At 55.5% G+C, this 57,671-nt stretch carries 51 protein-coding genes and 5 tRNA genes (2 of these 56 running past the window's edge); 37 read left to right on the plus strand and 19 right to left on the minus strand.

What is annotated here, in order from left to right; genetic code table 11:
- On the plus strand, positions 1-1,070 hold the 3' portion of the coding sequence (gene pgm / locus RS584_RS06305; protein WP_003858649.1) for a phosphoglucomutase (alpha-D-glucose-1,6-bisphosphate-dependent). The gene continues 571 nt to the left of window position 1, outside the view; the window shows 1,070 of its 1,641 coding nt (coding positions 572-1,641); the start codon falls outside the window, past its left edge; it ends in the stop codon at positions 1,068-1,070.
- A gap of 102 nt (positions 1,071-1,172) precedes the next feature.
- On the opposite strand, the gene potE is transcribed toward pgm, so the two are convergent.
- From potE to kdpF, 9 genes are all read right to left on the minus strand, one after another.
- Positions 1,173-2,486, minus strand: coding sequence for a putrescine-ornithine antiporter (gene potE / locus RS584_RS06310; protein WP_017694147.1), 1,314 nt, complete (start codon positions 2,484-2,486; stop codon positions 1,173-1,175).
- Positions 2,483-4,681 (minus strand): ornithine decarboxylase SpeF, encoded by a 2,199-nt coding sequence (speF, locus tag RS584_RS06315; RefSeq protein WP_315749112.1) that lies wholly within the window; start codon positions 4,679-4,681, stop codon positions 2,483-2,485. The genes potE and speF overlap by 4 nt, the downstream gene beginning before the upstream one ends.
- Positions 4,682-4,936: 255 nt before the next feature.
- On the minus strand, positions 4,937-5,041 hold the full coding sequence (gene speFL, locus RS584_RS06320; RefSeq protein WP_003858645.1) for a leader peptide SpeFL: 105 nt from the start codon (positions 5,039-5,041) through the stop codon (positions 4,937-4,939).
- A gap of 278 nt (positions 5,042-5,319) precedes the next feature.
- A complete protein-coding gene (gene kdpE, locus RS584_RS06325) occupies positions 5,320-5,997 on the minus strand; it encodes a two-component system response regulator KdpE (RefSeq protein WP_315749113.1) in 678 nt (225 codons plus the stop codon).
- The gene (gene kdpD, locus RS584_RS06330; RefSeq protein ID WP_047734233.1) at positions 5,994-8,681 is read right to left on the minus strand and encodes a two-component system sensor histidine kinase KdpD; all 2,688 of its coding nucleotides are present in this window, start codon (positions 8,679-8,681) and stop codon (positions 5,994-5,996) included. Before kdpD ends, kdpE begins: the two co-directional genes overlap by 4 nt.
- Entirely contained in the window at positions 8,682-9,257 is a 576-nt protein-coding gene (gene kdpC, locus RS584_RS06335) for a potassium-transporting ATPase subunit KdpC (RefSeq protein ID WP_032652982.1), read from the minus strand.
- Positions 9,258-9,269: 12 nt separating this feature from the next.
- Positions 9,270-11,318 (minus strand): potassium-transporting ATPase subunit KdpB, encoded by a 2,049-nt coding sequence (gene kdpB, locus RS584_RS06340; RefSeq protein WP_023296126.1) that lies wholly within the window; start codon positions 11,316-11,318, stop codon positions 9,270-9,272.
- 18 nt (positions 11,319-11,336) lie between these two features.
- On the minus strand, positions 11,337-13,016 hold the full coding sequence (gene kdpA / locus RS584_RS06345) for a potassium-transporting ATPase subunit KdpA (RefSeq protein ID WP_315749114.1): 1,680 nt from the start codon (positions 13,014-13,016) through the stop codon (positions 11,337-11,339).
- Positions 13,016-13,105 (minus strand): K(+)-transporting ATPase subunit F, encoded by a 90-nt coding sequence (kdpF, locus tag RS584_RS06350; RefSeq protein ID WP_003858638.1) that lies wholly within the window; start codon positions 13,103-13,105, stop codon positions 13,016-13,018. The genes kdpA and kdpF overlap by 1 nt, the downstream gene beginning before the upstream one ends.
- 309 nt (positions 13,106-13,414) lie before the next feature.
- Between kdpF and RS584_RS06355 the strand changes: the two genes are divergently transcribed.
- From RS584_RS06355 to nei, 7 genes are all read left to right on the plus strand, one after another.
- Positions 13,415-13,621: a YbfA family protein gene (locus tag RS584_RS06355; RefSeq protein WP_003858637.1), complete on the plus strand. Its 207-nt coding sequence runs from the start codon at positions 13,415-13,417 to the stop codon at positions 13,619-13,621.
- A gap of 598 nt (positions 13,622-14,219) precedes the next feature.
- Positions 14,220-15,632, plus strand: a complete 1,413-nt coding sequence (gene phrB / locus RS584_RS06360) for a deoxyribodipyrimidine photo-lyase (RefSeq protein WP_315749115.1) — start codon at positions 14,220-14,222, stop codon at positions 15,630-15,632.
- A gap of 10 nt (positions 15,633-15,642) precedes the next feature.
- Positions 15,643-16,386 carry a type 2 GTP cyclohydrolase I gene (locus RS584_RS06365; protein ID WP_003858635.1) on the plus strand — a complete coding sequence of 248 codons (744 nt, stop codon included), beginning with the start codon at positions 15,643-15,645 and terminating at the stop codon, positions 16,384-16,386.
- 14 nt (positions 16,387-16,400) lie between these two features.
- Complete coding sequence (pxpB, locus tag RS584_RS06370; RefSeq protein ID WP_003858633.1) at positions 16,401-17,057, plus strand: 5-oxoprolinase subunit PxpB; 657 nt, start codon at positions 16,401-16,403, stop codon at positions 17,055-17,057.
- Positions 17,051-17,983: a 5-oxoprolinase subunit PxpC gene (pxpC, locus tag RS584_RS06375; RefSeq protein WP_193041708.1), complete on the plus strand. Its 933-nt coding sequence runs from the start codon at positions 17,051-17,053 to the stop codon at positions 17,981-17,983. The genes pxpB and pxpC overlap by 7 nt, the downstream gene beginning before the upstream one ends.
- Entirely contained in the window at positions 17,970-18,710 is a 741-nt protein-coding gene (gene pxpA / locus RS584_RS06380) for a 5-oxoprolinase subunit PxpA (RefSeq protein WP_315749116.1), read from the plus strand. Before pxpC ends, pxpA begins: the two co-directional genes overlap by 14 nt.
- Positions 18,711-18,728: 18 nt before the next feature.
- Positions 18,729-19,520 carry an endonuclease VIII gene (gene nei, locus RS584_RS06385; RefSeq protein ID WP_032670331.1) on the plus strand — a complete coding sequence of 264 codons (792 nt, stop codon included), beginning with the start codon at positions 18,729-18,731 and terminating at the stop codon, positions 19,518-19,520.
- Between the two features lie 84 nt (positions 19,521-19,604).
- Here the strand turns inward: nei and RS584_RS06390 are convergent, their stop codons facing one another.
- Positions 19,605-20,888, minus strand: a complete 1,284-nt coding sequence (locus tag RS584_RS06390; RefSeq protein WP_006809584.1) for a citrate synthase — start codon at positions 20,886-20,888, stop codon at positions 19,605-19,607.
- Positions 20,889-21,527: 639 nt separating this feature from the next.
- On the opposite strand from RS584_RS06390, the gene sdhC reads away from it, so the two are divergent.
- The 8 genes from sdhC to sucD all read left to right on the plus strand — a co-directional run bounded on the left by sdhC (position 21,528) and on the right by sucD (position 31,300).
- The gene (sdhC, locus tag RS584_RS06395; protein ID WP_026080740.1) at positions 21,528-21,932 is read left to right on the plus strand and encodes a succinate dehydrogenase cytochrome b556 subunit; all 405 of its coding nucleotides are present in this window, start codon (positions 21,528-21,530) and stop codon (positions 21,930-21,932) included.
- Positions 21,926-22,273, plus strand: a complete 348-nt coding sequence (sdhD, locus tag RS584_RS06400; protein WP_003858621.1) for a succinate dehydrogenase membrane anchor subunit — start codon at positions 21,926-21,928, stop codon at positions 22,271-22,273. The genes sdhC and sdhD overlap by 7 nt, the downstream gene beginning before the upstream one ends.
- Positions 22,273-24,039: a succinate dehydrogenase flavoprotein subunit gene (gene sdhA, locus RS584_RS06405; RefSeq protein ID WP_003858619.1), complete on the plus strand. Its 1,767-nt coding sequence runs from the start codon at positions 22,273-22,275 to the stop codon at positions 24,037-24,039. The genes sdhD and sdhA overlap by 1 nt, the downstream gene beginning before the upstream one ends.
- 15 nt (positions 24,040-24,054) lie before the next feature.
- Positions 24,055-24,771: a succinate dehydrogenase iron-sulfur subunit gene (locus tag RS584_RS06410; RefSeq protein WP_126765396.1), complete on the plus strand. Its 717-nt coding sequence runs from the start codon at positions 24,055-24,057 to the stop codon at positions 24,769-24,771.
- A gap of 359 nt (positions 24,772-25,130) precedes the next feature.
- Entirely contained in the window at positions 25,131-27,938 is a 2,808-nt protein-coding gene (gene sucA / locus RS584_RS06415; RefSeq protein ID WP_063138443.1) for a 2-oxoglutarate dehydrogenase E1 component, read from the plus strand.
- A gap of 14 nt (positions 27,939-27,952) precedes the next feature.
- Positions 27,953-29,179, plus strand: coding sequence for a 2-oxoglutarate dehydrogenase complex dihydrolipoyllysine-residue succinyltransferase (gene odhB, locus RS584_RS06420; RefSeq protein ID WP_003858613.1), 1,227 nt, complete (start codon positions 27,953-27,955; stop codon positions 29,177-29,179).
- An 85-nt stretch (positions 29,180-29,264) separates the two neighbouring features.
- Positions 29,265-30,431, plus strand: a complete 1,167-nt coding sequence (sucC, locus tag RS584_RS06425; RefSeq protein WP_017384968.1) for an ADP-forming succinate--CoA ligase subunit beta — start codon at positions 29,265-29,267, stop codon at positions 30,429-30,431.
- A complete protein-coding gene (gene sucD, locus RS584_RS06430; protein ID WP_003858609.1) occupies positions 30,431-31,300 on the plus strand; it encodes a succinate--CoA ligase subunit alpha in 870 nt (289 codons plus the stop codon). Before sucC ends, sucD begins: the two co-directional genes overlap by 1 nt.
- 86 nt (positions 31,301-31,386) lie before the next feature.
- Here the strand turns inward: sucD and RS584_RS06435 are convergent, their stop codons facing one another.
- The gene (locus RS584_RS06435; protein WP_017384967.1) at positions 31,387-32,103 is read right to left on the minus strand and encodes a GntR family transcriptional regulator; all 717 of its coding nucleotides are present in this window, start codon (positions 32,101-32,103) and stop codon (positions 31,387-31,389) included.
- A gap of 170 nt (positions 32,104-32,273) precedes the next feature.
- On the opposite strand from RS584_RS06435, the gene mngA reads away from it, so the two are divergent.
- The 20 genes from mngA (at position 32,274) to pnuC (ending at position 48,961) form a co-directional block, all read left to right on the plus strand.
- Positions 32,274-34,190, plus strand: a complete 1,917-nt coding sequence (gene mngA / locus RS584_RS06440) for a PTS 2-O-a-mannosyl-D-glycerate transporter subunit IIABC (RefSeq protein WP_315749117.1) — start codon at positions 32,274-32,276, stop codon at positions 34,188-34,190.
- A 23-nt stretch (positions 34,191-34,213) separates the two neighbouring features.
- Positions 34,214-36,850, plus strand: a complete 2,637-nt coding sequence (mngB, locus tag RS584_RS06445; protein WP_315749118.1) for a mannosylglycerate hydrolase — start codon at positions 34,214-34,216, stop codon at positions 36,848-36,850.
- A gap of 679 nt (positions 36,851-37,529) precedes the next feature.
- Positions 37,530-39,098: a cytochrome ubiquinol oxidase subunit I gene (gene cydA, locus RS584_RS06450; protein ID WP_003858601.1), complete on the plus strand. Its 1,569-nt coding sequence runs from the start codon at positions 37,530-37,532 to the stop codon at positions 39,096-39,098.
- 15 nt (positions 39,099-39,113) lie between these two features.
- On the plus strand, positions 39,114-40,253 hold the full coding sequence (gene cydB, locus RS584_RS06455) for a cytochrome d ubiquinol oxidase subunit II (protein WP_023303309.1): 1,140 nt from the start codon (positions 39,114-39,116) through the stop codon (positions 40,251-40,253).
- Positions 40,254-40,267: 14 nt separating this feature from the next.
- The gene (gene cydX, locus RS584_RS06460; RefSeq protein ID WP_003858598.1) at positions 40,268-40,381 is read left to right on the plus strand and encodes a cytochrome bd-I oxidase subunit CydX; all 114 of its coding nucleotides are present in this window, start codon (positions 40,268-40,270) and stop codon (positions 40,379-40,381) included.
- Positions 40,381-40,671 carry a cyd operon protein YbgE gene (gene ybgE, locus RS584_RS06465; protein ID WP_003858596.1) on the plus strand — a complete coding sequence of 97 codons (291 nt, stop codon included), beginning with the start codon at positions 40,381-40,383 and terminating at the stop codon, positions 40,669-40,671. Before cydX ends, ybgE begins: the two co-directional genes overlap by 1 nt.
- A 148-nt stretch (positions 40,672-40,819) precedes the next feature.
- Positions 40,820-41,224, plus strand: a complete 405-nt coding sequence (gene ybgC / locus RS584_RS06470) for a tol-pal system-associated acyl-CoA thioesterase (RefSeq protein ID WP_315749119.1) — start codon at positions 40,820-40,822, stop codon at positions 41,222-41,224.
- Entirely contained in the window at positions 41,221-41,913 is a 693-nt protein-coding gene (tolQ, locus tag RS584_RS06475) for a Tol-Pal system protein TolQ (protein ID WP_003858590.1), read from the plus strand. Before ybgC ends, tolQ begins: the two co-directional genes overlap by 4 nt.
- A gap of 3 nt (positions 41,914-41,916) precedes the next feature.
- Positions 41,917-42,345 carry a colicin uptake protein TolR gene (tolR, locus tag RS584_RS06480; protein WP_003858589.1) on the plus strand — a complete coding sequence of 143 codons (429 nt, stop codon included), beginning with the start codon at positions 41,917-41,919 and terminating at the stop codon, positions 42,343-42,345.
- A gap of 28 nt (positions 42,346-42,373) precedes the next feature.
- Positions 42,374-43,555, plus strand: a complete 1,182-nt coding sequence (gene tolA / locus RS584_RS06485; RefSeq protein WP_315749120.1) for a cell envelope integrity protein TolA — start codon at positions 42,374-42,376, stop codon at positions 43,553-43,555.
- Between the two features lie 100 nt (positions 43,556-43,655).
- Complete coding sequence (gene tolB / locus RS584_RS06490) at positions 43,656-44,948, plus strand: Tol-Pal system beta propeller repeat protein TolB (RefSeq protein WP_017384962.1); 1,293 nt, start codon at positions 43,656-43,658, stop codon at positions 44,946-44,948.
- 34 nt (positions 44,949-44,982) lie between these two features.
- Positions 44,983-45,504 (plus strand): peptidoglycan-associated lipoprotein Pal, encoded by a 522-nt coding sequence (gene pal / locus RS584_RS06495; RefSeq protein ID WP_003858578.1) that lies wholly within the window; start codon positions 44,983-44,985, stop codon positions 45,502-45,504.
- A gap of 9 nt (positions 45,505-45,513) precedes the next feature.
- Positions 45,514-46,302, plus strand: coding sequence for a cell division protein CpoB (gene cpoB / locus RS584_RS06500; protein ID WP_003858574.1), 789 nt, complete (start codon positions 45,514-45,516; stop codon positions 46,300-46,302).
- A 161-nt stretch (positions 46,303-46,463) separates the two neighbouring features.
- Positions 46,464-46,539: transfer RNA gene (locus RS584_RS06505), tRNA-Lys, on the plus strand.
- 27 nt (positions 46,540-46,566) lie between these two features.
- Positions 46,567-46,642, plus strand: a tRNA-Val gene (locus RS584_RS06510).
- Positions 46,643-46,645: 3 nt separating this feature from the next.
- Positions 46,646-46,721 (plus strand) — tRNA-Lys (locus RS584_RS06515).
- Between the two features lie 41 nt (positions 46,722-46,762).
- Positions 46,763-46,838 (plus strand) — tRNA-Lys (locus RS584_RS06520).
- Between the two features lie 31 nt (positions 46,839-46,869).
- A tRNA-Lys gene (locus RS584_RS06525) sits at positions 46,870-46,945 on the plus strand.
- Between the two features lie 230 nt (positions 46,946-47,175).
- Entirely contained in the window at positions 47,176-48,219 is a 1,044-nt protein-coding gene (nadA, locus tag RS584_RS06530) for a quinolinate synthase NadA (protein WP_048973327.1), read from the plus strand.
- Between the two features lie 22 nt (positions 48,220-48,241).
- Positions 48,242-48,961, plus strand: coding sequence for a nicotinamide riboside transporter PnuC (pnuC, locus tag RS584_RS06535; protein ID WP_315749121.1), 720 nt, complete (start codon positions 48,242-48,244; stop codon positions 48,959-48,961).
- Here pnuC and zitB read toward each other — a convergent pair.
- Both zitB and RS584_RS06545 read right to left on the minus strand, forming a co-directional pair.
- Complete coding sequence (gene zitB / locus RS584_RS06540; protein ID WP_017384958.1) at positions 48,958-49,896, minus strand: CDF family zinc transporter ZitB; 939 nt, start codon at positions 49,894-49,896, stop codon at positions 48,958-48,960. The genes pnuC and zitB overlap by 4 nt on opposite strands.
- Positions 49,897-49,995: 99 nt before the next feature.
- The gene (locus RS584_RS06545; protein WP_017384957.1) at positions 49,996-50,355 is read right to left on the minus strand and encodes a protein YbgS; all 360 of its coding nucleotides are present in this window, start codon (positions 50,353-50,355) and stop codon (positions 49,996-49,998) included.
- 304 nt (positions 50,356-50,659) lie between these two features.
- Here RS584_RS06545 and aroG point away from each other — a divergent pair, with 304 nt between their 5' ends.
- Positions 50,660-51,712 carry a 3-deoxy-7-phosphoheptulonate synthase AroG gene (gene aroG / locus RS584_RS06550; protein WP_003858564.1) on the plus strand — a complete coding sequence of 351 codons (1,053 nt, stop codon included), beginning with the start codon at positions 50,660-50,662 and terminating at the stop codon, positions 51,710-51,712.
- A gap of 61 nt (positions 51,713-51,773) precedes the next feature.
- Here the strand turns inward: aroG and gpmA are convergent, their stop codons facing one another.
- From gpmA to modF, 6 genes are all read right to left on the minus strand, one after another.
- The gene (gpmA, locus tag RS584_RS06555) at positions 51,774-52,526 is read right to left on the minus strand and encodes a 2,3-diphosphoglycerate-dependent phosphoglycerate mutase (RefSeq protein WP_315749122.1); all 753 of its coding nucleotides are present in this window, start codon (positions 52,524-52,526) and stop codon (positions 51,774-51,776) included.
- A 265-nt stretch (positions 52,527-52,791) separates the two neighbouring features.
- Positions 52,792-53,835: a galactose-1-epimerase gene (gene galM, locus RS584_RS06560; protein ID WP_315749123.1), complete on the minus strand. Its 1,044-nt coding sequence runs from the start codon at positions 53,833-53,835 to the stop codon at positions 52,792-52,794.
- Positions 53,829-54,977, minus strand: coding sequence for a galactokinase (galK, locus tag RS584_RS06565; protein ID WP_315749124.1), 1,149 nt, complete (start codon positions 54,975-54,977; stop codon positions 53,829-53,831). The genes galM and galK overlap by 7 nt, the downstream gene beginning before the upstream one ends.
- A gap of 2 nt (positions 54,978-54,979) precedes the next feature.
- The gene (gene galT / locus RS584_RS06570; RefSeq protein WP_017694127.1) at positions 54,980-56,026 is read right to left on the minus strand and encodes a galactose-1-phosphate uridylyltransferase; all 1,047 of its coding nucleotides are present in this window, start codon (positions 56,024-56,026) and stop codon (positions 54,980-54,982) included.
- Between the two features lie 9 nt (positions 56,027-56,035).
- Positions 56,036-57,052 (minus strand): UDP-glucose 4-epimerase GalE, encoded by a 1,017-nt coding sequence (gene galE, locus RS584_RS06575; protein WP_315749125.1) that lies wholly within the window; start codon positions 57,050-57,052, stop codon positions 56,036-56,038.
- A gap of 201 nt (positions 57,053-57,253) precedes the next feature.
- Positions 57,254-57,671, minus strand: the 3' end of a protein-coding gene (modF, locus tag RS584_RS06580; protein WP_315749126.1) for a molybdate ABC transporter ATP-binding protein ModF. 1,055 nt of this gene lie beyond the right edge of the window; 418 of the gene's 1,473 nt are visible here — the last part of the coding sequence; its start codon lies beyond the right edge, outside the window; the stop codon is at positions 57,254-57,256.

The raw sequence follows: 57,671 nt of genomic DNA on the forward strand, positions 1-57,671 counted from the left end.
TCTCGCTGGATGAAGCCATGGCCTCCGGCCACGTGAAAGAGCAGGATCTGGTGCAGCCGTTCGTGGAAGGGCTGGCGGATATCGTCGATATGGCCGCTATCCAGAAAGCCGGTCTGAAGCTGGGCGTGGATCCACTGGGCGGCTCCGGTATTGAATACTGGAAACGCATTGCCGAGCACTACAAGCTGGATCTGACCATCGTGAACGATCACGTCGATCAGACCTTCCGCTTTATGCACCTGGATAAAGACGGCGCGATCCGCATGGACTGCTCCTCCGAGTGCGCGATGGCGGGCCTGCTGGCGCTGCGCGACAAATTCGATCTGGCGTTTGCTAACGACCCGGATTACGACCGCCACGGTATCGTTACCCCGGCAGGGCTGATGAACCCGAACCACTACCTGGCCGTCGCCATTAACTACCTGTTCCAGCACCGTCCGCAGTGGGGCAAAGAGGTTGCCGTGGGTAAAACCCTGGTTTCCTCCGCGATGATCGACCGCGTCGTCGACGCGCTGGGCCGCAAGCTGGTGGAAGTGCCGGTGGGCTTCAAGTGGTTCGTTGATGGTCTGCACGACGGCAGCTTCGGTTTTGGCGGTGAAGAGAGCGCGGGGGCATCCTTCCTGCGCTTCGACGGCACCCCATGGTCAACCGATAAAGACGGCATCATCATGTGCCTGCTGGCGGCGGAAATCACCGCGGTCACCGGTAAGAACCCGCAGGAACATTACAACGAGCTGGCTGAACGCTTTGGTGCGCCGAGCTACAACCGTATTCAGGCCGGCGCGACCTCTGCCCAGAAGGCGGCCCTGTCCAAACTCTCTCCTGAGATGGTCAGCGCCAGCACCCTGGCGGGCGATCCGATCACCGCGCGCCTGACGGCGGCACCGGGTAACGGCGCATCGATCGGCGGACTGAAGGTGATGACCGAAAACGGCTGGTTCGCCGCGCGTCCATCCGGTACGGAAGATGCGTACAAAATCTATTGCGAAAGTTTCCTCGGCGCTGAGCACCGTCAGCAGATTGAGAAAGAAGCGGTAGAGATTGTCAGCGAAGTGCTGAAAAACGCGTAAGTGGTGTTTGGTGCGGGCTGATGCCCTCACCCCGGCCCTCTCCCACAGGGAGAGGGAGAAAACACTAAAAACGGCAACCCATGGGTTGCCGTTTTGCTTTACCTAACTATGCTTATTCTTCAATTCAAATCTCGGCGATACCAGACCGTACAGCGTCCAGCCCATAAAGGTCACCATCGCCCCATACAGCATCGCCTCCTGACCGGACGAGTAGAGCGCATAGAAGCTGTAAATCGCCCCAATCAGCGCCACGATATTGGCCGCCCGGGCTTTGCGCGGATCCACCTTCGCCACCTTCTGAATAATCACCAGCGCCGCCATCGACAGAATGTACGGAATGATGTTCGTCACCACCGCCAGGTTGACCAGCACGTTAAACTGGCTGTTCAGTGACGGGCTGATGGTCATCAGCGACAAACCGCTCTGGAAAACCACAATCGCCAGCATACCCTGCACCGGTGCATCCGCTTTGGTGACGCGGGAGAAGATTTTCGGGAAATAACCTTCGTCAGCGGAAGATTTGAATACCTGGGCGATGGTGAACTGCCAGCCCAGCAGCGAGCCGCAGCAGGACATCACCATCAGTCCCATGATCACTTTCCCCACCTCCGGCGTAAACATCTGCGCAAACGCCAGCCCGAACGGCGCCGTTGAGTTAGCCAGATCCATGTTGGGCACAATTCCCGCAATCACGTTGGTCGAGACGATATAGATCACCGCCGCCCCCAGCGTCCCGCCGAGTACCGCGATCGGCACATTTTTCTCCGGGTTTTCCACCACTTCCGCATTCGCACAGGCTGACTCCAGCCCGAGGAAGGCCCACAGCGTCATGGCGATGGACGATCCCACGGCGGTGAAGAACGGTACGTGATGCGGATTCCAGGAGTTGGCGTACAGCGTAGGACTGAACCAGAACCAGCCGATGATGCACAGGCCGACAACCGGGATGATGACGCCCCAGACGGTGATGCTGCTGAGCTGTCCGGTGATGCGCGCGCCGCCAAAGTTAGCGACGGTGCAGATCCAGAGCACGCCGATGGTCGCCAGCCCAATTTGCACCGGGGTCAGCGTCGCGCCAAACAGCTCTGTGCCGTAACCGACAGCGGAAATGGCAATCGCCACATTGGCGATCAGCAGCGACACGCCGTAGGTATAGTTCGCCATAAAGTTACCGGACTTACCAAACGCATATTCGGCATAGCCGCCCATGCCGCCGGACTTGCGGCTGAACATACCGCACTTGGCAAACGCCCACGCCAGCGCCATCGAACCCACGGCGGTAACAAGCCAGGAGATAATCGAAATCGTCCCCACTTCAGCGAGCTTGGTGGGGAGCATGATGATCCCCGAACCCATCATATTCACCATGGTGAGAATAGTGAGTTGCACCACGCCCATCTTGTTGGCCTTACTCATAATTTTTCTCCTTTCAGCAGCGATGGTTGAGCGGCAGGTTGTTTGATGACGTAGCAGCGCACCTGTTTGCGACCGTCATACTCCTCGACGTAAACCCCCTGTAACTCCGGCGCAAAACCCGGCAGCAGATTGATCCCGTCTTCCAGCGCGGCGAAATAGCGCAGCACGGAACCGCCCCAGACTTCTCCCGGCACCACGCACAACACCCCCGGTGGGTAAGGCAGCGCGCCTTCCGCGGCGATACGGCCTTCCGCGTCGCGCAGGGACACCAGCTCGACCTCACCGCGCAGATAGGCATAGTTCGCCTCCTGCGGGTTCATCATGACGCGTGGGAAGTGAGACTTGCGGAACATCTCTTTTTGCAGTTGCTTCACGTTATGGCGGGCGTAGAGGTCATGCATCTCCTGACAAATCTGACGCAGGGTATAATCCGCATAACGTTCCGGATGTTGCTTATAAAGAGAGGGCAGAACCTCTTTCAGCGGCACATCGCTCTGGAGCAGTTTTTCGAAGCGCACCAGCTGGGCGACGAGCTGCTGCAATTTGCCCATGTCCTCCGCCGGGGTGAGCAGGAACAGAATGGAATTGAGGTCGCATTTTTCCGGCACGATGCCGTTTTCACGCAGGAAGTTGGCGAGGATGGTCGCGGGCACGCCGAAATCATCGTACTCACCGGTGCGGGCGTTGATGCCCGGCGTAGTTAGCAGCAGTTTGCAGGGATCGATAAAATACTGATGCTCGGCGTATCCCTCAAAGGCGTGCCAGCGTTCGCCCGGAACGAAATGGAAGAAGCGCAGATCGGTCGCAATCTCTGCCGTATCCCAGCTTTCCCATGGACGGCCATCCACCGTCTCCGGCACGAACGGACGAATAAACTGACAGTTCTGAAGGATCAGTTTCCGCGCTTCGATACCCGTCACCACGCAGTCCATCCACATGTTGCGCCCACTTTGCCCCTCGTGCATGCGGGCGTTGATATCCAGGGCGGCAAACAGCGGATAAAACGGGCTGGTGGAGGCGTGCATCATAAAGGCGTTATTCAGGCGTTTATGCGGGACATAGCGCGCCTGGCCTTTGATGTGGCTGTCCTTCTTATGGATTTGCGAGGTTTGCGAGAAGCCCGCCTGCTGCTTATGCACCGACTGGGTCACCAGAATGCCCGGATCGTTTTCGTTCAGCTCCAGCAGCAGCGGCGAGCAGTCGGCCATCATCGGGATAAACTGCTCGTAACCCACCCAGGCGGAGTCAAACAGAATGTAATCGCACAGGTGACCAATCTTATCCACCACCTGACGGGCGTTATAAATGGTACCGTCGTAGGTGCCCAGCTGGATCACCGCCAGACGGAACGGACGTTCATCCCGCGCGCGGCCAGGCGCGACCTCTGACACCAGCTCCCGCAGATAGCTCTCGTCGAAACAGTGTGCATCAATACCGCCGATAAACCCGTATGGGTTGCGCGCCGTTTCCAGATACACCGGCGTCGCGCCCGCCTGTAACAGCGCCCCGTGGTGATTAGATTTATGGTTATTGCGATCGAACAGCACCAGATCGCCTGGCGTGAGCAGGGCATTGAGCACCACCTTGTTGGAAGAGGAGGTGCCGTTCAGCACGAAGTAGGTTTTATCCGCATTAAAGACTTTTGCCGCATGCTGCTGAGCGATGCATGGCGCGCCTTCATGGATCAGCAGATCGCCCATTGCCACGTCGGCATTGCACAGATCGGCGCGGAAAAGCGTTTCGCCAAAGAAATCGACAAACTGGTTTCCGGCCGGATGGCGGCGGAAGAACTGGCCTCCCTGATGTCCGGGGCAGTCAAACGCGCTGTTCCCCTGCTGGACGTAATCGACCAGCGCGCGGAAGAACGGCGGGCGGAGCCGGGTTTCGTACTTCTGCGCAGCCGCTTCAAGCTGGCGTCCGTAGTACGCATTGCTGGTGTCGGAGTACTCAAAAACGCCGTGAATACGCGACAGAAATTCAGCCGGAACCCTTTCTTCTTTATGCGTGGCAATAAACACAGGAATACCGAATCCCGTGGCTTCTATTTCTTCTATGGCGCCATTGAAAATATCGCTGACGGCCAGAACCACGGCTGCCACATCAATATAATCCGATGCGGTGATATCCACAATGTCGCGCGAAGTGGTAAAGCATTCAGGGCAGGCACGGCTGACGGCAATTTTTAACGTTTTCATCTTTATCTCTTTATTTCAGGCAATATGGGGCCCTCGACTTCTTGCGGTAAAGAAATCGATTATTTCCGGAAAAAAAAGCAAAGCGTGTCCGCTGATACGAAATCAGTTAATTGCTTTTTTGCTGAGTAAAATTCAGTCCGCCCGGTTGCGGAGAATCTGAATCACAAGGAATGAGCGCAGGTGTTCACAGGCAACAGCCTGTAAAATAGCGTTTTTCAGGATAACCTGTAAGCAGATGCGCCAGAAGTCGAAGGACTACCGGGCGTTAAAGAGATGAAAGTCAAAACAGTTTCGGTGGGCAAACATCATGATATGTGTTGTCCGCCTTATATGGGGCATTAAACGATTATTGTTTTCCATGTTCAGTTTCCTTTCAGTAATTGAAAGCATGGTCATTTTATCCAGGAAAAAGGGATTAACTGTGAAACAGATCACCAATAACCGATCATTTCAGAAATAATTAGTCGTTTTGAGTGAATAACGCAGATCAAAATGCTGTTTTGTTGGTTCGGTGTTAAATTGATGTTTTAATTGTGTTTAAAGAGGGCGGATATAGCTATGAAAATAAACTCATCGTTATTTTCATGGCTATATTCAGGCCGGTATGTTTTATATTTAAAATTAAAGTGAATACTTATTCAGATCATAAGCCGATATCCGATACCGGTTTCTGTTAATAAATGACGAGGACGCGCGGGATCGGCTTCAAGTTTCTGGCGAAGGTGTCCCATATAAATGCGTAAATAGTGACTATGCTCGACAGCATTCGGTCCCCAGACCTGGCTTAACAGCTGTCGCTGCGTTAACACTTTTCCGTGGTTATTGAGCAGCACGGCCAGCAGACGAAATTCGATAGGCGTAAGGTGGATCTCTTCTTCCCCTCGCACGATGCGGCGGGCAGCAAGATCGACGCGGATATCGCCAAAGGCGTACACCGGATCGGAAGGGGACGTGGCACTGTGTCGACGCAGCGCCACACGAAGCCGGGCCTGTAACTCGCCAATGCCAAACGGTTTGATCAGATAATCATCCGCTCCGGCATCCAGCGCGGCGATTTTATCCGACTCTTCGGTGCGGGCAGAGAGCACCAGAATAGGCATCTGGCTCCACTGACGCACCTCACGAATAAAATCGATGCCGTCGCCATCTGGAAGTCCCAGATCCAGGATCACCAGATCTGGCTTGCGGGTGGCGGCTTCAATTAACCCCCGTTGAAGCGTTCCGGCTTCATGAACGCGCAAACCGTCGCCTTCCAGCGCGGTACGCAGAAATCGGTTGATAGCAAGTTCATCTTCAACAATCAGAACGTTAATCACAAATCCTCTGGTAATTCATCAAGTTCTGGTGGAGTTTCAAGAGGAAGTGTAACACAAAAGCGTGCCCCACCTTCCGGGCGGTTCTCTGCGGAAATGGTGCCACCATGCACGTCGACAATCGCCTGGCAGATCGCCAGCCCCAGCCCAACGCCCGGAATGGCGGATTCCTTATTACCGCGCGCAAATTTTTCGAATATGGCGCGCTCCTGACCGGCCGGAATACCCGGCCCGTTATCCCAGACGTCGAGCCGCAGCACACGTTTATCCACCCTGGCCGCAATCCCCAGCCGGGCCTTTGCCCCGGCGTATTTAGCGGCATTTTCCAGCAGATTAATCAGCACGCGCTCAAACAGTGGGCCATCCACATGGATTAACGTCAGGGGTTCCGGCATGTCCAGCTCAATATGGCGCCCGCCGAGACCCGGCTCCAGCATCTTCAGCGCACTGCCGACAACCTCCTCAAGGGTGAGCCACTCTTTTTTGAGGTTAAACCCGCCGGACTGAATGCGCGCCATGTCCAGCAGGTTGTTCACCAGGCGCGTGGTATTCAGCACGTGCTGGCGAATTTCGCTGGCCTGCATCGCGTGCTTTGATCCTTCCGCCGCCAGATCCAGCGTCAGAATTTCGGACTGGCCGAACAGCACGGTAAGCGGGGTGCGCAAATCGTGAGACAGCGCTGCCAGCAGCGAATTGCGAATACTTTCGCGCTCGCTTGCCAGCCGCGCCTGCTCTTCGCTGGCGGTGAGCGCCAGCCGTTCAAGGGCGCTGGCGACCAGCAGGGTGAAGGTTTCCAGCAGGCGCTGCTGCTCGGGGATCATCAGCTGACGCAGGTTAGACGGCTCGACGATGACCAGCCCGTGATTTTTATCCGCGCTGCGCAGCGGCAGGATCTGGTAAGGCACGCCGGGCAGCGTGTCGGTGCCGGCGCCGGCAGGTAACCCCTTATCGAAACTCCAGCGGGCAATCGCTTCATCCCAGGGCGTCATCCCCGAAGGGGAGGTCAGCGGGCGAAGGCGCCCCTGTTCGTCGGGGAGCAAAATCAGGTTACTGGCATGAAAGGTCGAACGAATAAACTGCTCGCTGGTCTGCACGATATCCCGCTGCGTGCGGCCAACCGCCAGCGATTTTGACATTTCATACAGATGGCGCGTGCGCTGCTCGCGATAGCGGGCAATGCGTGCCTGGTAGCGTACGCCTGCCGTCAGATTCCCGATCACCAGCCCGACGGTAAGCATCACGGCAAAGGTCAGAATGTACTGCACGTCCGAGACAGCAAGCGTCCCGCGCGGAGCGATAAAAAAAAGGTCGAAGCTGATGACGTTGATCACCGTTGCCAGCACCGACGGCCAGCGGCCATAAAAGAGCGCGACCACAACGACGCCGAGCAGATAAATCATGACCAGATTGGCGGCGTCGAAGGCGATGAGCCACTGGCTGGCAATCACCGTAATCAGTGCGCAAAGGACTACTGCCACCAGGCAACCGCGGATCTGAATGCGCCATTTATCGCCAAAGGTGCGAGCATCCGGCGTACGGTTGGGCAGAGGGGCGGGCTTGTCATCCAGCGCGACGATGACTAAATCAAGATCCGGCGCGCGGCGGGCCAGCCTGTCGGCAAAAGATTCGCGGCTAAACCAGCGGCGATGCTGTCGACGTCCAATGACAATCTTGCCCAGGTTGTGCTCGCGCGCGTAGCGCAGAATGGCTTTATCTTCCTGCGGTTCGGAAAGGGTGGCGGTTTCGGCACCCAGCTCCTGCGCCAGCCGCAGCGCGCTCAAAATGGCGCGACGCTGATTTTCTGGCAGACCATGCAGCTGCGGCGTTTCGACGTAGACCGCGTGCCAGACGCTGCCAAATTTCGCTGCCAGCCGGGCGGCGGTGCGAACCAGTTTTTCGTTGCCGCTGCCGTGACCAATGCATAACAGAATGGCGTCCCGCGTGTGCCAGACGCGCTCTTGTCCCTGTAGGTCTCGCCAGGCGCGCATCTGGTCATCAACGCGATCGGCGGTGCGGCGCAGGGCCAGCTCGCGCAGGGCAATCAGGTTTCCTTTGCGGAAAAAATGTTCGATGGCGCGTTCGGCCTGGCCGGCAATATACACTTTGCCTTCGTGCAGGCGCTGGCGCAGATCGTCCGGCGGCAGGTCAACCAGTACGACTTCATCGGCAGAATCAAAAAACGGATCGGGGACGGTTTCCCGCACCTGGATACCGGTTACGCCGCTCACTACGTCGTTCAGGCTTTCCAGATGCTGAACATTCACCGTGGTGAAGACGTCAATGCCTGCCTCAAGCAGCTCCTCAACATCCTGCCAGCGCTTCGGATGGCGGGAGCCTGGCGCATTGCTGTGCGCCAGTTCGTCCATCAGGATCAGGGCAGGGCGGCGGGCGAGGGCGGCATCAAGATCAAACTCCGTGACCAGCCGCCCGCGATGGCTGATACGCTGGGGCGGCTGCGTCGCCAGCCCAGTCAGCAGCGCAGCCGTCTCTTTGCGACCGTGGGTTTCCACCACGCCGATGAGAATATCAAGCCCCTGCGCCCGAAGCCGCTGGGCTTCCGTCAGCATGGCGAAGGTTTTCCCGACGCCCGCGCAGGCGCCGAAGAAAATTTTCAGCTTGCCGCGGTGGGCTTCAGCCGTCTGTTCAAGCAGCCTGTCCGGATCCGGGCGCATGGGCTCGTCGGTCATTTAGTTCTTCCTTAGCGCGTCCAGCGCCAGATTCAGCTCAACAATGTTCACTATCGGCATGCCGATGAAGCTGACCAGCGGCTTTTGCGTATGTTCTGCGACCAGCTGGCTCACCTGCTCGACGGTCAGCTGACGGGCGGCTGCCACGCGTGGGATCTGCCACACCACCGCATCCGGCGTCAGGCTGTAATCCAGCCCGCTCGCGGAAGCGGTGATCAGCTCAACCGGCACCTCACGGCTGGCCTGCGGATTCGCGGCGCGCAGGGCGGCAACGCGTTCAGCAACGGCTTTGTCCAGGTCAGGATTACTGCCAGCCAGATTGCTGCCGCCGGAGGCCATTGGATTATACGGGCTTTCCGCAGTGGCGGAAGGGCGTCCCTGGAAGTAGCGCGGGTCCGTAAAGTTCTGCCCAATCAGACGCGAGCCGCGGTTTTCACCGTTCTGGATAATCAGCGAGCCGTTGGCCTGATCTTTAAACCACCACTGGCCCAGCGCGGTAGTCATCAGCGGGTAAAGCCCGCCGGTAATCAGAGACAGCAGAATAAACAACAGTATAGCGGGACGTAACATCGTCATTGGATCCACCTTTTAAACCAGCCCGAACAGCGTTAACAGCATGTCGATAACCTTGATCCCAATAAAGGGCACCACCAGCCCACCCAGACCGTAAATCCACAGGTTACGGCGCAGCATGGCGGCGGCCGTCAGCGGCTTATAGCTCACCCCTTTCAGCGCCAGCGGAATAAGAAAGACAATAATCAGCGCGTTGAAGATCACCGCGCTCAAAATGGCCGAGGCCGGAGAGTGCAGGTGCATCACGTTCAGGGCATTCAACTGCGGGTAGGTTGCCGCAAAAGCCGCCGGAATGATGGCGAAATACTTCGCCACGTCGTTGGCGATACTGAACGTGGTCAGCGAGCCGCGCGTCATCAGCATCTGCTTCCCGATATGTACCACTTCGATCAGCTTGGTCGGGTTCGAGTCGAGATCCACCATGTTGCCCGCCTCTTTTGCCGCCTGGGTACCGGAGTTCATCGCCACCGCCACGTCGGCCTGCGCCAGCGCCGGGGCGTCGTTGGTGCCGTCGCCGGTCATCGCCACCAGACGGCCTTCCGCCTGATACTGGCGAATGAGTGCCAGCTTCGCTTCCGGCGTCGCTTCGGAAAGGAAATCATCCACGCCCGCTTCGGCGGCAATGGCCGCCGCAGTCAGACGGTTATCCCCGGTGATCATCACTGTTTTAATGCCCATCTTACGCATCTGGGCGAAACGCTCTTTAATACCGCCTTTAACGATATCTTTCAGGGCGATAACCCCCAGAACGCTTGCACCTTCCGCCACCACCAGCGGGGTTGCTCCCTGACGCGCCACGCTTTCCACCAGGTGGTCGACTTCCGGGGGGAAGTGTCCATTATTGGCTTCAATATGACGGCGAATGGCATCAACGGACCCTTTACGGATCATCCGGTCCTGAATGTTAATTCCGCTCATTCGGGTTTGCGCTGTGAAGGGCACGAACGTGGCGTGCAGGCTCTGAACGTCGCGCTGGCGCAGGTTAAAGCGCTGCTTGGCGAGGATCACGATACTGCGGCCTTCCGGCGTTTCATCGGCCAGCGAGGAAAGCTGCGCCGCGTCAGCCAGCGTTTTTTCATCCACGCCGGGAGCAGGTAGAAAGTCAGAGGCCTGACGATTGCCCAGGGTGATGGTCCCGGTTTTATCCAGCAGCAGCACGTCTACGTCACCCGCCGCTTCAACGGCGCGTCCGCTGGTGGCGATGACGTTCGCGCCCAGCATCCGGCTCATCCCCGCCACGCCAATCGCGGAAAGCAGGCCGCCGATAGTGGTGGGGATCAGACAGACGAGCAGGGCGATCAGTACGGTGATGCTAACCGCTGTACCGCCGTAGGCGGAGAAGGGCCACAGGGTCGCCGTTGCCAGCAGGAAGACAATGGTGAGCGCCACCAGCAGAATGGTCAGGGCGATCTCGTTCGGCGTTTTACGACGCTGTGCACCTTCCACCATGGCGATCATCCGGTCGAGAAAGGTTTCGCCCGGGTTAACGCTGCACTGGATCACCAGCCAGTCGGAAAGAATGCGCGTTCCGCCGGTAACTGAGGCGAAATCTCCGCCCGACTCACGGATCACCGGTGCGGATTCCCCGGTAATGGCGCTTTCGTCTACCGATGCGCCGCCCTCAATCACCTCACCGTCGCAGGGGATGATGTCGCCAGCTTCCACCAGCACCACGTCACCTTTGCGCAGTTCATCCGCCGGAACGTGGTCCATCTGCGCGCCGTATTTAGGTTCGCGTAATTTGCGCGCAAAGGCGGTCTTTTTTACCCCTTTCAGGCTGTTGGCCTGTGCCTTACTGCGGCCTTCCGCTAACGCTTCGGCGAAGTTGGCGAACAGCACGGTAAACCACAGCCACAGGCTGATGGCGGCGGTAAAGGTTGCATTCCCCGAAAGGTGTCCCGTTCCCATGGCAATCGCCAGTGCGGTGGTGAGTAAACTTCCAGTCCAGACAATAAACATCACCGGGTTGTGCCACTGCACGCGCGGGCTCAGTTTTTTTACCGCATCCATGAGGGCCTGACGAACTAACGTCGGTTCGAGCAGGGCCAGTTGTTTACGACTCATGACAAATTCTCCGCAAAATCAGCGTAAAGAGAGATATTCCGCAACCGGGCCTAACGCGAGGGCGGGGATAAAGGTCAGGGCACCCACCAGCAGAACGGTGCCAATCAGCAGGCCGACGAACAGCGCGCCGTGAGTCGGTAACGTACCGGTGGTGGTCGGCTGGATCTTCTTATTCACCAGTGTTCCAGCGATCGCCATGACGGGAATAATCACGCCGAAACGTCCGATGAACATGCAGAACGCCAGCAGACAGTTCCAGAACGGCGAGTTGGCGCTTAACCCTGCAAAGGCGCTGCCGTTGTTGTTGGCGGCAGACGAAACGGCGTAAAGCACTTCGCTAAAGCCGTGAATGCCCGGGTTAAAGATGCCGTTGCGCCCGGCGTCGGTCATCAGCGCCAGCGCGGTACCGAGCAGCACAAGGGTGGGGGTGACCAGAATTGCCAGCGCGGTTAATTTCATTTCGCGGACGTCGATTTTTTTGCCGAGATACTCCGGCGTGCGACCGATCATTAGTCCGGCGATAAACACGGCGAGCAGAACGAACAACAGCATGCCGTACAGCCCCGAACCGACCCCACCGAAAACTACCTCGCCAATCTGCATCAGCCACATCGGGATCATGCCGCCGAGCGCGGTAAAAGAGTCGTGCATGGCGTTCACTGCCCCGCAGGAGGCCGCCGTGGTGACCACCGCATAGAGGCTGCTGGCAAGAATGCCGAAGCGGCTCTCTTTGCCTTCCAGGTTGATATTGCTGTTAGCCCCCAGCTGCATGAAGTGGCCGTTGCCGTTCCATTCGGACCACATCACCAGTGCTACGCAGACCACGAAGATCAACGACATCGCCCACAGCAGCGTACGTCCCTGGCGGCGATCGTTAACCACATCGCCAAAGGCGAAGCAGAGCGCGGCGGGGATCAGGAAGATCGCCAGCATCTGTACAAAATTGGTTAATGCCGTTGGGTTTTCAAACGGATGCGATGAGTTGGCGTTGAAGAAGCCGCCGCCGTTGGTGCCCAGCATCTTGATCGCTTCCTGCGACGCCACCGGCCCCATAGGAAGGAGTTCCCTGGCCCCTTCAAGCGAGGTGTAAGGGGTATAAGGCAGCAGGTTTTGCAGAGTGCCTTGCTGAATAAAGAACAGGGCAATAATCAGCGCAACAGGCACCAGGATCCAAAGGGTGATGCGCGTGACATCAACCCAGGCGTTGCCGAGGGTGCTGACATTCTGACGGGCAAACGCGCGCGTCAGGGCGAAGATCACCGCGATACCGCTGGCCGCAGAAAGAAAGTTTTGCACGGTTAACCCGGCCATCTGGCTGAAGTAGCTGAGCGTGGTTTCACCGGCGTAAGACTGCCAGTTGGTGTTGGTGACAAAGCTGACCGCCGTGTTCAGCGCCAGATGCCAGGATAAACCCGGTAACTGCTGCGGGTTCAACGGCAGACTGCCCTGGAGCATCAGCAGCGTAAAGAGGGCAATAAGCCCCAGGATATTCAGAAGCAGTATCGCCATCAGGTACTGGCGCCAGTTCATTTCCCGATCGCTGATACCTGAAATGCGCCAGAGCACGTTTTCAATATTTCGCGTGCCCGGCAATGGCACGTTGTTTATCAGACGCGCCAGCGCTGTTCCCAGCGGCCTGGCGAGCACAAACAGCACCAGTAAAAAGCTGGCAATAAGCAAAAACGCCTGAGCAGCCATCAGAATGCCTCCGCATTAATCAGGGCATAAATCAGATAACCCAATAACAGGAACACCAGCACGATGCCGGCAATCAGACCTGCACTCACAATCCACCTCCGGGTGACTTTTGTTGTTGTACAAACGGTAGGATTTATGGCGCAAAGATTTCGCAAAAATCAGAAGGGCAGGTGTAAAAAAAGTATAAAAAGGGAAAGACCACAATTTAACTATTGGTAAGTAAATCGTTAACTTTTTTGTAACTTAATTACATGCGGGAATGTAAATATTCACGAAATGGATGAAAATAAGTGGTCGGATGAGTAGTAAAATTACAAACAAAGCGGTATTATTTTAACCAGGTCACAGATTTCACATTTTCCGGAGACGGTTTCCGGCCAACTACAGGGGAGAAAATTATGGATCTTTATAAAGAGTTTCCGGCTCATATCATTTTCATGCGTCGCACTTTCGCCGTAGTGGCTGGCGTGTTGGCCCTGCCGGTGATGCTGTTCTGGAAAGATCGCGCACGTTTCTACAGTTACCTGCACCGCGTCTGGGCGAAAACCAGCGAGAAGCCGGTGTGGATGGATCAGGCCGAGAAAGCGACCTGCGATTTCTACTGATACGGTGTGACATCGTAGCCATAAAAAAACCGCCTACAGCAATGTGGCGGTTTTTTTGTCCCTCGGGATTCGCGGTCCGTTGGGTAATCTTGCAGCCCCTACCCGGGATTTTTATCATACCCTTCTTTAGAAAGTTCACAATCCACTTCACCTTTATAAATTCCTAATTTTACTGAAATAACTTACTTTTGGTGTTGGTGCTAATTATGATGCCACGTCCCTTTCCGCCATCTCGCAAATGGGCATCGGTCTTGGGAAAGGTGTATCCATAGCCGTAAAGCAGCCCACCTACCCGGGCTTGTGTCCACCGATTTATCACCGGTGGTGATAGGTGGAGCGGTTAGCAGCAGGGACCGCATAGTGAAACGCTATTTATGCATCGCGTTCATTGTCGCCAGCGCACTCGTTGTAAAGAGTGATAAACCGGATGTGTTTATTGCCTTTACCCTGATAGCGCAGGACAAGTAGCGTTAAGGCCGCCTCGGGCGGCCTTTTTTATTTCATCCCGTCTACACTTCATGGCAAAGTAGTTCAATGCATGCCTTTTTCCTTTTACGGCATGCCCTTACGGACATAATGGACAATTGCCAGGAGTTTTATGCCCACCCATCTGGTTTGGTTTCGCGCGGATTTACGCATTCACGACAACTTCGCTCTCGCGGCGGCCTGCCGCGCTAAAGACGCGAATGTGCTGGCCCTGTTTATCGCCACGCCTGAACAGTGGCGGCAGCATGACATGGCGCCCCGGCAAGCGGCACTACTCAGCGCGTATCTGAATGACCTGCAACATTCACTGGCTGAAAAAGGCATTCCGCTGATCTATAAAGAGGCCCATGATTTCGCCGCGCAGCGCCAGACGGTGCAGGCAATCTGCCAGCAGCACGCAGTAACGCATCTTTATTACAACTATCAGTATGAATTCAACGAGCAACAGCGGGATCGTCAGCTGGAGAAAACCCTTGCGGGCGTGGTCTGTGAAGGCTTTGATGACAGCGTGATGCTCGCGCCGGGCAGCGTAATGACCGGTAGCCACGAAATGTATAAAGTTTTCACGCCGTTTAAAAATGCCTTTATCAAACGCCTGAAAGAGGGGCTACCTGAGTGCGTTACCGCCCCGGCCGTGAGAGGGGAAACGATAACGGATCTGCCGGCGATCAGGCTGAATTATCCCCAGCAGTCGTTCGATGAAACGGTATTCCCCGCCAGTGAGAAAGCAGCTATTGACCGGTTGCGTCAGTTCTGCACGCAGGGGGCGGCGGAGTACGAGGCGCGTCGGGATTTTCCAGCGACTGAAGGCACCAGCCGCTTGTCGGCCTGTTTAGCGCTGGGCGCGCTCTCTCCGCGCCAGTGTTTACATCGCCTGCTGGCGGAACAGCCTCAGGCCTTAGACGGGGGGGCGGGCGCAGTGTGGCTGAACGAACTGATCTGGCGTGAGTTTTATCGCCATCTGATGACGTATCATCCTGATTTGTGTAAACATCGGCCCTTTATTCGTTGGACCGAACAGGTACAGTGGCAGTCGAATGAGAAGCTGCTTAAAGCATGGCAGCGTGGGCTCACCGGCTTCCCGATTGTTGATGCGGCTATGCGGCAGCTCAATGAAACCGGGTGGATGCATAACCGTCTGCGTATGATTACCGCCAGCTTCCTGGTGAAGGATCTGCTTATCGACTGGCGAACCGGAGAGCGTTATTTTATCTCTCAGCTGATCGATGGCGATCTGGCGGCGAATAACGGCGGCTGGCAGTGGGCGGCCTCCACCGGAACGGATGCGGCTCCCTATTTTCGGATCTTCAATCCGACCACGCAGGGACAACGATTTGACGCCGACGGCGAGTTTATCCGTCGCTGGCTGCCTGAGCTTAAGGATGTCCCGGCCAAAGCCATTCATGAACCCTGGGTATGGGCGGATAAACAGCGTGTTACCCTGAACTATCCCCGTCCCATTGTCGACCATAAACAGGCGCGCGTCGCCACGCTGGCGGCGTACGAAGCCGCCCGAAAAGTTTGAGAGAATGATGATGAAAAACAGTGAACTGGAACGCCTGATTAACGAAAAACTCAACACGGCTTCGTTTAGCGACTACGGCCCGAATGGCTTGCAGGTGGAGGGGCGCGAGACGGTACAAAAAATCATCACCGGCGTGACGGCAAGCCAGGCGCTGCTGGATGAGGCGGTGCGTCAGGAAGCCGATGCGGTGATTGTCCACCACGGTTATTTCTGGAAAAACGAATCACCGATTATTCGCGGCATGAAGCGCAACCGACTCAAAACGCTGCTGGCGAATGACATCAACCTGTACGGCTATCACCTGCCGCTCGATGCGCATCCTGAACTGGGAAATAACGTTCAGCTTGCGCAGCTGCTGGGGATTACCGTGATGGGTGAAATTGAACCTCTGGTGCCGTGGGGCGAACTGTCGATGCCGGTTCCGGGTCTGGAGCTGGCTTCGTGGATCGAAGCGCGCCTGGGGCGTCGTCCGCTGTGGTGCGGCGACACCGGGCCGGATACCGTGAAGCGCGTGGCATGGTGCACCGGCGGCGGCCAGGGCTTTATTGACAGCGCGGCGCGTTTTGGTGTCGACGCCTTCATTACCGGCGAAGTCTCCGAGCAGACCATTCACTCAGCCCGTGAACAAGGCCTGCATTTTTACGCGGCGGGCCATCACGCCACCGAGCGTGGCGGCATCCGCGCCCTCAGCGAGTGGCTGACGGAAAATACCGATCTGGATGTGACGTTTATTGATATCCCTAATCCGGCCTGATGAGAGGTAGTTAAGTGCAGCGAGCGCGTTGTTATCTTCTGGGTGAAACCGCGGTAGTTCTGGAGCTTGAGCCTCCGGTGACGCTTGCCACGCAAAAGCGTATCTGGCGTCTGGCTCAGCGACTGCCCGAGCTACCCGGCGTGGTTGAAGCTATTCCGGGTATGAATAATATCACCGTGGTGCTGCGTGATCCGCACACGGGGGCGCTGGATGCCATTGAGCGTCTGCAACGCTGGTGGGAGGAGAGCGAGGCGCTGGAGCCGGAATCGCGGACGATTGAGATCCCGGTTGTCTATGGCGGCAAGGGAGGTCCCGACCTTGGCGTGGTGGCCGAACACTGTGGATTAACGGAGAAGCAGGTTGTGGAGCTGCATAGCTCAGTCGACTATGTTGTCTGGTTTTTGGGATTTCAGCCGGGTTTCCCCTATCTGGGCGGGTTATCGCCCCAGTTACATACTCCGCGCCGGGCTGAGCCGCGCCTGAGCGTACCGGCGGGCAGCGTGGCGATTGGTGGCGAGCAAACGGGAATTTATCCGCTCGCCTCACCGGGAGGCTGGCAGCTGATCGGGCACACGTCCACGCCGTTGTTTGAACCAGGCCAGGACGCGCCCATACTCCTGCGTCCGGGGGATACCCTGCGCTTTATCCCGCAGAAGGAGGGAGTATGTTAACGCTTATTCGCGCAGGGCTTTACACCTCGGTACAGGATGCCGGGCGTTTTGGGCTGCGTCAGTCGGGCGTGAGCTACTGCGGCGCGCTCGATCGTCCTTCGCTGGAGATTGCCAACCTGCTGGTAGGCAACGCAGGCAGCACGGCGGCGTTAGAAATTACGCTGGGTCAGTGCGTGATTGAGTTTGGTCAGGAAACCTGGTTTGCCTTAACCGGCGCGGGCTGTGACGCGACGCTGGACGGCAAAGCGGTGTGGACCGGCTGGCGCCTGCGGGCGAAGGCCGGGCAGCGTCTGACGCTCAAGCGCCCTCTGCACGGCGTGCGCAGCTATCTTGCGGTGGCGGGGGGGATCGAGGTGCCGGAGGTGTTGGGCTCATCCAGCACCGACCAGAAAGCGGGAATGGGCGGCCATGAAGGACGGCTGCTGCGCGACGGCGATCGTCTGCGGATAAAGACCTCAACGCGCCATTTCACCACCACCCAGGGCGTGAAACAGCTGCTGTGGGGGAACGTGATCCGCGCCTTACCGGGACCGGAATACCATGAGTTTGATGAAGCCGCGAAAGAGTCTTTCTGGCGCTCGCCGTGGAAGATCAGCCCGCAGAGTAACCGCATGGGTTACCGGCTTCAGGGCCAGCCGCTGACCCGCACGACTGACCGGGAGCTGCTTTCCCATGGTCTGTTGCCGGGGGTGATTCAGGTGCCTGGCAACGGGCAGCCTATCGTACTGATGAACGATGCGCAAACCACGGGGGGATATCCGCGTATTGCCTGCATTATCGAAGCGGATCGCTACCATCTGGCGCAAATTCCTCTTGGTCAGCCCATTCATTTTGTGCAGTGTTCGCTGGAGGAGGCGCTGAAAGCCCGGCAGGATCAGCAGCGTTATCTCGAACAGCTGGCGTGGAGGCTCGATGGTAAAGATTGATTTAAACGCCGATCTGGGGGAGGGCAGCAGCGCCGATGCGGCGCTGATGACGCTGGTCTCGTCGGTCAATATCGCCTGCGGTTTTCACGCGGGCGACGCGCAAACCATGCTGGTGAGCGTGCGTAATGCCCTTAAAAATGGCGTAGCGATAGGTGCTCACCCGAGCTTCCCTGATCGGGAAAACTTTGGTCGCACGGCGATGGATCTGCCCCCTGAGACGGTTTACGCACAAATGCTCTACCAGATCGGCGCCCTGGAGGCGATCGTGCGCGCCGAGAATGGCGTGTTGCGCCACGTTAAGCCGCACGGCATGCTCTATAACCAGGCGGCGAAAGCTCCGGTGCTGGCAGACGCCATTGCCCGCGCGGTGCGGGACTGTAATCCGCAACTGATTCTGGTAGGCCTGGCGGGCAGCGAGCTTATTCGTGCCGGAGAACGGCTGGGGCTGACTACGCGGCAGGAAGTGTTTGCCGATCGGGGATACCTGCCGGACGGTAGCCTTGTTCCGCGTACGCAGGCCGGTGCGCTGATCACCGACGAAGGTAAAGCACTGGCGCAGACGCTGGAGATGGTGCGCTTCGGGCGAGTAACCTCAACGGAGGGGACAACGGCAAACGTTCAGGCTGATACGGTGTGCTTACACGGTGACGGCGAGCATGCGCTCCAGTTTGCGCGACGCCTGCGGGCGGCGTTCTCGGAAGAGGGCATTGTTGTCAGCGCAGAATAATCATGAAAGGACAATAACATGCCAGAAGGTCCGGAGATCCGCCGCGCGGCGGATAGCCTGGAGGCGGCGATAAAGGGCAAACCTCTGACACACGTCTGGTTTGCCTTTCCTCAACTCAAGCCGTTTGAATCGCAGCTGGTGGGGCAGACGGTGACCCACATTGAAACGCGCGGCAAGGCGTTACTCACCCACTTTTCCCATAACCTGACGTTATACAGCCATAATCAGCTTTACGGTGTCTGGCGGGTGGTGGAGGCGGACGAGCAGCCGCAAACGACCCGCGTGCTGCGCGTGCGGCTACAAACGGCGGATAAGGCGATCCTGCTTTACAGCGCCTCTGATATCGAAATGTTAACGCCGGAGCAGCTGCTGACGCATCCGTTCTTACAGCGGGTCGGGCCGGACGTGCTCGACATGCGTCTGACGGCAAGCGATGTGAAAGCCCGGTTGTTATCCCCCACATTCCGCAACCGGCAGTTTTCCGGGCTATTGCTCGATCAGGCATTTCTGGCGGGGCTGGGAAACTACCTGCGGGTGGAGATCCTCTGGGAAGTGGGGCTGGCGCCGCAGCGCAAAGCGTCGCAGCTGAGCGATGAACAGCTGGAGGCGCTGTCGCACGCGTTACTGGATATTCCACGGCTGTCGTACAACACGCGCGGCGTGGTGGATGAGAACAAGCATCACGGGGCGCTGTTCCGCTTCAAGGTGTTTCATCGGGCAGGTAAAAAGTGTGAGCGGTGCGGCGGGGTGATTGAGAAGGCGACGATCTCTTCCAGGCCGTTTTACTGGTGTCCTGGGTGCCAGATGTAAAAAAGCCGGGTGGTGGCTACGCCTTACCCGGCCTACATCTCGCACTTGTAGGCCCGGCAAGCGAAGCGCCGCCGGGCGTGTTTTTTAGCGCTTAATGTCAGACTTAAAATCACGCTGCTCGTAGCCGGTATACAGCTGACGAGGACGGGCGATTTTCATGCCTTCGCTGTGCATTTCGTTCCAGTGCGCAATCCAGCCCACGGTACGGGCCATGGCGAAGATCACGGTGAACATGGAAGACGGAATGCCCATCGCTTTCAGGATGATACCGGAGTAGAAATCGACGTTCGGGTAGAGTTTCTTCTCGATGAAGTACGGGTCGTTCAGCGCGATGTGTTCCAGCTCCATCGCCACTTCCAGCAGATCATCTTTGGTGCCCAGCTCTTTCAGCACTTCGTGGCAGGTCTCACGCATGACGGTCGCGCGCGGGTCGTAGTTTTTGTAAACACGGTGACCGAAGCCCATCAGACGGAAGGAGTCATTCTTGTCTTTCGCGCGGCGCACGAACTCAGGAATGTGCTCAACGGAGCTGATCTCTTCCAGCATCTTCAGTGCCGCTTCGTTCGCGCCGCCGTGCGCCGGTCCCCACAGGGAGGCGATACCCGCAGCGATACAGGCGAACGGGTTCGCGCCGGAAGAGCCCGCGGTACGGACGGTAGAGGTCGAGGCGTTTTGTTCGTGGTCAGCGTGCAGGATCAGAATACGGTCCATCGCGCGTTCCAGCACCGGGTTCACTTCGTACTCTTCGCACGGCGTGGAGAACATCATACGCAGGAAGTTACCCGCGTAGGAGAGGTCGTTGCGTGGGTACACAAACGGCTGACCGATAGAGTATTTGTAACACATCGCCGCCATGGTAGGCATTTTAGACAGCAGACGGAACGCCGCGATATCACGGTGACGTGGGTTATTCACGTCCAGAGAATCGTGGTAGAACGCCGCCAGCGCACCGGTAATACCGCACATGACCGCCATCGGATGAGAGTCACGACGGAACGCATGGAACAGACGGGTAATCTGCTCATGGATCATGGTGTGACGGGTCACGGTGGTTTTAAATTCATCGTACTGGGCCTGCGTCGGTTTTTCGCCGTTCAGCAGGATGTAGCACACTTCCAGATAGTTGGATTCGGTGGCTAACTGATCGATGGGGAAGCCGCGATGGAGCAGGATACCTTCGTCACCGTCAATGTAGGTGATTTTGGATTCGCAAGATGCGGTGGAGGTGAATCCAGGGTCAAAGGTGAATACCCCTTTGGAACCCAGCGTACGGATATCAATAACATCCTGACCGAGCGTGCCTTTTAGCACATCCAGTTCAATAGCATCATCACCATTTAGGGTGAGTTTTGCCTTTGTATCAGCCATTTACGGTCTCCTTAGCGCCTTATGCTTAAGACTGCGCTTTACCGGATTTGCTTTCAGCTGTTAATCATCGTTACCAGATTGTTATTTGGCTTACCGCTCAGCTCACGAGGAGAAACCAGGGTACAGAGCTATGGCGCCTTGCAGGTAAACGAATGAAATATCAGTGAAACAACAGCAAATCAGCGTTTTTGCAGTCCGAATTATTCAAACCTGTATATCACTAATAACTGTCCTGATAACTTCGGTCAATACCATCACACTGTTACATAACTATTTGTCAGGTGAAAGAGAGACCTCATAACTTTTGCGCATTATATGCCTTTTCTGATGACGTTTGTAACAATATTGTTTAACATTTGTCAAATCAGATGATTAAAAATTAAAAAGATGTTGTTATCGTGACCCCGATCACTGTTCCAGAGAAAACCCAACAAACTGTATGTAGGTTAATTGTAATGATTTTGTGAACAGCCTATACTGCCGCCAGGTCTCCGGAACACCCTGCAATCCCGAGCCACCCAGCGTTGTAACGTGTCGTTTTAGCATTTGGAAGCAATGTTTTGCATGACGCGCAGTTATAGAAAAGGAACGCTGTCTGACCCGCATCGCAGTCCGGAGGAAGGAAACAATAAGAACAGCATGTGGGCGTTATTCATGATAAGAAATGTGAAAAAACAAAGACCTGTCAATCTGGATCTGAAAACGATCCGATTCCCTGTAACAGCAATAGCGTCCATTCTGCACCGTGTTTCTGGTGTGATTACGTTTGTGGCGGTCGGTATCTTGCTGTGGTTACTGGGAACCAGCCTCTCATCCCCTGAAGGATTCCTCCAGGCCTCAGCCATCATGAACAGCTTCTTCGTGAAATTTATCATGTGGGGCATTCTGACCGCGCTGGCCTATCACGTGGTTGGCGGCGTTCGCCATATGCTGATGGACTTTGGCTACCTGGAAGAGACGTTCGAGGCCGGTAAACGTACCGCTAACATTTCATTTGTGATCACTGTCGTGCTTTCACTTCTCGCAGGAGTTCTCGTATGGTAAGCAACGCCTCCGCATTAGGACGCAACGGCGTACATGACTTCATCCTGGTACGTGCTACCGCCATCGTTCTCACCCTTTACATCATCTATATGATCGGTTTCTTCGCGACCAGCGGCACGCTGACGTGGGAAATCTGGAGTGGTTTCTTCGGATCGGCCTTCACCAAAGTGTTCACCCTGCTGGCCCTGTTCTCCATCCTTATTCATGCCTGGATTGGCATGTGGCAGGTGTTGACCGATTACGTTAAACCGCTGGCGATTCGCCTTCCGCTGCAACTGATTATTGTTGTTGCTCTGCTGGTTTACGTCATTTATGGATTTGTTGTGGTGTGGGGTGTGTAATGAAACTGCCAGTCAGAGAATTTGATGCTGTTGTGATTGGTGCGGGTGGCGCAGGTATGCGCGCCGCACTGCAAATTTCCCAGAGCGGCCAGACCTGTGCGCTGCTCTCTAAAGTATTCCCGACCCGTTCCCACACTGTGTCTGCGCAGGGCGGTATCACCGTTGCGCTGGGTAATTCCCATGAAGATAACTGGGAATGGCATATGTACGATACGGTAAAAGGTTCCGATTACATCGGTGACCAGGATGCCATCGAATATATGTGTAAAACCGGCCCGGAAGCGATTCTGGAGCTGGACCACATGGGTCTGCCGTTCTCTCGTCTGGAAAATGGCACCATCTATCAGCGTCCGTTTGGCGGCCAGTCGAAAAACTTCGGCGGCGAGCAGGCGGCACGAACCGCAGCGGCGGCTGACCGTACCGGTCACGCGCTGCTGCACACGCTGTATCAGCAGAACCTGAAAAACCACACCACCATCTTCTCCGAGTGGTATGCGCTGGATCTGGTGAAAAACGCCGATGGCGCCGTGGTGGGATGTACCGCTCTGTGCATCGAAACCGGTGAAGTGGTCTACTTCAAAGCCCGCGCAACCGTGCTGGCGACCGGCGGCGCAGGCCGTATCTATCAGTCCACTACCAACGCCCATATCAACACCGGTGACGGCGTTGGGATGGCGATCCGCGCTGGCGTGCCGGTGCAGGACATGGAGATGTGGCAGTTCCACCCAACCGGTATCGCCGGTGCGGGCGTACTGGTGACAGAAGGCTGCCGTGGTGAAGGTGGTTACCTGCTGAACAAACATGGCGAGCGCTTCATGGAGCGTTATGCGCCAAACGCAAAAGACCTTGCGGGCCGTGACGTGGTGGCGCGTTCCATCATGATCGAAATCCGTGAAGGCCGCGGCTGTGACGGCCCTTGGGGTCCACACGCGAAGCTGAAACTCGACCATCTGGGTAAAGAAGTGCTGGAATCCCGTCTGCCGGGCATTCTGGAGCTGTCCCGCACCTTCGCGCACGTCGACCCTGTGAAAGAGCCAATTCCGGTTATCCCAACCTGTCACTACATGATGGGCGGTATTCCGACCAAAGTGACCGGTCAGGCGCTGACCGTGAACGAGCAGGGCGAAGACGTGGTCATCCCTGGCCTGTTCGCGGTAGGCGAAATTGCCTGCGTATCCGTGCACGGCGCAAACCGTCTGGGCGGCAACTCCCTGCTGGACCTGGTGGTATTTGGTCGTGCGGTGGGTCTGCATCTCCAGGAGTCTATTGCCGAGCAGGGCGCGCTGCGTGATGCGACCGATGACGAAATAGATGCCTCTCTTGAGCGCCTCAATCGCTGGAACGGTAATCGTAACGGCGAAGATCCGGTGGAGATCCGTAAGGCGTTGCAGGAGTGTATGCAGCACAACTTCTCGGTATTCCGTGAAGGTGACGCGATGGCCAAAGGGCTTGAGCAGCTGAAAGCGATCCGCGAGCGTCTGAAGAATGCCCGTCTGGACGATACCTCAAGCGAGTTCAACACCCAGCGCGTTGAGTGCCTTGAGCTGGATAACCTGATGGAAACCGCGTTCGCCACTGCGATGTCGGCAAACTTCCGTACCGAAAGCCGTGGCGCCCATAGCCGCTTCGACTTCCCGGATCGTGATGACGAAAACTGGCTGTGCCATTCCCTGTATCTGCCAGAGTCGGAAACCATGACGCGTCGTAGCGTTAACATGGAACCGAAACTGCGTCCGGCGTTCCCGCCGAAGATTCGTACTTACTAATGCGGAGACAGGATAATGAAACTCGAATTCTCAGTTTATCGTTATAACCCGGATGTAGACGATGCTCCGCGTATGCAGGATTACATCCTCGAAGCGGAAGAAGGTCGTGACATGATGCTGCTGGATGCCTTAATCCAGCTGAAAGAGAAAGATCCTACGCTGTCGTTCCGCCGCTCCTGCCGTGAAGGGGTGTGTGGCTCTGACGGTGTAAACATGAACGGCAAAAACGGTCTGGCCTGTATCACGCCAATTTCAGCGCTACAGCGTCCTGGCCAGAAAATTGTGATCCGTCCTCTGCCTGGCCTGCCGGTCGTGCGTGATTTGGTGGTGGACATGGGGCAATTCTATGCACAATATGAGAAGATTAAGCCTTACTTATTGAATAATGGGCAAAATCCACCCGCTCGCGAGCACTTACAGTCTCCTGAGCAGCGTGAAAAACTCGATGGGTTGTACGAGTGTATTCTCTGTGCATGCTGTTCAACGTCATGCCCGTCATTCTGGTGGAACCCGGATAAATTTATCGGCCCTGCGGGTCTGCTGGCTGCCTATCGCTTCCTGATCGACAGCCGCGATACCGAAACCGAGAATCGTCTGGAAGGGCTAAGTGACGCTTTCAGCGTATTCCGCTGCCATAGCATCATGAACTGCGTCAGTGTGTGTCCTAAGGGGCTGAACCCGACGCGCGCCATCGGCCATATTAAGTCGATGTTGTTGCAGCGCAGTGCGTAAGTAACAACGCCGGATGGCGCTGCGCTTATCCGGCCTACGTAACAGTAGGCCCGGTAAGCGTAGCGTCACCGGGCAAATTGCAGAAACCTTTAAAAACTGCCAGATAAGTAAATAATCGAGACGTTCAGCGCGAGACAAGGCGCGGTTGAACGAATCCCCTGGAGCATAGTTGACTATGTGACTGGGGTGAGTGAAAGCCGCAACGCAGTCGCAGCCGGAACGACGAAGATTATTTAGACAGTTTCTAAAGGTTCCTTCGCGGGCCACAAAGAGCTCGCAGGTGAACCCCGGCACGTACACGTGGTGTGCGTGGTAGTTTCTACGGCGAAAGTAAGCATAAAAATGCTTAAGGGATCACGATGCAGAACGGCGCAATGAAAGCCTGGCTGGACTCTTCTTACCTCTCTGGTTCAAACCAGAGCTGGATAGAACAGCTCTATGAAGACTTCTTAACCGATCCTGACTCAGTGGACGCAAACTGGCGTTCCATGTTCCAGCAGTTGCCTGGTACAGGGGTCAAACCGGATCAATTCCATTCAAAAACACGTGATTATTTCCGTCGTCTGGCGAAGGATGCCTCACGTTACTCTTCTGCGATTTCCGACCCTGACACCAATGCGAAGCAGGTTAAAGTCCTGCAACTTATCAACGCTTATCGCTTCCGTGGTCACCAGCATGCGAATCTCGATCCGCTGGGACTGTGGCAGCAGGAACGTGTAGCGGATCTTGATCCGGCTTATCACGATCTGACCGAGGCCGATTTCCAGGAAAGCTTTAACGTAGGTTCCTTTGCCATCGGCAAAGACACGATGAAGCTGGGCGATCTGATTGACGCGCTCAAGCAAACCTACTGCGGCTCCATCGGCGCGGAATATATGCACATTACCTCCACCGAAGAGAAACGCTGGATCCAGCAGCGTATCGAATCCGTGGCAGGCCACGCGAATTTCTCAGCAGATGAGAAAAAACGTTTTCTCAGCGAACTGACCGCAGCGGAAGGCCTTGAGCGCTATCTGGGCGCGAAATTCCCTGGCGCAAAACGCTTCTCACTGGAGGGCGGCGATGCATTAGTCCCGATGCTGAAAGAGCTGATTCGTCATGCCGGTAAGAGCGGCACGCGCGAAGTGGTGCTGGGCATGGCGCACCGTGGTCGCCTGAACGTGCTGGTTAACGTGCTGGGTAAAAAGCCGCAGGATCTGTTCGACGAATTTGCGGGTAAACATAAAGAGCACCTCGGCACCGGTGACGTGAAGTACCACATGGGCTTCTCGTCGGATATCGAAACCGAGGGCGGTCAGGTTCACCTGGCGCTGGCGTTTAACCCGTCGCACCTGGAAATCGTCAGCCCGGTGGTTATCGGTTCCGTGCGTGCGCGTCTGGATCGTCTGGACGAGCCGAGCAGCAATAAAGTACTGCCAATCACTATTCACGGTGATGCGGCGGTCACAGGGCAGGGCGTGGTTCAGGAAACCCTGAACATGTCGAAAGCGCGTGGTTATGAAGTGGGCGGTACCGTTCGCATCGTAATCAACAACCAGGTGGGCTTCACCACCTCTAACCCGCTGGATGCGCGTTCCACCCCGTACTGCACCGACATCGGTAAAATGGTTCAGGCGCCAATTTTCCACGTTAACGCGGATGACCCTGAAGCCGTTGCTTTCGTTACCCGTCTGGCGTTGGACTTCCGTAACACCTTCAAGCGCGATGTGTTCATTGACCTCTTCTGCTACCGCCGTCACGGCCACAACGAAGCGGATGAGCCAAGTGCAACCCAGCCGCTGATGTACCAGAAAATCAAAAAACACCCGACGCCGCGTAAAATCTACGCTGACAAGCTGGAAAGCGAAAAAGTGGCGACGCTGGAAGATGCGACCGAGATGGTCAATCTTTATCGCGACGCGCTGGATGCGGGTGAATGCGTGGTGAAAGAGCTGCGTCCAATGAACATGCACTCCTTCACCTGGTCGCCGTACCTCAACCACGAGTGGGACGAGAGCTACCCGAACAAGGTTGAGATGAAGCGTTTGCAGGAGCTGGCTAAACGCATCAGCACCGTGCCGGAAGCGATCGAGATGCAGTCCCGCGTGGCCAAGATCTATGGCGATCGCCAGGCAATGGCGGCGGGTGAGAAGCTGTTCGACTGGGGCGGCGCGGAAACGCTGGCCTATGCGACGCTGGTTGACGAAGGTATTCCGGTTCGTCTGTCCGGTGAAGATGCGGGTCGTGGCACCTTCTTCCACCGTCACGCGGTTGTGCACAACCAGTCTAACGGTTCAACGTATACTCCGCTTCAGCACGTGCATAACGGTCAGGGCCAGTTCAAGGTCTGGGACTCCGTGCTGTCTGAAGAAGCGGTCCTGGCCTTCGAATACGGCTACGCCACCGCAGAACCCCGCACCCTGACCATCTGGGAAGCGCAGTTCGGTGACTTCGCCAACGGTGCGCAGGTCGTCATCGACCAGTTCATCTCCTCCGGTGAGCAGAAGTGGGGCCGTATGTGCGGTCTGGTGATGCTGCTGCCGCACGGCTACGAAGGACAAGGTCCGGAGCACTCCTCCGCGCGTCTGGAGCGTTATCTGCAACTCTGCGCCGAGCAGAATATGCAGGTTTGCGTGCCGTCCACTCCGGCTCAGGTTTACCACATGCTGCGTCGTCAGGCGCTGCGCGGTATGCGCCGTCCGCTGGTAGTCATGTCACCAAAATCCCTGCTGCGCCATCCACTGGCGGTCTCCAGCCTGGAAGAGCTGGCAAACGGCACCTTCCTGCCGGCCATCGGTGAAATTGACGAGCTGGATCCGCAGGCCGTTAAGCGTGTCGTAATGTGTTCTGGTAAGGTTTATTACGACCTGCTGGAACAGCGCCGTAAGAACGATCAGAAAGATGTCGCCATCGTGCGTATCGAACAGCTTTATCCGTTCCCGCATCAGGCGATGCAGGACGTGCTGAAACAGTACGCTCACGTTCATGATTTTGTCTGGTGCCAGGAAGAGCCGCTCAACCAGGGCGCATGGTATTGCAGCCAGCATCATTTCCGTGAAGTGATTCCATTTGGGTCTGCCCTGCGTTATGCAGGTCGCCCGGCCTCCGCCTCTCCGGCGGTAGGGTATATGTCCGTTCACCAGAAGCAGCAACAAGATCTGGTCAATGACGCGCTGAACGTCGATTAATTAAAGGATACATAATGAGTAGCGTAGATATTCTTGTTCCCGACCTGCCTGAGTCCGTAGCAGATGCAACCGTCGCCACCTGGCACAAAAAACCAGGCGACGCGGTAACCCGTGACGAAGTGCTGGTAGAAATCGAAACTGACAAAGTGGTACTGGAAGTACCGGCTTCAGCGGATGGCATTCTGGATGCAGTCCTGGAAGATGAAGGTACAACCGTCACTTCACGCCAGATCCTGGGTCGCCTGCGTGAAGGCAATAGCGCGGGCAAAGAGTCCAGCGCCAAATCTGAAGAGAAAGCGTCTACTCCGGCCCAGCGCCAGCAGGCGTCTCTGTCCGATCAGACCAATGACGCGCTCAGCCCGGCGATCCGTCGCCTGCTGGCTGAGCACAGCCTCGATCCGGCAGCCATCAAAGGCACCGGCGTGGGTGGCCGTCTGACGCGCGAAGACATCGACAAGCATCTGGCAAAAGCGCCTTCTGAGGCGAAAGCGGAAGCGAAAGCCCCTGCGGCAGCACCAGCGGCACAGCCAGCTCTGGGCGCACGTAGCGAAAAACGCGTGCCTATGACCCGCCTGCGTAAGCGCGTGGCCGAGCGTCTGCTGGAAGCGAAAAACTCCACCGCGATGCTGACCACCTTCAACGAAGTCAACATGAAGCCAATCATGGACCTGCGCAAGCAGTACGGTGACGCGTTTGAAAAACGTCACGGTATCCGTCTGGGCTTCATGTCCTTCTACGTGAAAGCGGTAGTTGAAGCGCTGAAACGCTACCCGGAAGTGAACGCGTCTATCGATGGCGATGACGTGGTTTACCACAACTACTTCGACGTCAGCATGGCGGTTTCTACCCCGCGCGGCCTGGTTACCCCGGTTCTGCGTGACGTGGATACCCTGGGTATGGCTGACATCGAGAAGAAAATCAAAGAGCTGGCCGTGAAAGGCCGCGACGGCAAGCTGACCGTTGAGGACCTGACTGGCGGTAACTTCACCATTACCAACGGTGGTGTGTTCGGCTCGCTGATGTCTACCCCGATCATCAACCCGCCGCAGAGCGCGATCCTGGGTATGCACGCCATTAAAGATCGTCCAATGGCGGTAGACGGTAAAGTTGAGATCCTGCCGATGATGTACCTGGCGCTCTCTTACGATCACCGCCTGATCGACGGCCGCGAGTCCGTAGGCTTCCTGGTTGCCATTAAAGAGCTGCTGGAAGATCCAACGCGTCTGCTGCTGGACGTCTAGTTTTTGCAGTCTTGCCCGGCGGCGCGTTGCTTGCCGGGCCTACAAAAGCACTACCTAACGATTACCTGAAGGATGGATAGAACACATGAACTTACATGAATATCAGGCCAAACAGCTGTTTGCCCGGTATGGCTTACCGGCTCCGGTGGGTTATGCCTGTACTACCCCGCGTGAAGCAGAAGAAGCCGCGTCTAAAATCGGTTCCGGCCCGTGGGTAGTTAAATGTCAGGTTCACGCTGGTGGCCGTGGTAAAGCGGGCGGTGTGAAGGTTGTTAAGAGCAAAGAAGAGATCCGTGCGTTTGCTGAACATTGGCTCGGCAAGCGTCTGGTAACCTACCAGACAGATGCGAACGGCCAGCCGGTTAACCAGATCCTGGTTGAAGCGGCAACCGACATCGCGAAAGAACTGTACCTCGGCGCAGTCGTAGACCGTAGCTCCCGTCGCGTGGTGTTCATGGCGTCTACCGAAGGCGGCGTGGAAATCGAAAAAGTGGCGGAAGAAACCCCGCACCTGATCCACAAAGTGGCTATCGATCCGCTGGCGGGCCCAATGCCTTACCAGGGTCGTGAGCTGGCATTCAAACTGGGTCTGGAAGGCAAGCTGGTTCAGCAGTTCACCAAGATCTTCATGGGTCTGGCGACCATTTTCCTGGAGCGCGATTTGGCGCTGATCGAGATCAACCCGCTGGTGATCACCACCCAGGGCGACCTGATCTGCCTCGACGGCAAGCTGGGCGCTGACGGCAACGCGCTGTTCCGCCAGTCCGATCTGCGTGAAATGCGCGATCAGTCTCAGGAAGATCCGCGTGAAGCACAGGCTGCACAGTGGGAGCTGAACTACGTCGCGCTGGATGGCAACATCGGCTGCATGGTTAACGGTGCGGGCCTGGCAATGGGCACCATGGACATCGTTAAGCTGCACGGCGGTGAGCCAGCAAACTTCCTCGACGTGGGCGGTGGCGCAACCAAAGAGCGCGTAACCGAAGCGTTCAAAATCATTCTCTCTGACAGCAACGTGAAAGCGGTTCTGGTGAACATCTTCGGCGGTATCGTACGTTGCGACCTGATCGCCGACGGTATCATCGGCGCGGTAGAAGAAGTGGGCGTTAACGTTCCGGTTGTTGTACGTCTGGAAGGGAACAACGCTGAACTCGGCGCGAAAAAACTGGCTGACAGCGGCCTGAATATTATTGCAGCGAAAAGTCTGACGGATGCAGCTCAGCAGGTTGTTGCCGCAGTGGAGGGGAAATAATGTCCGTTTTAATTAATAAAGATACCAAGGTTATCTGCCAGGGCTTCACCGGTAGCCAGGGGACTTTCCACTCCGAACAGGCGATTGCCTACGGTACGCAGATGGTTGGCGGCGTAACGCCAGGTAAAGGCGGCACCACGCACCTGGGCCTGCCGGTGTTCAACACCGTGCGTGAAGCGGTAGAAGCGACGGGCGCAACCGCGACCGTGATCTACGTACCGGCGCCGTTCTGCAAAGACTCTATTCTGGAAGCGATCGACGCAGGCATTAAGCTGATCATCACCATCACCGAAGGCATCCCGACGCTGGATATGCTGACCGTGAAGGTGAAGCTGGACGAAGCAGGCGTGCGCATGATCGGCCCGAACTGCCCAGGCGTTATCACTCCAGGCGAATGCAAAATCGGCATCATGCCGGGCCACATTCATCGCCCAGGCAAAGTGGGTATCGTGTCCCGTTCCGGTACCCTGACCTATGAAGCGGTTAAGCAGACTACCGACTACGGTTTCGGCCAGTCCACCTGCGTGGGCATCGGCGGTGACCCGATCCCGGGCTCTAACTTCATCGACATCCTGAAGCTGTTCCAGGAAGATCCACAGACCGAAGCGATCGTGATGATCGGTGAGATCGGTGGTAGCGCGGAAGAAGAAGCGGCTGCTTACATCAAAGATCATGTGACCAAGCCGGTGGTGGGTTACATCGCGGGTGTGACCGCGCCGAAAGGCAAACGTATGGGTCACGCGGGCGCGATTATCGCAGGCGGTAAAGGTACGGCTGATGAGAAATTCGCAGCACTGGAAGCCGCAGGCGTGAAAACCGTTCGCAGCCTGGCGGATATCGGTGAAGCACTGAAATCCATCATTAAGTAAGTCCTCTCTGCTCCCCGATTGGGGCGCGTTGAAGTATAAAAAAATGTCCGTTTCGACATGGTTGGCCGCTGTAAAGCGGCCTTTTTTTATTGCCTGCGTTTAGCCACCAGGGTGAATTTATAGTCGTCGGTGTTAAACACGTTGCGACTGTATTCAAATACCCGGCCGTCTTTCAGAAAGCCACGAGAGACTTTTTCCAGAATCGGTTTTGCCGGATCGAGCGCCAGGGCGGCAATCGCCTCGTCCGATGGCATGACTGGCACCAGCTCCTGCTCGCTGCGATCGATAACCATCTTTTTGATCTGCTCAATGTAATGGTATTTCGACTGTTCCATCACTTCCCAGGTGAGGTCGGGGAACATCGCCAGCGGCATCCATGTCTCTTCCAGATTCACCGGCTTTTCCCTGATGAAGCGTACGCGCTTGACGTGCCAGACCTTATCATCCGGATTGAGCGCAAGTTTTGCCGCGAGCCGCTCATCGGCTTTCACCACTTCGAAGACGCTGACGTCGCTGTGCGTATCGACGTTGCGATCCGCTAACTTTTCGTAAAAGCCGGTGAGCTGATAAATATCGTAATTCACCCGCTCCTCTTTTACATACGAGCCGCTGCCCTGAATACTTTCGATGATCTGCTCGTCGGCGAGCAGCTTCAAAGCCTGCCGCACGGTGACCCGGCTGACGCTAAACGCCTCCTGAAGGCTGGATTCCGTCGGCAGCGCGTCGCCAGGTTTTAACTCACCGGCATTAATTTTCTCGCGGAACGCATCGGCGATCTGCCGGTACATCGGTTTATTGCCCATTGTGTCGCGCCTTTTTAATACGTTTTCAGGGAATTATGCCTTCAGTGGTAAATTTGTAAATAATACAAATAAGATACAAATATCGGTGTTAGTGAAAATGATCACATAAATGTATTATCCGGTCTGCCACAATCCTCCCCAGACAATAACTTTGGATAGGTGAGGATCTTATGAACCTGACGACTCTGACCGACCCCCGTGCTGTCTGCGTGCAGGCGCAGTTTACCAGCCGTGATGAGGCAATCCGTCAGCTTGCGACGCGGCTGGTGGCGTTGGGCAAAATAGCCAACGCCGATACGTTTCTGGCAGACGTTTTCCATCGGGAATCGCTTGGCCCGACGGCGCTGGGCGAGGGGCTGGCCGTACCTCATGGTAAATCAGTGGCGGTAAACGAAGCGGCTTTTGCCGTGGCCACACTGCGTGAGCCGCTGGCCTGGGAAGGTGTGGACGGACCGGAGGAGGTTGAGCTAATTTTTCTGCTCGCCATTCCTCCCGCACAAGCGGGATCAACGCATATTCAGGTCCTGACGGAACTGACGTCTCGCCTGGCGGATGACGAGCTCAGGGCGCGCGTGATGACGGCGACCAGCGCGGAAGCGGTGCTTGCGGCGCTGGAAAAGGCGCCTGACGCACGAGAAACCGCCGTTGCGGAGAATGCCCCGACGATCGTCTGCGTTACCGCCTGTCCGGCCGGGATCGCCCATACCTACATGGCAGCGGAATATCTCGAAAAAGCGGGACGTAAGCTCGGCGTCAATGTGGTGGTCGAAAAGCAGGGGGCAAATGGTATTGAGGGGCGCATCACCGCGCAGCAGTTGCAGGAGGCAAAAGCGTGTATCTTCGCGGCGGAAGTGGCGATCAAAGAGCGTGAGCGTTTTCAGGGGATGCCCGCCATTTCCGTGCCCGTCGCGGAACCCTTACGCCATGCGGAAGCGCTCATTGAGCGTGCGCTGGCGCTACAGCCTGTATCCGATGCGCGTCCTGCGCACGTCGACTCGGACGCGAAAAAGTGCGTTAAAACCGAACTCAAGCAGGCGCTGCTCAGCGGTATCTCCTTTGCGGTGCCGCTGATTGTCGCTGGCGGCACGGTGCTGGCAGTGTCGGTACTGCTGGCGCAAATCCTGGGCTTGCAGCATCTGTTCGATCAGGAAAATTCGTGGCTGTGGATGTACCGCAAACTGGGCGGCGGGATGCTCGGTATTCTGATGGTGCCTGTTCTGGCGGCCTATACCGCTTACTCGCTGGCGGATAAACCTGCGCTAACGCCGGGCTTTGCGGCGGGTCTTGCCGCCAATATGATCGGCTCTGGTTTTCTCGGGGCCATCGTCGGCGGGCTGATTGCGGGCTACCTGATGCGCTGGGTGAAAAACCACATCCGGCTGAGTAGCCGCTACAACGGCTTTCTGACCTTTTATCTCTATCCGGTGATTGGCGTGCTGGGCGCAGGCAGCCTGATGCTGTTTGTGATCGGCGAACCGGTAGCCTGGATCAATAACGCCCTGACCGCCTGGCTTAACGGTCTGTCCGGCGCGAATGCGCTGCTGCTGGGGGCGATCCTGGGCTTTATGTGCTCGTTCGATCTGGGCGGTCCGGTCAACAAAGCCTCTTACGCGTTCTGTCTGGGGGCGATGGCGAATGGCGTATACGGGCCTTATGCGATTTTTGCCTCCGTCAAAATGGTATCGGCCTTTACCGTGACGGCATCAACGATGTTGGCTCCGAACCTGTTCAAACAGTTCGAAATTGAAACCGGCAAGTCCACCTGGCTACTGGGGCTGGCGGGCATCACCGAAGGGGCAATTCCGATGGCTATTGAGGATCCTTTGCGGGTCATTGGCTCATTTGTTCTGGGGTCAATGGTGACCGGAGCGATTGTCGGGGCGATGGGGATTGGGCTATCCACCCCCGGCGCGGGCATTTTCTCGCTCTTCTTACTGCATGATGCCGGGCTGGGCGGCGTGATGGCCGCTGTCGGCTGGTTTGGCGCCGCGCTGGCTGGCGCCGCAATCTCTACGCTCATTTTACTGCTCTGGCGACGCCAGGCCGTGAAGAGCGGCACCTACGTGACTGAAGACATACCATCGTAAACACGCACTGACAGGAAACGAAGATGAAAGCTGTATCTCGCGTTCATATCACGCCACATATGCACTGGGACCGGGAGTGGTACTTCACCACCGAAGCGTCACGTATTCTTCTGGTCAATAATATGGAAGAGATCCTCACTCGTCTTGAGCAGGACACAGAGTATAAATACTACGTACTCGACGGCCAGACGGCGGTGCTGGAAGATTATTTTGCCGTGAAACCGGAAAACAGGCCACGCGTGAAGGCGCTGGTGGCGGCCGGGAAGCTGATTATTGGGCCGTGGTATACCCAGACGGATACCACCCTTGTTTCCGGCGAGTCGATTGTCCGAAATCTGATGTACGGTATACGCGACTGTCTGGCCTTTGGCGAGCCGATGAAAATTGGCTATCTGCCGGACTCCTTCGGCATGTCTTCCCAGCTGCCGCACATTTACAATGGTTTTGGCATCACGCGCACCCTGTTCTGGCGCGGGTGTTCCGAGCGGCACGGTACCGATAAAACCGAATTTCTCTGGCAAAGTCAGGACGGCAGCGAAGTGACGGCACAGGTGCTGCCGCTGGGCTACGCGATTGGTAAGTACTTACCGGAGGATGAGGCCGGGCTGCGCAAACGGCTCGACACGTACTTCGAGGTGCTGGAAAAAGCCTCCGTGACGAAAGAAATTTTGCTGCCTAACGGCCATGATCAGATGCCGCTCCAGCAGAACATCTTTGCGGTGATGGATAAGCTGCGCGAAATCTATCCGCAGCGTCAGTTTGTGATGAGCCGCTTCGAGGACGTGTTTGACCACATTGACGCGCACCGCGATGAACTGGCGACGCTGAAAGGGGAGTTTATTGACGGTAAATATATGCGGGTGCACCGGACGATAGGCTCCACGCGAATGGACATTAAAATCGCCCACGCCCGGATAGAGAATAAAATCGTCAACGTCCTTGAGCCGCTGGCCACGCTTGCCTGGACGCTGGGCTTTGAGTATCACCACGGCTTGCTGGAAAAAATGTGGAAAGAGATCCTCAAGAATCACGCCCATGACAGTATCGGCTGCTGCTGTAGTGACAAAGTGCATCGTGAGGTGATGTCCCGCTTCGAGCTGGCGGAAGACATGGCCGATAACCTGACGTGCTTCTATATGCGCAAGATTGTCGACAACATGCCGCAGAGCGAGGAAGACAAACTGGTGATGTTTAACCTCACGCCCTGGCCGCGTGAGGAAGTGATTAACACCACGATACGTCTGCGCGCCAGCCAGTTCCGCCTGCTGGACGATAGGGGGAATGAAATCCCTTACTGCCTGCGCAGCGCGCGTGAAATCGACCCCGGCTTGATTGACCGGCAAATTGTGCATTACGGCAACTACGATCCCTTTATGGAGTTTGATATCCAGCTCAATCAGATCCTGCCATCAATGGGTTACCGCACGCTCTATATCGAGCCGCACGTGGCCGGCAAGCTGCTGGCGGCAGAAAAATCGTCGGAGGCGTTGCTGGAAAATGCTTTCTGGGAAATAACGTTAAACGACGACGGCACCCTGCGTCTGCTCGATAAAGCGTCCGGGCTTATCTATGACCGCGTGCTGGAAATAGAAGAGAGCTCGGATGATGGCGATGAGTACGACTACTCGCCTTCACGGGAAGAGTGGAGACTCACTTCCGCTCAGGGCGAGCATGAGGTTGAGGTGATCCACGAGGCCTGGCAGAGCAGGGCGGTGATCCGCCATCGCATGGCGGTGCCGGCGGATCTCGCCGAACGTTCTGCGCGTCAGCAGACGGGAACGCTTGAGGCAGAGCTCACGGTCACGCTCAGCCATAACAGCCGACGTATCGACGTTGAGGCGCGTCTCGGAAATCACGCGGATGACCACCGTGTGCGGGTGCTGATCCCGACGCCATTTACCACAGACACGGTGTTAGCCGATACCCAGTTCGGTTCGCTGACGCGACCTGTACAGGATGAAGCGATGGCGAACTGGCAGGAGGAGGGCTGGAAGGAAGCGCCGCTGCCGGTGTGGAATCTGCTCAACTACGCGGTGCTCCAGGAACGGCGTAACGGGATGGCGCTGTTTACCGAAGGGTTACGCGAATTTGAAGTGACTGGCGAGCGTCAAAAAACGTTTGCCCTGACGTTGCTTCGCGGCGTGGGGGTGCTTGGGAAGGAAGATTTACTGCTGCGCCCTGGCAGACCGTCCGGGATCAAAATGCCGGTGCCTGATTCGCAGATGCGGGGCCAGTTAACCTGTCGCTTTAGCCTGTTCAGTTTTAATGGTACGCCCGTCAGTGCTGGCGTTGCGCAGCAGGCGAAGTCGTGGTTAACGCCAGTGCACTGTTATAACAAAATCCCGTGGGATGCGATGAAGCTTAACCGCGCCTCTTTCACCACCCCTTGTAGCTATAGCCTGTTAACGCTGGCGCCTAACGGATGTGTACTCAGTGCGCTGAAAAAAGCGGAGGATCGTGACGAGATGATTCTTCGTCTGTACAACCCTTCGGGGACCCGCTCCTGTGACGTGGCTTTGTCTGTGAACCGTGAGGTCCAGGCATGTTGCGAAACGGACATGAATGAGGTGCGCAAGGCGCAAGGGGAGGAGGGTTCAGCCATTACGGGGTCGTTCCGGCCATGCCAGTCACGCACCTTTAGCATAAAAATTGAAAGGTAATCCTCCGAACAAAATAAAGGCCGCATTCCTGCGGCCTTTATTTCATCAAATAGTCACGAAAGGGTGTTAATTTTAAGATTATTAAAGGTGAATGAAATGTAATCTTTTCGGCGGGTAGCAAAGCGAAAGAAAAATACTGTGAAGCAGATAACATTATATGTTTATCTTCCGGCAAAATGCGTTTTTTCTTGCGCGTTAATAAAAATCACAACTGTTTATATTATCTTCTGGCTTTTATAACCAATAACGCCTTTAAATATACATATTGTTAACAAGGTTTTTACTATCCGCACCACAAAGAAACATCATTAACAGCTCTGACTGTTTTTGATTTAAATCAATGTTTAATCCTTGGAAAAAGCTTCCGAAAGGCGTTAAATTGTTCCCGATCAAAATGGCCGAAAAGTGGTAATTTTGCTATAAATTGATCGCCGTCGAAAAACGTAAATCTGTTCGAATAAAAACCTGTTTATTGTAAGGGTTTTGCAGCGTATTATATTTACGGGATCAATTTGGTTTTTTCTTAACGTATTTGTAACCTTTCATCATTGCTTTTTCCTCCTGAAGAGAATAAGCAACGAAGAAGGGAAGCAGATAACTTTGTATTGGGGCATGCGTGTGGATCCTTATCTAACGGGGTTCACTCTCGGAGTCTTCATGCGATGAGCAAGGAGTCATAATGTTAGACGTAGTCGAACTGTCGCGCTTACAGTTTGCCTTGACCGCGATGTACCACTTCCTGTTTGTGCCGCTGACGCTCGGTATGGCGTTCCTGCTGGCCATCATGGAAACGGTTTACGTCCTCTCCGGCAAACAGATTTATAAAGATATGACCAAGTTCTGGGGCAAGTTGTTTGGTATCAACTTTGCGCTGGGCGTGGCAACCGGTCTGACCATGGAGTTCCAGTTCGGGACAAACTGGTCTTACTATTCCCACTATGTGGGGGATATTTTCGGTGCGCCGCTGGCCATTGAAGGTCTGATGGCCTTCTTCCTCGAATCCACCTTTGTAGGTCTGTTCTTCTTCGGTTGGGACCGTCTGGGTAAAGTCCAGCATATGGCGGTAACCTGGCTGGTGGCATTAGGCTCCAACTTGTCCGCACTGTGGATCCTGGTGGCGAACGGCTGGATGCAAAACCCAATCGCATCTGATTTCAACTTCGAAACCATGCGTATGGAGATGGTCAGCTTCGCTGAGCTGGTCCTGAACCCGGTTGCTCAGGTTAAATTCGTTCACACCGTGGCGTCTGGCTATGTGTGCGGCGCGATGTTCGTGCTGGGCATCAGCTCCTACTATATGCTGCGCGGCCGCGACTTCGCGTTCGCCAAGCGTTCTTTTGCTATCGCAGCAAGCTTCGGTATGGCCGCGATTCTGTCCGTTATTGTTCTGGGTGATGAATCCGGTTACGAAATGGGCGACGTGCAGAAAACCAAACTCGCCGCAATTGAAGCTGAATGGGAAACCCAGCCGGCACCGGCAGCGTTTACCCTGTTCGGCGTGCCTGACCAGGAAGCGCAGGAAAACCGCTTCGCCATTCAAATTCCTTACGCTCTGGGTATTATCGCCACGCGCTCCGTCGACAAACAGGTGACTGGCCTGAAAGATCTGATGGTGCAGCATGAAGAGCGTATCCGTAACGGGATGAAAGCCTACTCGCTGCTGGAACAGCTGCGCGCCGGCTCTACCGACCAGGCCGTTCGCGATCAATTTAACGACGTGAAGAAAGACCTCGGTTACGGTCTGCTGCTGAAACGCTATACCCCGAACGTCTCTGACGCGACGGAAGCGCAGATTCAGATGGCAACCAAAGACTCTATTCCACGCGTTGCGCCGCTGTACTTCGCGTTCCGCATCATGGTGGGTTGCGGCATTATCATGCTGCTGATCATCGCGGCCTCGTTCTGGTCAGTCATTCGTAACCGTATCGGTGAGAAAAAATGGCTGCTGCGCACCGCGCTGTACGGTATCCCACTGCCATGGATTGCTATCGAGTCCGGTTGGTTTGTTGCAGAATATGGCCGTCAGCCGTGGGCGATCGGTGAGGTGCTGCCAACAGCGGTAGCGAACTCCTCCCTGACCGCAGGCGACCTGATCTTCTCCATGCTGCTCATTTGCGGTCTGTACACCCTGTTCCTGGTGGCTGAACTGTTCCTGATGTTCAAGTTCGCGCGCCTTGGCCCAAGCAGCCTGAAAACCGGTCGCTACCACTACGAGCAGTCTGTTGCGACTACTCAGCCGGCACGCTAAGACAGGAGTCATCAAATGATCGATTATGAAGTATTGCGTTTTATCTGGTGGCTGCTGATCGGTGTTCTGCTGATTGGTTTCGCGGTCACCGATGGTTTCGACATGGGCGTGGGCATGCTCACCCGTTTCCTCGGTCGTAATGACACCGAGCGTCGAATCATGATCAACTCCATCGCCCCGCACTGGGACGGTAACCAGGTGTGGCTGATCACCGCAGGCGGCGCGCTGTTCGCTGCCTGGCCGATGGTCTACGCGGCTGCGTTCTCCGGCTTCTATGTGGCGATGATTCTGGTGCTGGCTTCTTTATTCTTCCGTCCGGTGGGTTTCGACTACCGTTCCAAGATTGAAGACACCCGCTGGCGTAACATGTGGGACTGGGGCATCTTCATCGGTAGCTTCGTTCCACCGCTGGTCATTGGTGTGGCGTTCGGTAACCTGTTGCAGGGCGTACCGTTCCACGTCGACGAATATATGCGTCTGTTCTACACCGGTAACTTCTTCCAGCTGCTGAATCCGTTTGGTCTGCTGGCAGGCGTGGTGAGCGTGGCGATGATCATCACCCAGGGGGCAACCTATCTCCAGATGCGTACCGTAGGTGAACTGCATCTGCGTTCCCGCGCTACCGCTCAGGTGGCAGCGCTGGTGACGCTGGTCTGCTTCGCGCTGGCAGGCGTGTGGGTGGTGTATGGTATTGATGGATACGTGGTGACGTCCGCTATCAACCATGCTGCACCGTCTAACCCGCTGACCAAAGAGGTGGCGCGTCAGGCCGGTGCATGGCTGGTGAACTTCAACAATACCCCTGTGCTGTGGGCTATCCCGGCTCTGGGTGTGCTGCTGCCACTGCTGACCGTGCTGACGTCTCGTCTGGAGAAAGGCGCTCTGGCGTTCGTATTCTCTTCCCTGACGCTGGCGTGCATCATCCTGACGGCCGGTATTGCGATGTTCCCGTTCGTGATGCCATCCAGCACCATGATGAATGCCAGCCTGACCATGTGGGATGCAACGTCCAGCCATATGACGCTGAACTTAATGACCTATGTGGCTTGCGTGTTCGTTCCGATTGTTCTGGCTTACACCATCTGGTGTTACTGGAAAATGTTCGGTCGTATCACTAAAGAACATATCGAAAGCAACACCCACTCTATGTACTAAGTAAGGAGCTGAATATGTGGTATTTCGCATGGATTTTAGGGACGCTTCTTGCCTGTGCGTTTGGTGTCATCACTGCCCTGGCGCTTGAGCATGTAGAAGCGACCAAAGCAGGTGAAGAAAAGCACTAATGAATATTATCGCAACGTTATATGCGGTAATGGATAAGCGCCCCTTGAGGGCGCTTTCCCTCATTATGGCATTACTGCTGGCAGGCTGTATCTTCTGGGACCCGTCGCGCTTCGCGGCGAAAACCAGCGAGCTTGAAATCTGGCACGGCTTCCTGATTATGTGGGCGGTGTGCGCAGGCGTGATTCACGGTGTCGGCTTTCGTCCGAAAGCGCTACACTGGCAGGGCATCTTCTGCCCACTGATTGCCGATCTGGTTCTCCTCGCCGGTTTGATTTTCTTCTTCTTCTGAATAAGAAATGTCCGTTAACGTTATGGGCTTACCCTGGCCCATAAAAATTTACTCTCCGTTTACTTTCTCCCATTCCAAACCATCATTCCCGCGCGTATAGTAGCGAAGTTTGAAAGCTCCAACTTTTCTTGTATTACCGGGATGTAAAGTGAATACAACGCTGTTTCGATGGCCGGTTCGTGTCTACTACGAAGATACCGATGCCGGTGGTGTGGTCTACCACGCCAGCTACGTTGCTTTTTATGAACGGGCACGCACAGAGATGCTGCGCCATCATCACTTTAGTCAACAGGTGCTGTTGGCTGAGCGAGTTGCCTTCGTGGTACGCAAGATGACGCTTGAGTATTTTGCGCCTGCCAGACTCGACGATATGCTCGAAGTCCAAACAGAAATTACATCAATGCGCGGATCTTCACTGGTTTTCACGCAGCGGATAGTCAATGCAGAGAACACGGTACTGAACTCAGCTGAAGTCCTGATTGTCTGTGTTGATCCAACCATAATGAAGCCTCGTGCGCTTCCTAAGTCTATTGTCGCGGAGTTTAAGCAGTGACTGACATGAATATCCTTGATTTGTTCCTGAAGGCAAGCCTTCTGGTTAAACTTATCATGTTGATTTTGATTGGTTTTTCAATCGCATCCTGGGCCATCATCATCCAGAGAACGCGTATCCTCAATGCCGCTGGCCGCGAAGCCGAAGCGTTTGAAGATAAGTTCTGGTCGGGTATTGAGCTTTCGCGTCTGTACCAGGAAAGCCAGGGACGCCGTGATAACCTTTCAGGCTCCGAACAAATTTTCTACAGCGGTTTCAAAGAGTTCGCTCGCTTACATCGCGCTAACAGCCATGCGCCGGAAGCCGTGGTAGAAGGGGCGTCGCGTGCGATGCGCATCTCCATGAACCGCGAACTGGAAAATCTTGAAACGCATATTCCTTTCCTCGGAACCGTTGGCTCCATCAGCCCGTATATCGGCCTGTTTGGTACGGTGTGGGGGATCATGCACGCCTTTATCGCCCTTGGGGCGGTGAAGCAGGCAACGTTGCAGATGGTTGCGCCGGGTATCGCAGAAGCACTGATCGCGACCGCAATCGGTCTGTTCGCCGCAATTCCGGCGGTAATGGCGTACAACCGTCTGAACCAGCGCGTGAACAAACTGGAACTGAACTACGACAACTTTATGGAAGAGTTCACCGCGATTCTGCATCGTCAGGCGTTTACCAGCACCGAGAGCAACAAGGGGTAAACCATGGCCAGATCGCGTGGACGAGGTCGTCGCGAGCTCAAGTCCGAAATCAATATCGTTCCGTTACTGGACGTGCTGCTGGTGCTGCTGCTGATCTTTATGGCGACGGCGCCCATCATCACCCAGAGCGTGGAAGTTGATCTGCCGGATGCGACAGAATCACAGGCGGTAAGCACCAATGACGATCCTCCGGTCATCATTGAGGTTTCCGGCGTAGGGCAGTACAGCGTGGTGGTAGAGAAAGATCGTATGGATCAGCTTCCGCCAGAGCAGGTTATTGCTGAAGCGCAACGACGCCTGGAGTCAAATCCGAAGACGGTCTTCTTAATCGGTGGTGCGAAAGACGTACCATATGATGAAATTATCAAAGCGCTGAACTTGCTACATAGCGCGGGCGTTAAGTCAGTTGGCTTAATGACTCAGCCTATTTGATCATCTGCGTAGTTTTTGGGAACCGATAGTGTCAAAGGCAACCGAACAGAACGACAAGCTTAAGCGAGCGATAATCGTCTCCGCAGTGCTGCACGTAATTCTTTTTGCAGCGCTGATCTGGAGTTCGTTCGATGAGCACCTTGATGCATCAGGCGGCGGTGGGGGCTCGTCTATCGACGCCGTCATGGTGGATCCCGGTGCGGTAGTGCAGAACTATAATCGCCAGCAACAGCAGCAGGCGAGCGCAAAACGCGCGGAAGAACAGCGTGAAAAACAGGCGCAACAGCAGGCGGAAGAGCTGCGTGAAAAGCAGGCCGCCGAGCAGGAACGTCTGAAGCAGCTTGAGAAAGAGCGTTTGCAGGCGCAGGAAGCCGCTAAAGAGCAGGCGGAGCAGCAGAAACAGGCTGAAGCCGCAGCGAAGAAAGCTCAGGAACAGCAGAAGCAGGCGGAAGAGGCGGCAGCCAAAGCCGCAGCAGACGCGAAGGCGCAGGCAGATGCTCAGGCTAAGTTAGCCGCAGACGCGGCGAAGAAAGCGGCTGCTGATGCGCAGAAGAAAGCGGAAGCCGAAGCAGCGAAGAAAGCCGCTGCTGATGCGAAGAAGAAAGCAGAAGCCGAAGCGGCGAAAAAAGCGGCCGCTGACGCACAGAAGAAAGCCGAAGCGGAAGCCGCCAAAAAAGCTGCGCAGGAAGCAGAGAAGAAAGCGGCTGCTGATGCTGCGAAAAAAGCGGCCGCCGCCGAGAAAGCTGCGGCAGAAAAAGCCGCCGCTGCGGAAAAAGCCGCAGCTAAAAAGGCCGCTGCTGCGGAAAAAGCCGCTGCCGCAGGGGTTGACGATCTGCTGGGCGACCTGAGCTCCGGTAAGAATGCACCGAAAACGGGCGGTGGGGCGAAAGGAAGTAACGCAGCACCGGCAGGAAGTGGTAACACTAAGAACAACGGTGCTTCTGGCGCTGAGATCAACGACTATAAGAATCAGATTGCTGCGGCTATTGCCAGCAGACTTAACGATAAATCGCTCTATACCGGGAAAACGTGCCGACTGCATATTAAACTGGCTACGGATGGTATGGTGCTGAGCGTTGAGTCAGAAGGGGGAGATGAAGCGTTATGCCAGGCTGCACTTGTGGCAGTGAATCAGGCAAAACTGCCAAAACCTCCGTCACAGGCTGTCTATGAAGTGTTCAAAGACGCTTCGCTGAACTTTAAGCCATAAGCAGAGCTGCGGTTATCGGGTTCTGATAGTTTTGTGTATTTGAGTTTGTTAACCTTCTGCTAAATTATCCAGGACTTATTGTTCGGATAAGGGAGATATGATGAAGCAGGCATTACGATTAGCTTTTGGTTTTTTAGTACTGTTGACGTCAGCAGTGCATGCCACAGTAAGCATCGACATTACCGACTGGAACGACTCAGCGCGTCCAATCGGTGTCGTTCCGTTCCAGTGGGCAGGCCCGGGCGCTGCGCCTGAAGATATTGGCGGCATTGTTGCAGCTGACCTGCGTAACAGCGGTAAATTTAACCCCTTAGATCGTTCTCGTCTGCCGCAGCAGCCGGGTACCGCTCAGGAAGTTCAACCTGCTGCATGGTCTGCACTGGGTATTGATGCCGTGGTTGTCGGACAGGTTACTCCTGCGCCAGACGGCGGCTATAACGTCGCTTATCAGCTGGTGGATACCGGCGGTGCGCCGGGTACCGTTCTGGCTCAAAACACGTATAAGGTGAACAAGCAGTGGTTGCGTTACGCAGGCCATACGGCGAGTGACGAAGTGTTTGAGAAGCTGACCGGTATTAAAGGTGCGTTCCGTACTCGTATCGCGTACGTAGTACAGACCAACGGCGGCCAGTTCCCTTATGAGCTGCGCGTCTCTGATTACGATGGCTACAACCAGTTCACCGTACACCGTTCACCACAGCCGCTGATGTCTCCGGCATGGTCTCCGGACGGCTCTAAGCTGGCGTACGTGACCTTCGAAAGCGGCCGTTCCGCGCTGGTTATCCAGACGCTCTCTAACGGTGCTGTGCGTCAGGTTGCGTCATTCCCGCGTCACAACGGTGCGCCTGCGTTCTCTCCGGACGGTACCAAACTGGCGTTTGCCCTGTCTAAAACCGGTAGCCTGAACCTGTACGTGATGGATATTGGTTCTGGTCAGATCCGTCAGGTCACGGATGGTCGTAGCAACAACACTGAGCCAACCTGGTTCCCGGACAGCCAGAATCTGGCCTTTACGTCTGACCAGGCAGGTCGTCCACAAGTTTATAAAGTGAATATCAACGGCGGAGCAGCGCAGCGTATTACCTGGGAAGGTTCTCAGAACCAGGATGCTGACGTCAGTGCCGATGGTAAAACGATGGTAATGGTCAGTACTGCGGGTGGTCAGCAGCACATTGCCAAACAAGATCTGGTAACGGGGGGCGTACAAGTACTGTCGTCAACGTTCCTGGATGAAACGCCAAGTCTGGCACCTAACGGCACCATGGTAATCTACAGCTCTTCTCAGGGGATGGGATCCGTGCTGAATCTGGTTTCTACAGATGGGCGTTTCAAAGCGCGTCTTCCGGCAACTGATGGACAGGTAAAATCACCTGCCTGGTCGCCGTATCTGTAATAATAATTAATTGATTACTAAAGGAATCTTAGAAATGCAACTGAACAAAGTGCTGAAGGGGCTGATGATCGCTCTGCCTGTTATGGCAATCGCAGCGTGTTCTTCTAACAAGAATGCAAGCAATGACCAGAGCGGCGAAGGCATGATGGGTGCCGGCACCGGTATGGACGCTAACGGCAATGGCAATATGTCTTCTGAAGAGCAAGCGCGTCTTCAGATGCAGCAGTTACAGCAGAACAACATCGTTTACTTCGATCTGGATAAATACGACATCCGTTCTGACTTCGCTGCAATGCTGGATGCGCACGCAAACTTCCTGCGTAGCAACCCGTCTTACAAAGTCACCGTAGAAGGTCATGCGGACGAACGTGGTACTCCAGAGTACAACATCTCCCTGGGTGAACGTCGTGCAAACGCTGTTAAAATGTACCTCCAGGGTAAAGGCGTTTCTGCTGACCAGATCTCCATCGTTTCTTACGGTAAAGAAAAACCAGCAGTACTGGGTCACGACGAAGCGGCTTACTCCAAAAACCGTCGTGCCGTACTCGTTTACTAAGAGAATTGCATGAGCAGTAACTTCAGACATCATCTGATGAGTCTGTCGTTACTGGTTGGAATAGCGGCCCCCTGGGCCGCTTTTGCTCAGGCACCAATCAGTAGTGTCGGCTCAGGCTCGGTAGAAGACCGGGTCACTCAACTCGAGCGTATTTCTAACGCTCACAGCCAGCTTTTAACTCAACTCCAGCAGCAGCTTTCCGATAACCAGAATGATATTGATTCCCTTCGTGGTCAGATCCAGGAGAGTCAGTATCAGCTTAATCAGGTTGTGGAGCGGCAGAAGCAAATTTTGTTGCAGATGGATAGCCTGAACAGCGGCGGAGCAGCAGCACAGCCAGCAGCAGGCGATCAAAGCGGTGCGGCAACGCCTGCACCTGCGGCAGATGCCTCCGCGTCGTCTGGTGCGCCTGTACAGAGCGGTGACGCGAATACGGACTACAACGCGGCCATTGCCCTGGTGCAGGACAAATCGCGCCAGGACGATGCTATCGTTGCGTTTCAGAACTTCGTTAAGAAGTACCCTGATTCCACTTACCAGCCAAATGCGAACTACTGGCTGGGTCAGTTGAATTACAACAAGGGTAAAAAGGATGATGCGGCGTTTTATTTTGCCTCTGTGGTGAAAAATTACCCGAAATCACCGAAAGCGCCTGATGCGATGTATAAAGTCGGCGTGATCATGCAGGACAAAGGCGACACTGCAAAAGCCAAAGCGGTTTATCAGCAGGTGGTTGCAAAATTCCCGGGTACAGACGGCGCCAAACAAGCGCAAAAACGTTTAAGTTCGATGGGTTGATTATCGCATGACCAGAAATCGCGTCATTTCTGGTCGTGCAGCATGATTCCTAAGCAGTTAAGTGATCTTCATCGAAATTTTTGTTGCGCAGAATTCTTAAATCAGTAATATATGCCGCCGTTGCCACGGGATATCAAACAACGTGAAAGCAGCGCAAAAGTGGGTCGTTAGCTCAGTTGGTAGAGCAGTTGACTTTTAATCAATTGGTCGCAGGTTCGAATCCTGCACGACCCACCACTTAAAGCAGTTCTGGCAGTACAGAGTGGGTGATTAGCTCAGTTGGTAGAGCATCTCCTTTACACGGAGGGGGTCGGCGGTTCGAGCCCGTCATCACCCACCACTCGGGTCGTTAGCTCAGTTGGTAGAGCAGTTGACTTTTAATCAATTGGTCGCAGGTTCGAATCCTGCACGACCCACCAATTTTATTGGTTCCGAGTGATAATTCAGGCAACACCCGAACGGGTCGTTAGCTCAGTTGGTAGAGCAGTTGACTTTTAATCAATTGGTCGCAGGTTCGAATCCTGCACGACCCACCAGCCTGAATAGATTTGAAGTACATCCCGCAAGGGGTCGTTAGCTCAGTTGGTAGAGCAGTTGACTTTTAATCAATTGGTCGCAGGTTCGAATCCTGCACGACCCACCAGTGTTGAAAGGCGCCCTAAAGGCGCCTTTTTGCTATCTGTCGTTCGCCAGTGCCTTGTAGGTCGGGTAAGGCGAAGCCGCCACCCGACAGATGCTACCGGCATCAATTCCCGATGACATTCCCCCTCAAATTCGCTATCTTGTTTAGTATACAAAACACCATTGCCTCATTTTTGTTATCTCATGCAAAACAAAGGCAATATTGTTAAGCCAGTAAAACGAGAAGCCATAATGAGTGTGATGTTTGATCCCGAAACCGCAATCTATCCCTTCCCGCCGAAGCCCGCTCCGCTAAGCCGGGATGAAAAACAGTTCTATCGTGAAAAAATTAAGCGCCTGCTTAAAGAGCGTGATGCGGTGATGGTGGCGCATTACTACACCGACCCGGAAATTCAGCAGCTGGCAGAAGAGACGGGCGGCTGTATCTCAGACTCCCTGGAAATGGCGCGTTTCGGTGCAAAACATCCTGCCTCCACGCTGCTGGTTGCAGGTGTGCGCTTCATGGGCGAAACGGCAAAAATTCTCAGCCCGGAAAAAACCATACTGATGCCGACGCTGAATGCCGAATGCTCCCTTGACCTCGGTTGCCCGATTGATGAGTTCACCGCCTTCTGTGATGCCCACCCTGATCGTACCGTGGTGGTCTATGCCAACACGTCTGCGGCGGTGAAAGCCCGGGCAGACTGGGTAGTGACCTCCAGTATCGCCGTTGAGCTGATTGAGCATCTGGACAGCCTGGGGGAGAAAATCATCTGGGCGCCCGATCGTCACCTGGGAAACTACGTACAAAAACAGACCGGTGCGGATGTGCTGTGCTGGCAGGGCGCCTGTATCGTTCACGACGAGTTTAAGACCCAGGCCCTGACGCGCATGAGAGGGTTATACCCGGACGCCGCGATTCTGGTGCACCCGGAATCCCCGCAGTCCATCGTTGACATGGCGGATGCCGTCGGGTCAACCAGCCAGCTTATTCATGCTGCGAAAACCCTGCCGCACAAGCAGCTCATTGTGGCGACCGATCGCGGTATCTTCTACAAGATGCAGCAGGCCGTGCCGGAAAAAACGTTGCTCGAAGCGCCGACCGCCGGAGAAGGGGCGACCTGCCGAAGCTGCGCGCATTGCCCGTGGATGGCGATGAATGGGCTCAAAGCGATTGCGGAGGGGCTGGAGAACGGTAGCGCAGCACATGAGATCCACGTGGATGCCGCCCTGCGTGAAGGCGCGTTAATTCCACTTAACCGTATGCTGGATTTTGCGGCTACACTACGTACTTAACTTATTACGCCCCGGAGAAAAAATGGATTTTTTTAGCACACAGAACATCCTGGTTCATATCCCGATTGGTGCGGGCGGCTATGACCTGTCGTGGATTGAAGCGGTCGGTACGCTGGCCGGTTTACTCTGTATCTGGCTGGCCAGCCTTGAGAAGATCAGCAACTATGCGTTCGGGCTGATAAACGTCACGCTGTTTGCGATCATCTTCTTCCAGATCCAGCTCTACGCCAGCCTGCTTCTACAGCTGTTCTTCTTCGCAGCCAATATCTATGGCTGGTACGCCTGGTCTCGGCAAAACAGTCAGCAGGAGGCGGAACTGCAAATCCGCTGGCTGTCGTTGCCAAAAGCCATCGCCTGGTTCGCGGCCTGCGTGGTGGCTATCGGCTTTATGACCGTCTTTATTGATCCGGTATTTGCCTTCCTGACGCGCGTGGCGGTCTCGGTCATGTCGGGTCTGGGATTAAATGTGACGATGCCTGAGCTTCAGCCGGATGCCTTCCCGTTCTGGGATTCCTGCATGATGGTGTTGTCGATTGCCGCAATGATCCTGATGACCCGTAAATACGTTGAGAACTGGCTGCTGTGGGTGGTCATCAACGTCATTAGCGTGGTGATTTTTGCCCACCAGGGTGTTTATGCCATGTCGCTGGAGTACATGCTGCTGACGGTCATTGCCCTGAACGGCAGTCGCATGTGGATTAACAGCGCGCGTGAGCGTGGCTCGCGCGCGCTTTCCCGTTAATGGTGATGGGCGTGTGAGTGGCCGGACTGCGCCTCGTTCAGGTGACAGTCTGGCCCGTTACATGGCTGATACTCCATCTGGATGGTGGCGTGCGCAATTTCGTAGTGATGCTCAAGGAAGTGCCGAATACGTTCAAGCAACGCATCGTGATCGTGGGGCGGAATAACCTGAACGTGCAGCGTCATAAGCGGTTTCTCACCCACCAGCCAGACGTGAACGTGGTGAACGTTACGGACTTCAGGAATGGAACGACACAGATTGCGTTTTAGCTCGCCAATATCCAGCGACGTGGGAGCGCCTTCCAGCAGCTCATTGACGCTCTCTTTCAACAGCCGCCAGGCACTGCGTAATACAAGGCACGATACCAGCACGGAAAGAATCGGGTCGATAGGGGTCCAGCCCGTGCCCATAATGATCAGCGCGGCTACGATGGCCCCTACGGAACCCAGCAGATCGCCCAGCACATGAAGCGCCGCGGCCCGTACGTTCAGATTTTTTTCACTGCTACCGCGGTGCAATATCCAGAACGCCAGAATATTGGCGACCAACCCGGCAATGGCGATAACCATCATTGTCGTCCCGGCTATCGGTTGTGGATGCCGAAAGCGCTGAAAAGCCTCCCAGACGATAAGAAGAGTAATGACCACCAGTGCAATCGCATTCACAAAGGCGGCAAGCGTGGTCAGTCTGAGCCAGCCAAAGGTGTGGCGGGTATTGGGAGGGCGACGGGCAAACTGCACGGCCAGCAGAGCAAACAGGAGCGCGGCAGCGTCGGTCAGCATATGCCCGGCATCGGCCAGCAGCGCCAGCGATCCGGATATCAGCCCGCCTATTACCTCAATTATCATAAAGGTGGCAGTGACGCCAAAAGCCAGCAGAAGCCGTTTGGCATTTTCATCGCCAGTGGAGTGGGAATGGGAGTGGGAGTGCGCCATGGTATCGTTCCTGATTTATTATTATTTTTAGTTTAGCGTTTTTAAGAGCTTAAATAAAAAAGGAGAGCATTCGCTCTCCCTGTTTTACCTTACGGAAGGTTACTGGGTAGTACCGTCCGTTTTGGTATTGGCATCGCTGCCTACTTTGTCATTCGGGTCCGGGCATTTCCCGTCTTTACACACAGAGTTTTTATGAACCTCGTCGGTGGTCATACCTTCATGGTTCATCGTGCCTGTGCTCGTCCCGCCGGTGTTGGTATTGCCCGTGTTGATATTACTGTTATCAACATTGTTTGGCGCAATATTCTGTTTTGCATCCGGCGCAACCTGGCCCGCTTCGGCAGCAGCATTAGCGTCGCCATTGCTGCCGGATGAGCCTGCGTCAGCAGCCAGTACGCTACCGCTTGCCAGAGTAAGGGTTGCCGTCAGGAAAAGCGTAGTCAGTTTCGTCATTTTCATCATGGTGCTCCTGTTCTTATCGTTACGCTGGATAACATTCTCCAACAGTGCATCTTGTTCAGTGGCGAAAGATCCCAGTTTCCTGATTTATGTCAGGATGGAATCGCGTATAAATATTTAAAAACAGTCGTTACAAGTAAAAAGCTTAGGCCAGATCTCATTTTTCGCTATTTTGTTGTGTATTTTAGACGAATTCCAGGAATTATCTGCGCGAAGTGTAAAAGCCCGTTTACACTTCGTGGCCGACAAGTTAGATTGAAAGGATTGCTTTCATTACTAAAGATATGGCAGAGCCGGAAAGAAGATGAATTATCAGAACGACGATTTACGCATTAAAGAGATCAATGAGTTATTACCTCCCGTAGCGCTCCTTGAAAAATTCCCCGCCACCGAAAATGCCGCCAACACGGTGTCTCATGCCCGCAAGGCGATCCACAAGATCCTGAAAGGTAGCGACGATCGTCTTCTGGTAGTCATTGGGCCGTGCTCCATTCACGATCCTGCTGCGGCCAAAGAGTATGCGTCGCGTCTGCTCGCCCTGCGTGAAGAGCTGAAAGGCGAACTGGAAATCGTGATGCGCGTTTATTTCGAAAAACCGCGTACCACCGTGGGCTGGAAAGGGTTGATCAACGATCCGCATATGGACAACAGTTTCCAGATCAACGACGGCCTGCGCATTGCGCGTAAGCTGCTGCTGGAGATCAACGACAGCGGGCTGCCTGCTGCCGGAGAATTCCTCGATATGATCACCCCGCAGTATCTGGCTGACCTGATGAGCTGGGGCGCTATTGGCGCGCGTACGACGGAATCTCAGGTTCACCGTGAGCTGGCGTCTGGCCTGTCATGCCCGGTGGGTTTCAAAAATGGCACTGATGGCACCATTAAAGTCGCTATTGACGCCATTAATGCGGCTGGCGCGCCGCACTGCTTCCTGTCGGTGACCAAGTGGGGCCACTCCGCTATCGTGAATACCAGCGGTAATGGCGATTGCCATATCATACTGCGCGGCGGTAAAGAGCCTAACTACAGTGCTAAACACGTAGCGGAGGTAAAAGCAGGGCTGGAGAAAGCGGGTCTGGCACCGCAGGTGATGATCGATTTCAGCCATGCCAACTCCAGCAAACAGTTTAAAAAGCAGATGGAAGTCGGCGCAGATGTGTGTCAGCAAATCGCCAGCGGTGAACGCGCAGTGATTGGGGTGATGATTGAGAGCCATCTGGTGGAAGGCAACCAGAACCTGGAGGGCAGCGAGCCGCTGGTCTACGGTAAGAGCGTGACGGATGCCTGCATTGGCTGGGACGATACCGATGCGATCCTGCGTCAGTTGGCGGATGCGGTTAAAGCGCGTCGCGGCTAAGTTTGTCCCGGGCAATAAAAAAGCGTGGATTGCTCCACGCTTTTTTTATGTCCGGGGAATATTACTTCGCTTTACCCTGGTTCGCCACGGCCGCCGCTTTTGCAGCGATTTCGTCGGCGTTACCCAGGTAGTAATGTTTAACTGGCTTGAAGTTTTCGTCGAACTCGTACACCAGCGGCACGCCGGTAGGGATATTCAGCTCGAGGATTTCATCTTCACCCATGTTGTCCAGGTATTTCACCAGCGCACGCAGGGAGTTACCGTGAGCAGCGATAATGACGCGCTCGCCTCTTTTCAGGCGTGGCAGAATGGTTTCGTTCCAGTAAGGCACAACGCGGTCGATGGTCAGCGCCAGGCTTTCGGTCTGCGGCAGTTCAGCCTCAGTCAGCTTCGCGTAACGCGGATCGTGGCCCGGGTAGCGCTCGTCATCTTTGCTCAGCTCTGGAGGCGTGACCGCAAAACCACGACGCCACTGCTTAACCTGCTCGTCACCGTATTTTTCTGCGGTTTCCGCTTTGTTCAGACCTTGCAGCGCACCGTAGTGACGCTCGTTCAGTTTCCAGGATTTCTCAACCGGCAGCCAGGCCTGATCCAGCTCGTCCAGAACGTTCCACAGGGTATGGATGGCACGTTTCAGCACAGAGGTGTAAGCAAAGTCAAAGGTGAAGCCTTCTTCTTTCAGCAGTTTACCTGCCGCTTTTGCTTCGCTCACGCCTTTCTCGGACAGATCAACGTCATACCAACCGGTGAAGCGGTTTTCGTTGTTCCACTGGCTTTCGCCGTGGCGCACCAGGACAAGCTTAGTATTAGCCATTTCTTACTCCTCAAGCATTTTGAATGATAACAATTCTCATTATATTGCCGTGACTGTGCCAGCAGCAACGCTTAACCCTAACCATAGCGAAAATAGTTCGAGAGTGTAAGATGCATGTGAATCCAGGGTTATGATTTTGTCTGCGATCGCCGCTATTTTCAGCAAGGCGGAGATAAAAAAGCCCTCGCGATGAGGGCCAGTCTTTTTTGCCGGATGGCGCTTCGCTTATCAGGCCTATATTCGTAGGCCCGTGCGCCGCCGGACATTAAGCGCGCGGAATGAAATGATACTCGGTGACGCTTACGTACTCTTCACCCGGACGTAGCACGCAGTCCGGCTGCGGCCATTCAGGATGGTTAGGCGTGTCCGGAAGGAACTCGCTCTCCAGCGCCAGTCCTTGCCAGGCGCCGTAGGCGTCATGTTCACGCGCCGTGGTACCCTCCAGATAGTTACCGGAGTAGAACTGTAGGGCGGGGGCGGTGGTGTAGACCGTCATCTGTAACTTCTCATCAGCAGACCAGACCTGTGCGGCAGGTTGAGAAAGATCGCCTTTTGCCTGCAACAGGAACGCGTGGTCGTAGCCTTTCACCTTGCGCTGATCGTCATCACTCAGGAAATCCTGAGCAATGGTTTTCGGCTGACGGAAATCAAAGCTATTCCCGCTTACCGGTTTCAGCCCCTGATAAGGGATACCCATCTCATCGACCGGCAGATACTCATCCGCCAGGATCTGGAGTTTGTGGCTGCGGACATCGGTCTGATTACCGTCAAGGTTGAAATAGGCATGGTTAGTCAGGTTGACCGGGCACGGCTTATCGACGGTCGCGCGATACTCAATGGCGATGCGATTATCTTCGGTCAGGGTGAAGCGCGCGGTTGCGGTGAGATTGCCCGGGAAGCCCTGGTCTCCATCGAGGGAGTCCAGAGAGAACCAGACCTCACCGTCATTTTGCTGCACAATCTTCCAGCGACGTTTATCAAACCCTTCCGGGCCGCCGTGCAGCTGATTTTCGCCCTGGCTGGCAAGCAGGGAATGCGTTACGCCGTCCAGCGTAAATTGGCTTCTGGCGATGCGGTTAGCGTAGCGGCCTATGGATGCGCCCAGAAAAGCAGTCTGCTCGATATACTGCTCCGGCGATGCGCAGCCGAGCAGGGTTTCGCGCACGCTGCCGTCAGGCATCGGTACGCGGGCAGAAAGTAACGTTGCGCCCCAGTCCATCAGCGTAACCACCATCCCGGCGCTGTTGCGCAGGGTTAACAGGCGATACGGCAGACCATCCGGTGCGAGTGTCGGTGTTTCGTTTAGCACTGTCCGGCTCCTTGTGATGCTTTGCAGACATAGAAAGTTTCTTTGATGCCCGTTTTGGCTTCGTACTGTTTAGCCACCGCGTCCTGAATGGCAGGGACCAGCTCTTCCGGCACCAGGGCGACGACGCACCCGCCGAATCCACCGCCGGTCATACGCACGCCGCCTTTGTCGCCAATCGTGGCTTTCACAATTTCAACCAGGGTGTCTATTTGCGGCACGGTGATTTCGAAATCGTCACGCATGGAGGCATGCGATTCGGCCATCAGCTCGCCCATCCGTTTCAGGTCACCTTTCGCCAGCGCGGAGGCGGCTTCTACGGTACGGGCATTTTCCGTCAGTATATGGCGCACGCGCTTCGTGACAACCGGATCCAGCTCGTGGGCAACCTTGTTAAATTCATCAAGTGAGACATCACGCAGGGCTGGCTGCTGGAAGAAGCGCGCGCCGGTTTCGCACTGTTCGCGACGGGTGTTGTACTCGCTGCCCACCAGGGTGCGTTTGAAGTTGCTGTTGATGATCACCACAGCCGCACCTTTGGGCAGCGGAACCGCTTTGGTCCCGAGCGAGCGGCAGTCAATCAGCAAAGCGTGTTCTTTCTTGCCCAGCGCGGAAATCAGCTGATCCATAATGCCGCAGTTGCAGCCCACGAACTGGTTTTCCGCTTCCTGACCGTTGAGGGCGATCTGGGCCCCGTCCAGCGGCAGATGATAAAGCTGCTGGAACACGGTGCCGACCGCCACTTCCAGCGATGCGGAAGAGCTTAATCCCGCCCCCTGCGGCACGTTGCCGCTGATCACCAGATCGGACCCGCCGAAATTCTTGTTACGCTTTTGCAGGTGCTTCACCACGCCGCGAACATAGTTCGACCACTGCTGGCTGTCGTGGGTCACGATCGGCGCATCGAGGGAAAATTCGTCAATTTCGTTGCCGTAATCCGCGGCGATCACTCGCACATGACGATCGTCGCGTTTCGCGCAGCTGATCACCGTCTGGTAGTCGATGGCACACGGCAGGACAAAACCGTCGTTATAGTCGGTGTGCTCGCCGATCAGATTAACGCGGCCAGGCGCCTGGATAACATGGGTGGCAGGGTAGCCAAATTTTTCAGCAAACAGGGATTGTGTTTTATCTTTCAGACTCATTTTTAGACTCCTGATTCGCGGTAATGGACGTCGCTAACGGCACGCAGACGTTCTGCCGCCTGTTCCGCCGTCAGGTCGCGCTGGGTTTCCGCCAGCATTTCATAGCCCACCATGAATTTACGTACCGTCGCAGAACGCAGCAGCGGCGGGTAGAAGTGTGCATGTAACTGCCAGTGTTGATTCTCTTCGCCGTTAAACGGCGCGCCGTGCCAGCCCATGGAGTAGGGGAAGGAGCACTGGAAGAGGTTGTCGTAGCGGCTGGTCAGTTTTTTCAGCGCCAGCGCTAGGTCGTCACGCTGGGCGTCGCTGAGTTCGGTAATGCGCTGAACATGGGCTTTCGGCAGCAGCAGCGTCTCAAACGGCCACGCCGCCCAGTAAGGGACTACCGCAAGCCAGTGCTCGGTTTCCACCACGGTACGGCTGCCATCCGCCAGCTCACGCTGGGTGTAATCCACCAGCATCGGCGAACCGTTCTGGGTGAAATACGCTTTTTGCAGTCGGTCCTCACGCTCGGCTTCATTCGGCAGGAAGCTGTTCGCCCAGATCTGACCGTGCGGATGCGGGTTGGAGCAGCCCATCGCCGCGCCTTTGTTTTCGAACACCTGCACCCAGGGATAGCTCTGCCCCAGCTCTGCGGTTTGCGCCTGCCAGGTGCTGACCACCTCTTTCAGCGCCTCCACGCTCAGCTCCGGCAGCGTTTTGCTGTGATCGGGCGAGAAGCAGATCACGCGGCTGGTGCCGCGGGCGCTTTCGCAGCGCATCAGCGGGTCATGGCTTTCCGGCGCGTCCGGCGTATCGGTCATCAGCGCGGCAAAGTCGTTAGTAAAAACGAAGGTGCCTTGGTAGTCCGGGTTTTTATCGCCCGTCACGCGCGTATTGCCCGGGCAGAGGAAACAGTCCGGATCATGCTGAGGCAGGGTCTGTTTAGCCGGCGTCTCTTGCGCCCCCTGCCAGGGGCGCTTGGCGCGATGCGGTGAAACTAAAATCCATTGCCCGCTGAGCGGGTTAAAACGACGATGCGGGTGATCGACGGGATTGAATTGCGTCATGACAAATCCTTAATCCGGATAGCCTTGCGGATGGCGCGACTGCCAGTGCCAGGTATCCTGTGCCATTTCATCAAGCGTGCGGGTGACACGCCAGTTAAGCTCTTTATCCGCTTTGGTGGCATCGGCCCAGTAAGCCGGGAGGTCGCCATCCCGGCGGGGAGCGAAGTGATACTTCACCGGCTTGCCGCAGGCTTTACTGAAGGCATTCACCACGTCCAGCACGCTGCTGCCGATCCCGGCGCCGAGGTTGTAAATATGCACGCCCGGTTTATCAGCCAGCTGCTGCATCGCCGCCACGTGGCCGTCGGCCAGATCCATGACGTGAATGTAATCGCGCACGCCGGTGCCATCTTCGGTGGGATAATCGTTACCAAAAATCGCCAGGGAATCGCGGCGCCCTACGGCAACCTGCGCGATATACGGCATCAGGTTATTAGGAATGCCCTGCGGATCTTCGCCCATATCACCTGACGGATGCGCGCCGACCGGGTTGAAGTAGCGCAGCAACGCGATGCTCCACTCAGGCTGGGCTTTTTGCAGGTCGGTCAGGATCTGCTCTACCATCAGCTTGCTTTTGCCATACGGGCTTTGCGGCGTACCGGTAGGGAAGCTCTCAACGTAAGGAATTTTGGGCTGATCGCCGTAGACGGTCGCGGAGGAGCTGAAGATAAAATTTTTAACGTTGGCCGCTCGCATGGCGGAGATCAGACGCAGGGTACCGTTAACGTTGTTGTCATAGTACTCAAGCGGTTTTGCCACCGATTCGCCAACCGCTTTCAGGCCCGCGAAGTGGATAACGGTATCAATCGCGTGATCGTGAAGGATTTCAGTCATCAATGCTTCATTGCGGATGTCGCCTTCCACGAAAGTCGGCTGTTTACCCGAAAGGCGTTCAATGACCGGCAGCACGCTGCGCTTACTGTTGCACAGGTTATCAAGAATGACGACATCGTGGCCGCTTTGCAGCAGTTGCACACAGGTATGACTTCCTATGTAACCGCTACCACCTGTTACCAGAACTCGCATATTTCGCTCCATTAGGCTTATGGGATGAATTAACCATAGCATATCAGAGACGCGAAAAGTGTGACATGGGATAAAATAGTGGTATCGTTTACACTGGTTTTCACACGCGCTTTTTCACAGACTGAGTGCATTGTAGATCAAAGAGATAGAGATGTATTGTTGCAGGTTGTCTGAAAAGCGGAGGGCAGCGCCCTCCATGCGTTAATCGATTTTGCTCAGCAGGTAGCGGTATTGCTCGCCGTCAGGGACAAATTCCAGCCGATGGGTGATGCAGGACGGGGCATCTTCAGCATGGTGGGACACAAACAGCAGCTGGGTTTCACCTTCGCTAATCAGGACATCCACAAAGCGGCGGATCAGCTGACGGTTGAGCGGATCCAGCCCCTGCAACGGTTCGTCAAGAATCAGCAGCGTAGGGTGCTTGACCAGCGCGCGGACGATCAATGCCAGCCGCTGCTGCCCCCACGACAGGCTGTGAAATGGCGCATCGGCGACCCGGTTGTCCATACCCAGAATATCCAGCCACTGCTGCGCCAGCTTGTGCTGCTTGTCGGATACCGCCTGATAAATACCAATGGAGTCGAAGAAGCCAGAGAGGATCACGTTTCGCACCGTGGTG

It is taken from the genome of Enterobacter sp. DTU_2021_1002640_1_SI_PRY_ASU_LCPMC_013 (genome assembly GCF_032389435.1).
GTDB classification, from domain to species: Bacteria; Pseudomonadota; Gammaproteobacteria; order Enterobacterales; family Enterobacteriaceae; genus Enterobacter; species Enterobacter hormaechei_C.

What these genes read in the sequence shown, in the direction of transcription:
- potE (WP_017694147.1), bottom strand. Translation starts at nt 2,486, where the DNA reads ATGAGTAAGGCCAACAAGATGGGCGTGGTGCAACTCACTATTCTCACC.
- speF (WP_315749112.1), bottom strand. Translation starts at nt 4,681, where the DNA reads ATGAAAACGTTAAAAATTGCCGTCAGCCGTGCCTGCCCTGAATGCTTT.
- speFL (WP_003858645.1), bottom strand. Translation starts at nt 5,041, where the DNA reads ATGGAAAACAATAATCGTTTAATGCCCCATATAAGGCGGACAACACAT.
- kdpD (WP_047734233.1), bottom strand. Translation starts at nt 8,681, where the DNA reads ATGACCGACGAGCCCATGCGCCCGGATCCGGACAGGCTGCTTGAACAG.
- kdpC (WP_032652982.1), bottom strand. Translation starts at nt 9,257, where the DNA reads ATGACGATGTTACGTCCCGCTATACTGTTGTTTATTCTGCTGTCTCTG.
- kdpB (WP_023296126.1), bottom strand. Translation starts at nt 11,318, where the DNA reads ATGAGTCGTAAACAACTGGCCCTGCTCGAACCGACGTTAGTTCGTCAG.
- kdpA (WP_315749114.1), bottom strand. Translation starts at nt 13,016, where the DNA reads ATGGCTGCTCAGGCGTTTTTGCTTATTGCCAGCTTTTTACTGGTGCTG.
- RS584_RS06355 (WP_003858637.1), top strand. Translation starts at nt 13,415, where the DNA reads ATGGATCTTTATAAAGAGTTTCCGGCTCATATCATTTTCATGCGTCGC.
- phrB (WP_315749115.1), top strand. Translation starts at nt 14,220, where the DNA reads ATGCCCACCCATCTGGTTTGGTTTCGCGCGGATTTACGCATTCACGAC.
- RS584_RS06365 (WP_003858635.1), top strand. Translation starts at nt 15,643, where the DNA reads ATGAAAAACAGTGAACTGGAACGCCTGATTAACGAAAAACTCAACACG.
- pxpC (WP_193041708.1), top strand. Translation starts at nt 17,051, where the DNA reads ATGTTAACGCTTATTCGCGCAGGGCTTTACACCTCGGTACAGGATGCC.
- pxpA (WP_315749116.1), top strand. Translation starts at nt 17,970, where the DNA reads ATGGTAAAGATTGATTTAAACGCCGATCTGGGGGAGGGCAGCAGCGCC.
- nei (WP_032670331.1), top strand. Translation starts at nt 18,729, where the DNA reads ATGCCAGAAGGTCCGGAGATCCGCCGCGCGGCGGATAGCCTGGAGGCG.
- RS584_RS06390 (WP_006809584.1), bottom strand. Translation starts at nt 20,888, where the DNA reads ATGGCTGATACAAAGGCAAAACTCACCCTAAATGGTGATGATGCTATT.
- sdhC (WP_026080740.1), top strand. Translation starts at nt 21,528, where the DNA reads ATGTGGGCGTTATTCATGATAAGAAATGTGAAAAAACAAAGACCTGTC.
- sdhD (WP_003858621.1), top strand. Translation starts at nt 21,926, where the DNA reads ATGGTAAGCAACGCCTCCGCATTAGGACGCAACGGCGTACATGACTTC.
- sdhA (WP_003858619.1), top strand. Translation starts at nt 22,273, where the DNA reads ATGAAACTGCCAGTCAGAGAATTTGATGCTGTTGTGATTGGTGCGGGT.
- RS584_RS06410 (WP_126765396.1), top strand. Translation starts at nt 24,055, where the DNA reads ATGAAACTCGAATTCTCAGTTTATCGTTATAACCCGGATGTAGACGAT.
- sucA (WP_063138443.1), top strand. Translation starts at nt 25,131, where the DNA reads ATGCAGAACGGCGCAATGAAAGCCTGGCTGGACTCTTCTTACCTCTCT.
- odhB (WP_003858613.1), top strand. Translation starts at nt 27,953, where the DNA reads ATGAGTAGCGTAGATATTCTTGTTCCCGACCTGCCTGAGTCCGTAGCA.
- sucC (WP_017384968.1), top strand. Translation starts at nt 29,265, where the DNA reads ATGAACTTACATGAATATCAGGCCAAACAGCTGTTTGCCCGGTATGGC.
- sucD (WP_003858609.1), top strand. Translation starts at nt 30,431, where the DNA reads ATGTCCGTTTTAATTAATAAAGATACCAAGGTTATCTGCCAGGGCTTC.
- RS584_RS06435 (WP_017384967.1), bottom strand. Translation starts at nt 32,103, where the DNA reads ATGGGCAATAAACCGATGTACCGGCAGATCGCCGATGCGTTCCGCGAG.
- mngA (WP_315749117.1), top strand. Translation starts at nt 32,274, where the DNA reads ATGAACCTGACGACTCTGACCGACCCCCGTGCTGTCTGCGTGCAGGCG.
- mngB (WP_315749118.1), top strand. Translation starts at nt 34,214, where the DNA reads ATGAAAGCTGTATCTCGCGTTCATATCACGCCACATATGCACTGGGAC.
- cydA (WP_003858601.1), top strand. Translation starts at nt 37,530, where the DNA reads ATGTTAGACGTAGTCGAACTGTCGCGCTTACAGTTTGCCTTGACCGCG.
- cydB (WP_023303309.1), top strand. Translation starts at nt 39,114, where the DNA reads ATGATCGATTATGAAGTATTGCGTTTTATCTGGTGGCTGCTGATCGGT.
- cydX (WP_003858598.1), top strand. Translation starts at nt 40,268, where the DNA reads ATGTGGTATTTCGCATGGATTTTAGGGACGCTTCTTGCCTGTGCGTTT.
- ybgE (WP_003858596.1), top strand. Translation starts at nt 40,381, where the DNA reads ATGAATATTATCGCAACGTTATATGCGGTAATGGATAAGCGCCCCTTG.
- tolR (WP_003858589.1), top strand. Translation starts at nt 41,917, where the DNA reads ATGGCCAGATCGCGTGGACGAGGTCGTCGCGAGCTCAAGTCCGAAATC.
- tolB (WP_017384962.1), top strand. Translation starts at nt 43,656, where the DNA reads ATGAAGCAGGCATTACGATTAGCTTTTGGTTTTTTAGTACTGTTGACG.
- pal (WP_003858578.1), top strand. Translation starts at nt 44,983, where the DNA reads ATGCAACTGAACAAAGTGCTGAAGGGGCTGATGATCGCTCTGCCTGTT.
- cpoB (WP_003858574.1), top strand. Translation starts at nt 45,514, where the DNA reads ATGAGCAGTAACTTCAGACATCATCTGATGAGTCTGTCGTTACTGGTT.
- nadA (WP_048973327.1), top strand. Translation starts at nt 47,176, where the DNA reads ATGAGTGTGATGTTTGATCCCGAAACCGCAATCTATCCCTTCCCGCCG.
- pnuC (WP_315749121.1), top strand. Translation starts at nt 48,242, where the DNA reads ATGGATTTTTTTAGCACACAGAACATCCTGGTTCATATCCCGATTGGT.
- zitB (WP_017384958.1), bottom strand. Translation starts at nt 49,896, where the DNA reads ATGGCGCACTCCCACTCCCATTCCCACTCCACTGGCGATGAAAATGCC.
- RS584_RS06545 (WP_017384957.1), bottom strand. Translation starts at nt 50,355, where the DNA reads ATGAAAATGACGAAACTGACTACGCTTTTCCTGACGGCAACCCTTACT.
- aroG (WP_003858564.1), top strand. Translation starts at nt 50,660, where the DNA reads ATGAATTATCAGAACGACGATTTACGCATTAAAGAGATCAATGAGTTA.
- gpmA (WP_315749122.1), bottom strand. Translation starts at nt 52,526, where the DNA reads ATGGCTAATACTAAGCTTGTCCTGGTGCGCCACGGCGAAAGCCAGTGG.
- galK (WP_315749124.1), bottom strand. Translation starts at nt 54,977, where the DNA reads ATGAGTCTGAAAGATAAAACACAATCCCTGTTTGCTGAAAAATTTGGC.
- galT (WP_017694127.1), bottom strand. Translation starts at nt 56,026, where the DNA reads ATGACGCAATTCAATCCCGTCGATCACCCGCATCGTCGTTTTAACCCG.
- galE (WP_315749125.1), bottom strand. Translation starts at nt 57,052, where the DNA reads ATGCGAGTTCTGGTAACAGGTGGTAGCGGTTACATAGGAAGTCATACC.